Annotated in this window: 51 protein-coding genes, 3 tRNA genes and 1 pseudogene (2 of these 55 only partly in view); 17 read left to right on the top strand and 38 right to left on the bottom strand. The window is 62.6% G+C overall.

Translation table 11 applies throughout. The features are described from left to right. On the bottom strand, positions 1-555 hold the 5' portion of the coding sequence (locus ACTYOL_RS09495) for a hypothetical protein (protein WP_153772967.1). 198 nt of this gene lie to the left of the window's left edge; the window shows 555 of its 753 coding nt (coding positions 1-555); its start codon is at positions 553-555; its stop codon lies beyond the left edge, outside the window. Positions 556-623: 68 nt separating this feature from the next. Continuing rightward, on the bottom strand, positions 624-1091 hold the full coding sequence (locus ACTYOL_RS09490) for a DUF1289 domain-containing protein (protein WP_197890084.1): 468 nt from the start codon (positions 1089-1091) through the stop codon (positions 624-626). 407 nt (positions 1092-1498) lie between these two features. Between ACTYOL_RS09490 and acnB the strand changes: the two genes are divergently transcribed. Further along, positions 1499-4108 (top strand): bifunctional aconitate hydratase 2/2-methylisocitrate dehydratase, encoded by a 2610-nt coding sequence (gene acnB / locus ACTYOL_RS09485; protein ID WP_197890282.1) that lies wholly within the window; start codon positions 1499-1501, stop codon positions 4106-4108. Between the two features lie 262 nt (positions 4109-4370). Here the strand turns inward: acnB and prpF are convergent, their stop codons facing one another. The 5 genes from prpF to ACTYOL_RS09460 all read right to left on the bottom strand — a co-directional run bounded on the left by prpF (position 4371) and on the right by ACTYOL_RS09460 (position 11365). Beyond that, complete coding sequence (gene prpF, locus ACTYOL_RS09480) at positions 4371-5564, bottom strand: 2-methylaconitate cis-trans isomerase PrpF (RefSeq protein WP_444757818.1); 1194 nt, start codon at positions 5562-5564, stop codon at positions 4371-4373. Positions 5565-5708: 144 nt separating this feature from the next. Further along, positions 5709-8297 (bottom strand): Fe/S-dependent 2-methylisocitrate dehydratase AcnD, encoded by a 2589-nt coding sequence (acnD, locus tag ACTYOL_RS09475; RefSeq protein WP_063544147.1) that lies wholly within the window; start codon positions 8295-8297, stop codon positions 5709-5711. Between the two features lie 157 nt (positions 8298-8454). Next, entirely contained in the window at positions 8455-9582 is a 1128-nt protein-coding gene (gene prpC, locus ACTYOL_RS09470) for a bifunctional 2-methylcitrate synthase/citrate synthase (RefSeq protein WP_197890080.1), read from the bottom strand. A gap of 179 nt (positions 9583-9761) precedes the next feature. Next, positions 9762-10652: a methylisocitrate lyase gene (gene prpB / locus ACTYOL_RS09465; RefSeq protein WP_153772964.1), complete on the bottom strand. Its 891-nt coding sequence runs from the start codon at positions 10650-10652 to the stop codon at positions 9762-9764. Further along, on the bottom strand, positions 10649-11365 hold the full coding sequence (locus ACTYOL_RS09460; RefSeq protein WP_054895452.1) for a GntR family transcriptional regulator: 717 nt from the start codon (positions 11363-11365) through the stop codon (positions 10649-10651). The genes prpB and ACTYOL_RS09460 overlap by 4 nt, the downstream gene beginning before the upstream one ends. A 276-nt stretch (positions 11366-11641) precedes the next feature. On the opposite strand from ACTYOL_RS09460, the gene rloA reads away from it, so the two are divergent. The 5 genes from rloA (at position 11642) to ACTYOL_RS09435 (ending at position 17004) form a co-directional block, all read left to right on the top strand. Next, on the top strand, positions 11642-12178 hold the full coding sequence (rloA, locus tag ACTYOL_RS09455; RefSeq protein WP_054895451.1) for a retropepsin-like aspartic peptidase RloA: 537 nt from the start codon (positions 11642-11644) through the stop codon (positions 12176-12178). 5 nt (positions 12179-12183) lie between these two features. Beyond that, positions 12184-13719, top strand: coding sequence for an osmotic stress tolerance membrane protein RloB (rloB, locus tag ACTYOL_RS09450; protein ID WP_063544143.1), 1536 nt, complete (start codon positions 12184-12186; stop codon positions 13717-13719). Next, positions 13719-14699, top strand: a complete 981-nt coding sequence (locus ACTYOL_RS09445; protein WP_063544141.1) for an alpha-L-glutamate ligase-like protein — start codon at positions 13719-13721, stop codon at positions 14697-14699. The genes rloB and ACTYOL_RS09445 overlap by 1 nt, the downstream gene beginning before the upstream one ends. A 109-nt stretch (positions 14700-14808) precedes the next feature. Beyond that, positions 14809-16152, top strand: coding sequence for an aminodeoxychorismate synthase component I (pabB, locus tag ACTYOL_RS09440; RefSeq protein ID WP_444757817.1), 1344 nt, complete (start codon positions 14809-14811; stop codon positions 16150-16152). A gap of 117 nt (positions 16153-16269) precedes the next feature. Continuing rightward, on the top strand, positions 16270-17004 hold the full coding sequence (locus ACTYOL_RS09435) for a phosphoadenylyl-sulfate reductase (RefSeq protein ID WP_054895447.1): 735 nt from the start codon (positions 16270-16272) through the stop codon (positions 17002-17004). A 93-nt stretch (positions 17005-17097) separates the two neighbouring features. Here the strand turns inward: ACTYOL_RS09435 and cysB are convergent, their stop codons facing one another. The 3 genes from cysB to ACTYOL_RS09420 form a co-directional block, all read right to left on the bottom strand. Beyond that, on the bottom strand, positions 17098-18072 hold the full coding sequence (gene cysB, locus ACTYOL_RS09430; RefSeq protein WP_054895446.1) for an HTH-type transcriptional regulator CysB: 975 nt from the start codon (positions 18070-18072) through the stop codon (positions 17098-17100). 127 nt (positions 18073-18199) lie between these two features. Then, positions 18200-18697 carry a universal stress protein gene (locus ACTYOL_RS09425; protein ID WP_054895445.1) on the bottom strand — a complete coding sequence of 166 codons (498 nt, stop codon included), beginning with the start codon at positions 18695-18697 and terminating at the stop codon, positions 18200-18202. Positions 18698-18794: 97 nt separating this feature from the next. Then, positions 18795-19742: a putative 2-dehydropantoate 2-reductase gene (locus tag ACTYOL_RS09420; RefSeq protein ID WP_063544137.1), complete on the bottom strand. Its 948-nt coding sequence runs from the start codon at positions 19740-19742 to the stop codon at positions 18795-18797. A 117-nt stretch (positions 19743-19859) separates the two neighbouring features. On the opposite strand from ACTYOL_RS09420, the pseudogene ACTYOL_RS09415 reads away from it, so the two are divergent. Beyond that, positions 19860-20276, top strand: a pseudogene (locus ACTYOL_RS09415) (PilZ domain-containing protein); the annotation flags it as partial. A gap of 237 nt (positions 20277-20513) precedes the next feature. Continuing rightward, on the top strand, positions 20514-21590 hold the full coding sequence (locus ACTYOL_RS09410; RefSeq protein WP_054895443.1) for a 3-deoxy-7-phosphoheptulonate synthase: 1077 nt from the start codon (positions 20514-20516) through the stop codon (positions 21588-21590). 58 nt (positions 21591-21648) lie between these two features. On the opposite strand, the gene ACTYOL_RS09405 is transcribed toward ACTYOL_RS09410, so the two are convergent. Further along, positions 21649-21930: a GNAT family N-acetyltransferase gene (locus ACTYOL_RS09405; protein ID WP_054895442.1), complete on the bottom strand. Its 282-nt coding sequence runs from the start codon at positions 21928-21930 to the stop codon at positions 21649-21651. A 502-nt stretch (positions 21931-22432) separates the two neighbouring features. On the opposite strand from ACTYOL_RS09405, the gene oprI reads away from it, so the two are divergent. Beyond that, positions 22433-22684 carry an outer membrane lipoprotei OprI gene (gene oprI / locus ACTYOL_RS09400; RefSeq protein WP_003259780.1) on the top strand — a complete coding sequence of 84 codons (252 nt, stop codon included), beginning with the start codon at positions 22433-22435 and terminating at the stop codon, positions 22682-22684. Positions 22685-22832: 148 nt separating this feature from the next. Here the strand turns inward: oprI and ACTYOL_RS09395 are convergent, their stop codons facing one another. The 3 genes from ACTYOL_RS09395 to ACTYOL_RS09385 form a co-directional block, all read right to left on the bottom strand. After that, positions 22833-23810, bottom strand: a complete 978-nt coding sequence (locus ACTYOL_RS09395) for a L,D-transpeptidase family protein (RefSeq protein WP_054895441.1) — start codon at positions 23808-23810, stop codon at positions 22833-22835. A 110-nt stretch (positions 23811-23920) separates the two neighbouring features. Next, positions 23921-24202, bottom strand: coding sequence for a hypothetical protein (locus ACTYOL_RS09390; RefSeq protein ID WP_054895440.1), 282 nt, complete (start codon positions 24200-24202; stop codon positions 23921-23923). A gap of 58 nt (positions 24203-24260) precedes the next feature. Continuing rightward, the gene (locus ACTYOL_RS09385) at positions 24261-24866 is read right to left on the bottom strand and encodes an arylesterase (protein WP_197890056.1); all 606 of its coding nucleotides are present in this window, start codon (positions 24864-24866) and stop codon (positions 24261-24263) included. Between the two features lie 10 nt (positions 24867-24876). On the opposite strand from ACTYOL_RS09385, the gene ACTYOL_RS09380 reads away from it, so the two are divergent. Together ACTYOL_RS09380 and ACTYOL_RS09375 are read left to right on the top strand one after the other, a co-directional pair. Next, positions 24877-25560: an ABC transporter ATP-binding protein gene (locus ACTYOL_RS09380; RefSeq protein ID WP_063544135.1), complete on the top strand. Its 684-nt coding sequence runs from the start codon at positions 24877-24879 to the stop codon at positions 25558-25560. Further along, positions 25560-28067 carry an ABC transporter permease gene (locus tag ACTYOL_RS09375; RefSeq protein ID WP_444757816.1) on the top strand — a complete coding sequence of 836 codons (2508 nt, stop codon included), beginning with the start codon at positions 25560-25562 and terminating at the stop codon, positions 28065-28067. Before ACTYOL_RS09380 ends, ACTYOL_RS09375 begins: the two co-directional genes overlap by 1 nt. Here ACTYOL_RS09375 and ACTYOL_RS09370 read toward each other — a convergent pair. Next, positions 28030-29235 carry an MFS transporter gene (locus ACTYOL_RS09370; RefSeq protein ID WP_444757815.1) on the bottom strand — a complete coding sequence of 402 codons (1206 nt, stop codon included), beginning with the start codon at positions 29233-29235 and terminating at the stop codon, positions 28030-28032. The genes ACTYOL_RS09375 and ACTYOL_RS09370 overlap by 38 nt on opposite strands. Positions 29236-29430: 195 nt before the next feature. On the opposite strand from ACTYOL_RS09370, the gene pdxR reads away from it, so the two are divergent. Next, positions 29431-30891, top strand: coding sequence for a MocR-like pyridoxine biosynthesis transcription factor PdxR (gene pdxR, locus ACTYOL_RS09365; RefSeq protein ID WP_444757814.1), 1461 nt, complete (start codon positions 29431-29433; stop codon positions 30889-30891). On the opposite strand, the gene greB is transcribed toward pdxR, so the two are convergent. The 4 genes from greB to ACTYOL_RS09345 form a co-directional block, all read right to left on the bottom strand. Then, positions 30863-31339, bottom strand: a complete 477-nt coding sequence (greB, locus tag ACTYOL_RS09360; protein WP_063544128.1) for a transcription elongation factor GreB — start codon at positions 31337-31339, stop codon at positions 30863-30865. The two genes, pdxR and greB, sit on opposite strands and share 29 nt — an antisense overlap. Before the next feature lie 91 nt (positions 31340-31430). After that, entirely contained in the window at positions 31431-31739 is a 309-nt protein-coding gene (locus ACTYOL_RS09355; protein WP_054892376.1) for a hypothetical protein, read from the bottom strand. Between the two features lie 213 nt (positions 31740-31952). Continuing rightward, the gene (locus tag ACTYOL_RS09350; RefSeq protein WP_054892377.1) at positions 31953-32387 is read right to left on the bottom strand and encodes a DoxX family protein; all 435 of its coding nucleotides are present in this window, start codon (positions 32385-32387) and stop codon (positions 31953-31955) included. A gap of 108 nt (positions 32388-32495) precedes the next feature. After that, positions 32496-33902 (bottom strand): transglycosylase SLT domain-containing protein, encoded by a 1407-nt coding sequence (locus ACTYOL_RS09345; protein ID WP_197890044.1) that lies wholly within the window; start codon positions 33900-33902, stop codon positions 32496-32498. Between the two features lie 155 nt (positions 33903-34057). Here ACTYOL_RS09345 and ACTYOL_RS09340 point away from each other — a divergent pair, with 155 nt between their 5' ends. The 3 genes from ACTYOL_RS09340 to ACTYOL_RS09330 all read left to right on the top strand — a co-directional run bounded on the left by ACTYOL_RS09340 (position 34058) and on the right by ACTYOL_RS09330 (position 36865). Then, the gene (locus tag ACTYOL_RS09340) at positions 34058-34855 is read left to right on the top strand and encodes a TatD family hydrolase (protein WP_197890041.1); all 798 of its coding nucleotides are present in this window, start codon (positions 34058-34060) and stop codon (positions 34853-34855) included. Between the two features lie 87 nt (positions 34856-34942). Then, on the top strand, positions 34943-36421 hold the full coding sequence (locus ACTYOL_RS09335; RefSeq protein ID WP_197890040.1) for a methyl-accepting chemotaxis protein: 1479 nt from the start codon (positions 34943-34945) through the stop codon (positions 36419-36421). Positions 36422-36496: 75 nt separating this feature from the next. After that, positions 36497-36865, top strand: coding sequence for an Mpo1-like protein (locus ACTYOL_RS09330; protein WP_125930339.1), 369 nt, complete (start codon positions 36497-36499; stop codon positions 36863-36865). 14 nt (positions 36866-36879) lie between these two features. Here the strand turns inward: ACTYOL_RS09330 and ACTYOL_RS09325 are convergent, their stop codons facing one another. The 3 genes from ACTYOL_RS09325 to ACTYOL_RS09315 all read right to left on the bottom strand — a co-directional run bounded on the left by ACTYOL_RS09325 (position 36880) and on the right by ACTYOL_RS09315 (position 38831). After that, positions 36880-37677, bottom strand: coding sequence for an acyl-CoA thioesterase (locus ACTYOL_RS09325; RefSeq protein WP_444757813.1), 798 nt, complete (start codon positions 37675-37677; stop codon positions 36880-36882). 93 nt (positions 37678-37770) lie between these two features. Then, positions 37771-38538, bottom strand: a complete 768-nt coding sequence (locus ACTYOL_RS09320) for a CHAD domain-containing protein (protein ID WP_444757812.1) — start codon at positions 38536-38538, stop codon at positions 37771-37773. Between the two features lie 14 nt (positions 38539-38552). Further along, positions 38553-38831 (bottom strand): hypothetical protein, encoded by a 279-nt coding sequence (locus tag ACTYOL_RS09315; RefSeq protein ID WP_054892384.1) that lies wholly within the window; start codon positions 38829-38831, stop codon positions 38553-38555. Positions 38832-38988: 157 nt separating this feature from the next. Here ACTYOL_RS09315 and ACTYOL_RS09310 point away from each other — a divergent pair, with 157 nt between their 5' ends. Then, complete coding sequence (locus tag ACTYOL_RS09310; RefSeq protein ID WP_112897885.1) at positions 38989-40029, top strand: patatin-like phospholipase family protein; 1041 nt, start codon at positions 38989-38991, stop codon at positions 40027-40029. Positions 40030-40138: 109 nt separating this feature from the next. Here ACTYOL_RS09310 and ACTYOL_RS09305 read toward each other — a convergent pair whose 3' ends face one another. From ACTYOL_RS09305 to ACTYOL_RS09250, 12 genes are all read right to left on the bottom strand, one after another. Further along, a complete protein-coding gene (locus ACTYOL_RS09305; RefSeq protein WP_197890034.1) occupies positions 40139-42010 on the bottom strand; it encodes a SurA N-terminal domain-containing protein in 1872 nt (623 codons plus the stop codon). A 184-nt stretch (positions 42011-42194) separates the two neighbouring features. Continuing rightward, positions 42195-42467 carry a nucleoid-associated protein HU-beta gene (hupB, locus tag ACTYOL_RS09300; protein WP_054892387.1) on the bottom strand — a complete coding sequence of 91 codons (273 nt, stop codon included), beginning with the start codon at positions 42465-42467 and terminating at the stop codon, positions 42195-42197. 153 nt (positions 42468-42620) lie between these two features. Beyond that, positions 42621-45017 carry an endopeptidase La gene (gene lon / locus ACTYOL_RS09295; protein WP_054892388.1) on the bottom strand — a complete coding sequence of 799 codons (2397 nt, stop codon included), beginning with the start codon at positions 45015-45017 and terminating at the stop codon, positions 42621-42623. Between the two features lie 156 nt (positions 45018-45173). Further along, on the bottom strand, positions 45174-46457 hold the full coding sequence (clpX, locus tag ACTYOL_RS09290; protein WP_065861265.1) for an ATP-dependent Clp protease ATP-binding subunit ClpX: 1284 nt from the start codon (positions 46455-46457) through the stop codon (positions 45174-45176). Positions 46458-46565: 108 nt separating this feature from the next. Beyond that, positions 46566-47207, bottom strand: coding sequence for an ATP-dependent Clp endopeptidase proteolytic subunit ClpP (gene clpP, locus ACTYOL_RS09285; RefSeq protein ID WP_029613529.1), 642 nt, complete (start codon positions 47205-47207; stop codon positions 46566-46568). A 91-nt stretch (positions 47208-47298) separates the two neighbouring features. After that, positions 47299-48612, bottom strand: coding sequence for a trigger factor (gene tig, locus ACTYOL_RS09280; protein ID WP_054892390.1), 1314 nt, complete (start codon positions 48610-48612; stop codon positions 47299-47301). 243 nt (positions 48613-48855) lie between these two features. Next, positions 48856-49155 carry a DUF6388 family protein gene (locus ACTYOL_RS09275; protein ID WP_112897882.1) on the bottom strand — a complete coding sequence of 100 codons (300 nt, stop codon included), beginning with the start codon at positions 49153-49155 and terminating at the stop codon, positions 48856-48858. 88 nt (positions 49156-49243) lie between these two features. After that, positions 49244-50074: an alpha/beta hydrolase gene (locus ACTYOL_RS09270; RefSeq protein ID WP_200603236.1), complete on the bottom strand. Its 831-nt coding sequence runs from the start codon at positions 50072-50074 to the stop codon at positions 49244-49246. Between the two features lie 5 nt (positions 50075-50079). Continuing rightward, on the bottom strand, positions 50080-50859 hold the full coding sequence (locus tag ACTYOL_RS09265) for a class I SAM-dependent methyltransferase (protein ID WP_153772947.1): 780 nt from the start codon (positions 50857-50859) through the stop codon (positions 50080-50082). A 266-nt stretch (positions 50860-51125) separates the two neighbouring features. Beyond that, positions 51126-51210 (bottom strand) — tRNA-Leu (locus ACTYOL_RS09260). A 57-nt stretch (positions 51211-51267) separates the two neighbouring features. After that, a tRNA-His gene (locus ACTYOL_RS09255) sits at positions 51268-51343 on the bottom strand. A gap of 46 nt (positions 51344-51389) precedes the next feature. After that, positions 51390-51466, bottom strand: a tRNA-Arg gene (locus ACTYOL_RS09250). Between the two features lie 288 nt (positions 51467-51754). Between ACTYOL_RS09250 and folD the strand changes: the two genes are divergently transcribed. Then, positions 51755-52609 carry a bifunctional methylenetetrahydrofolate dehydrogenase/methenyltetrahydrofolate cyclohydrolase FolD gene (gene folD, locus ACTYOL_RS09245; RefSeq protein ID WP_054892394.1) on the top strand — a complete coding sequence of 285 codons (855 nt, stop codon included), beginning with the start codon at positions 51755-51757 and terminating at the stop codon, positions 52607-52609. Between the two features lie 129 nt (positions 52610-52738). On the opposite strand, the gene ACTYOL_RS09240 is transcribed toward folD, so the two are convergent. The 4 genes in view from ACTYOL_RS09240 to ACTYOL_RS09225 are tightly spaced (at most 36 nt apart) and all read right to left on the bottom strand, a layout consistent with a single transcriptional unit that may run on beyond the window. Then, a complete protein-coding gene (locus ACTYOL_RS09240) occupies positions 52739-54478 on the bottom strand; it encodes an ABC transporter substrate-binding protein (protein ID WP_054892395.1) in 1740 nt (579 codons plus the stop codon). Positions 54479-54514: 36 nt separating this feature from the next. Beyond that, a complete protein-coding gene (locus ACTYOL_RS09235) occupies positions 54515-54787 on the bottom strand; it encodes a DUF2160 domain-containing protein (RefSeq protein WP_054892396.1) in 273 nt (90 codons plus the stop codon). 12 nt (positions 54788-54799) lie between these two features. Beyond that, entirely contained in the window at positions 54800-55600 is an 801-nt protein-coding gene (locus tag ACTYOL_RS09230; protein ID WP_054892397.1) for a carbohydrate ABC transporter permease, read from the bottom strand. A 3-nt stretch (positions 55601-55603) separates the two neighbouring features. Then, on the bottom strand, positions 55604-55765 hold the end of the coding sequence (locus ACTYOL_RS09225) for a carbohydrate ABC transporter permease (protein ID WP_054892398.1). The gene runs 702 nt beyond the window's last position; 162 of the gene's 864 nt are visible here — the last part of the coding sequence; its start codon lies off the right edge, out of view; its stop codon occupies positions 55604-55606.

Here is a 55765-nt window from a genome sequence, read left to right as displayed (position 1 = left end):
ATGCCACAGGGGCGTTCGCTGTGCAGATGTAAGGGTGTATAGCGGAGTGGTCAACTGAATGGGTGGGTCAATAGGCAGCTCGAACGAAGTCCCGATAGGGTCGTTGATCTCGACCCTGGCCGGCTCGTCCACGTTCACGCCCGCCGGCGATCCGGCGCTGTAGAACCCCAGGTAGCCATTGCGACTGGTGTCGAGCCAGTAGTCGAGTTCGGGCCAGGCATGCTCGTTGCGCCCTTCGTAGGCGGGACGGATCTCGTACACATAGCCGTCGGCATGGCGGTAGACACCGAACCAGAAGCAGTCACTCACATAGCGTTTGTGCGCGTCCTTGCCGAACAAGCCTTCGAGCAGAAACGACTGGATCATCTCCTCGCCGTAGTCCCAACTGGTGATCAGCCAGCCATCGTCTCCATTCCAGTCATCGAACTCGACCCAGAACGGCCGGAACATGTCACTGTTCTCTTTCCATTGGCCGACGGTAATAGGGCGATCATGAAGCTGCCATTGGCAACGCGCGTTGAAACTCAGCAGGGGTTGAAACTCGAAACTAGACATACGGCGCTCCTGGAAGTGAGGGAGCGTCAACGCTAAAAAGTACGAGCGCGGCGCAGCAGCCTGAAGTCTTACCCCAGCGACTGCTGCAGGAAAGCAGGCGCGATGTAGCGCTGGTAATGGGCCTCGGAAAGCAGGAAGAACTCGCGGTCGATGGCGTCGCGCAACTGCGGCAGCTCCCAATCGCGGAACTCCGGCAGCAGGGCCATGCCGTAGGCTTCCAGGTCACGGATCATGCGGGCGCCACGCGCGATCAACTGGTAGGCCCAGCAATATTCGGACTGGTGCGGCACGAAACGGATTGAGCGCTGCTCCAATTGCTGGCGCAGCAGGTTTTGGTCGAACACTTCAAGCTTGGCCATCATCACCTGCACCAGCAACTGCTCCAGGCGCAGCCAGACTGCACGCTTCTGCTCCTCGTCATAACCGTTCCAATTGATCACTTCATGGTGAAAGCGCTTGCAGCCACGGCAGACGGTGTCTCCGTAGACAGTTGAGCAAAGACCGACGCAAGGGGTCTTGATGGACTGGTTGGACATGGAAAAACAACGGCTTGGCGGTGGAACACGGCGTCATGTTAGCCCTTTGTCTAACCGGGGTCACTCGTTAAAGTCATCGTCGGCAACTTACCTTCCGTGTTTTTTTGCCGTAGAATCACCCCGCCTTTTCAAGGCAACAATGTCCGTTGGAAGCTGTTTTCAAAGCGTCACGAGCACAGTTCATCCGGTAGAACGGTGTTGGCCCAGGCCATGCTCCCCGCATGGCCCGCGCCAACCCCTCATCAACGCTCCGTTCTACAGGCGTAAAACTTTGAAAGCAGCTTCTGTAAGGATTCTCTGCGACCCTGGCTGGACGGCTCAAAAAGCCGTGATCCGCGCATGGGTGCAGGGAATGCTGGATGAGCGTCCCGGACTCCCTTTAGGGACCACTGATGAGGGTAATAACTGTGCTTGAAGCCTACCGCAAACACATCGAAGAGCGTGCCGCCCTGGGTATCGTGCCCCAGCCGCTGAACGCCGAACAAACTGCAGGCCTGGTCGAGCTGCTGAAAAACCCGCCGGCCGGCGAAGAAGCCTTCCTCGTAGACCTGATCACCAATCGCGTTCCGCCAGGAGTCGACGAAGCTGCCTACGTCAAGGCCGCGTTCCTCTCCGCTGTCGCCAAGGGCGAAGCCAAGTCGCCACTGATCGACCGCAAGCACGCCACCGAGCTGCTGGGCACCATGCAGGGTGGCTACAACATCGAGACGCTGGTTGCGCTGCTGGACGACGCCGAACTGGGCGCCGTCGCGGGCGAACAGCTCAAGCACACCCTGCTGATGTTCGACGCCTTCCACGACGTGGCCGAAAAAGCCAAGGCCGGCAACGTGCACGCCAAGGCCGTCCTGGAGTCCTGGGCTGCCGGCGAGTGGTTCACCTCGCGCCCAGCCATCGCCGACAAGTACACCCTGACCGTATTCAAGGTGCCAGGCGAAACCAACACCGATGACCTGTCCCCTGCCCCGGACGCCTGGTCGCGCCCTGACATCCCACTGCACGCCCTGGCCATGCTGAAGATGGCCCGTGATGGCATCGAACCGCAGCAGCCTGGTTCGGTCGGCCCACTGGCCCAGATCGAAGCGGTCAAGGCCAAGGGCTTCCCGGTTGCCTACGTCGGCGACGTGGTCGGTACCGGCTCCTCGCGTAAATCCGCCACCAACTCGGTGCTGTGGTTCTTCGGCGACGACATCCCGTACGTGCCGAACAAGCGCGCCGGTGGTTTCTGCTTCGGCACCAAGATCGCCCCGATCTTCTACAACACCATGGAAGACGCCGGCGCCCTGCCGATCGAATTCGACTGCACCAACCTGGCCATGGGCGATGTCATCGACGTCTACCCGTTCAAAGGTGAAGTCAAGCGTCACGACAGCGGCGAGCTGGTCACCACCTTCGAACTGAAAACCGAAGTGCTGCTGGACGAAGTCCGCGCTGGCGGCCGTATCCCGCTGATCGTCGGCCGTGGCCTGACCGAAAAAGCCCGTGCCGAACTGGGCCTGGGTGCTTCGGACCTGTTCAAGAAGCCAGAACAGCCTGCCGACACCGGCAAGGGCTTCACCCTGGCACAGAAGATGGTCGGTCGCGCCTGCGGCCTGCCGGAAGGCCAAGGTGTACGCCCGGGTGCCTACTGCGAACCGAAGATGACCACCGTCGGTTCCCAGGACACCACCGGCCCGATGACCCGTGACGAGCTGAAAGACCTGGCATGCCTGGGCTTCTCCGCCGACCTGGTCATGCAGTCGTTCTGCCACACCGCGGCCTACCCGAAACCGATCGACGTCACCACCCACCACACCCTGCCGGATTTCATCCGCACCCGTGGCGGCGTGTCCCTGCGTCCAGGCGACGGCATCATCCACAGCTGGCTGAACCGCATGCTGCTGCCTGACACCGTCGGCACCGGTGGCGACTCGCACACCCGCTTCCCGATCGGCATCTCGTTCCCGGCCGGTTCCGGCCTGGTCGCCTTCGCCGCTGCCACCGGCGTCATGCCGCTGGACATGCCGGAGTCGGTACTGGTGCGCTTCAAGGGCAAGCTGCAACCTGGCATCACCCTGCGTGACCTGGTCCACGCCATCCCTTACTACGCCATCCAGAAGGGCCTGCTGACCGTCGAGAAGAAAGGCAAGAAGAACGCCTTCTCCGGCCGCATCCTGGAAATCGAAGGCCTGGACGAGCTGACCGTCGAGCAGGCGTTCGAGCTGTCCGACGCTTCGGCCGAGCGTTCGGCTGCCGGTTGCACCATCAAGCTGCCGGAAAAGGCCATCGCCGAGTACCTGCAGTCGAACATCACCCTGCTGCGCTGGATGATCAGCGAAGGCTACGGCGACGCTCGCACCATGGAGCGCCGTGCCCAAGCGATGGAAGCCTGGCTGGCCAACCCTGAGCTGCTGTCGGCCGACGCCGATGCCGAATACGCCGAGATCATCGAAATCGACCTGGCCGACGTCAAGGAGCCTGTGCTCTGCGCGCCGAACGACCCGGACGACGCCCGCCTGCTATCGCAGGTACAAGGCGAGAAGATCGACGAAGTGTTCATCGGTTCGTGCATGACCAACATCGGTCACTTCCGCGCTGCCGGCAAGCTGCTGGACAAGGTCAAGGGCGGTATCCCGACCCGTCTGTGGCTGGCGCCGCCCACCAAGATGGACGCCCACCAGCTGACCGAGGAAGGCTACTACGGCATCTACGGCAAGGCTGGCGCGCGCATGGAAATGCCAGGCTGCTCGCTGTGCATGGGTAACCAGGCACGTGTTCAGACCGGTTCGACCGTGGTCTCCACCTCGACCCGTAACTTCCCGAACCGTCTGGGCGATGCCACCAACGTCTACCTGGCGTCGGCGGAGCTGGCTGCAGTCGCGTCGATCCTCGGCAAGCTGCCGACCGTCGAAGAGTACCTGCAGTACGCCAAGGATATCGACAGCATGGCTGCCGACGTCTACCGCTACCTGAGCTTCGATCAGATCGCCGAGTTCCGTGAAGCGGCGGCCAACGCCAAGATCCCGGTGGTTCAGGCGTAAGCTGAGCAGTCGGTTGTAAATGAAAAGCCCCGGTAGAAATACCGGGGCTTTTTCAATTCCGGAAGGATCCCAGTAGGAGCGCAGGTCCCTGTGGGAGCGGGCTTGCCCGCGAAAGAAACACCGCGATGCATGGCACCGGCTACGCCGGTGATCGCGGGACAAGTCGCAGCGGCGAACCGCCGCTCCCACCGGAATTGGGCAGGCCTCAGATTTTTGAGCAAGACAGCTGCTCCTACACACAGGTGAGGCGCAGGCTGGAGGCCTAGAAGGCGTCGCCAGGCACCCTCACCCACCCTTCCATCAACACCCGCGCACTGCGGCTCATGATGGCCTTGGTCACCGTCCACTCACCCTCCGCCTTCCGCGCCTCGGCGCCCACCCGCAACGTCCCGGACGGGTGACCGAAACGCACCGCGCTACGCTCTCCTCCACCGGCCGCCAGGTTCACCAGAGTGCCGGGAATCGCCGCCGCCGTGCCAATGGCCACCGCCGCCGTCCCCATCATCGCGTGATGCAACTTGCCCATGGATAGCGCCCGCACCACCAGATCGATATCGCTCGCCGCCACAGCCTTGCCGCTGGAAGCGGTATACGACGTAGCAGGCGCGACGAAAGCGACCTTCGGCGTGTGCTGGCGGCCGGCGGCCTGGTCGATGTGCTCGATCAGGCCCATACGTACCGCGCCATGGGCACGGATGGTCTCGAAACGCGCCAGCGCGGCGGCATCGCCATTGATCGCATCCTGAAGCTCGGTTCCGGTGTAACCGATGTCGGCGGCATTGACGAAGATGGTCGGGATGCCGGCATTGATCAGGGTCGCCTTGAACGTGCCGACACCTGGCACCTCGAGATCGTCAACCAGGTTGCCGGTTGGGAACATCGCCCCGCCGCCCTCGCCGTCTTCATCGGCTGCAGGGTCGAGGAACTCCAGTTGCACTTCGGCCGCCGGGAAGGTCACGCCATCGAGCTCGAAGTCGCCGGTTTCCTGCACCTCACCCTCGGTGATCGGTACATGAGCAATGATGGTCTTGCCGATATTGGCCTGCCAGATGCGCACTGTCGCCCTGCCGTTGCGCGGGATGCGTGCCGGGTCCACCATGCCACCGGCGATGGCGAACGAACCTACGGCCGCCGAGAGGTTGCCGCAGTTGCCACTCCAGTCGACGAAGGCCTTGTCGATGGCGACCTGGCCGAACAGGTAGTCGACATCGTGATCGGGCTTGCTGCTTGGCGAAAGAATCACGGTCTTGCTGGTGCTGGAGGTCGCACCACCCATGCCGTCGATCTGCTTGGCATAGGGGTCGGGACTGCCGATCACTCGCAACAGCAAGGCATCGCGCGCAGGGCCTGGCACCTGGGCGCGCTCGGGAAGGTCTTGCAGGCGGAAGAACACGCCCTTGCTGGTGCCACCACGGATGTAGGTGGCGGGGATTTTCACTTGCGCTATAGATGCCATGAGCACTCATCCATCAAGGCCCCACACGCCCCCGTGGGAGCGGGCTTGCCCCGCGATGGCGTCAGAACAGACAGCGTTATTGCTCCTGCTGACGCAATCGCGGGACTAGCCCGCTTCTACAGGGTAAAAGCGGGGTTCAGGTTATTAGGCCGTCGCTTCGAGGAAGTCCTGGGCAAAGCGCTGCAGCACCCCGCCCGCCTCGTAGATCGACACTTCTTCAGCGGTGTCCAGACGGCAGGTCACCGGCACTTCGACACGCTCGCCATCGCGGCGGGTCACCACCAGCGTCAGGGTTGCGCGCGGCGTGCGCGCACCGACCACATCGTAGGTCTCGCTGCCGTCCAGGCCCAGGGTCACGCGCGTTGTGCCCGGCTGGAACTCCAGCGGCAACACACCCATGCCGATCAGGTTGGTACGGTGGATGCGCTCGAAGCCTTCGGCGACGATCGCCTCGACGCCCGCCAGACGCACGCCCTTGGCCGCCCAGTCCCGCGACGAGCCCTGCCCGTAGTCGGCACCGGCGACAATGATCAGCGGCTGCTTGCGCGCCATGTAGGTCTCGATCGCCTCCCACATGCGCGTCACCTTGCCCTCCGGCTCGATACGCGCCAGCGAGCCCTGCTTCACGCTGCCGTCTTCCTTGCGCACCATCTCGTTGAACAGCTTGGGGTTGGCGAAGGTTGCGCGCTGCGCGGTGAGGTGGTCGCCGCGGTGGGTGGCGTAGGAGTTGAAGTCCTCCTCCGGCAGGCCCATCTTCGCCAGGTACTCGCCCGCCGCGCTGTCGAGCATGATGGCGTTCGACGGCGACAGGTGGTCGGTGGTGATGTTGTCGGGCAGCACCGCCAGCGGACGCATGCCGCGCAGGGTGCGCTCACCGGCCAGGGCGCCTTCCCAGTAAGGGGGACGCCGAATATAGGTGCTCATCGGGCGCCATTCGTACAACGGCGCAACCTTCGGCCCCTTGTCTTCCTCGATGGTGAACATCGGGATGTACACCTGGCGGAACTGCTCGGGCTTGACCGAAGCACGTACCACCGCGTCGATCTCTTCATCGCTTGGCCAGATATCCTTCAGGCGGATTTCCTTGCCGTCGACCACGCCTAGTACATCCTTCTCGATATCGAAGCGGATGGTGCCGGCGATGGCATAGGCCACCACCAGCGGCGGCGACGCCAGGAATGCCTGCTTGGCGTAGGGATGGATACGCCCGTCGAAGTTGCGGTTACCCGAGAGCACTGCCGTGGCATAGAGATCACGGTCAATGATCTCCTGCTGGATCACCGGATCCAGTGCGCCAGACATGCCATTGCAGGTGGTGCAGGCGAAGGCGACGATACCGAAGCCCAACTGCTCGAGTTCCTGTTCCAGGCCGGCCTCTTTCAGATACAGCTGTACCGCCTTGGAGCCCGGCGCCAGCGAGGATTTGACCCAGGGTTTGCGCACCAGGCCGAGCCGGTTGGCGTTACGCGCCAGCAGGCCGGCGGCGATGACGTTGCGCGGGTTGCTGGTGTTGGTGCAACTGGTGATGGCGGCGATGATCACTGCACCATCGGGCATCTGCCCCGGCACTTCTTCCCAAGCCCCGGCAATGCCCTTTGCCGCCAGATCGCTGGTAGCCACGCGGGCGTGCGGGTTGGACGGGCCGGCCATGTTGCGCACCACACTTGACAGGTCGAAGGTCAGCGTGCGCTCGTATTCGGCCTTGGCCAGGCTGTCGGCCCAAAGGCCGGCGACCTTGGCGTAGGTCTCGACCAGTTGCACCTGCTGGTCATCACGACCGGTCAGGCGCAGGTAGTCGATGGTCTGCTGGTCGATGGCGAACATCGCCGCAGTAGCGCCGTATTCAGGTGCCATGTTGGAAATGGTGGCACGGTCGCCCAGGGTCAGCGCCCGGGCACCCTCGCCATGGAATTCGAGGTAGGCGCCAACCACTTTCTGCTTGCGCAGGAACTCGGTCAGAGCCAGTACCAGGTCGGTAGCGGTGATGTTCGGTGCCAGTCGACCGGTCAGCTCGACGCCGACGATTTCCGGCAGGCGCATCCACGAGGCGCGACCGAGCATGACGTTCTCGGCCTCAAGGCCACCCACGCCGATGGCGATCACGCCCAGGGCGTCCACATGCGGCGTGTGACTGTCGGTGCCGACGCAAGTGTCCGGGTAGGCCACGCCGCGATCGCTGTGGATCACTGGCGACATCTTCTCCAGGTTGATCTGGTGCATGATGCCGTTGCCCGGCTGGATCACGTCGACGTTCTTGAACGCCTGCTTGGTCCAGTTGATGAAGTGGAAACGGTCTTCGTTGCGACGGTCTTCGATGGCGCGGTTCTTCTCGAATGCTTGCGGATCGAAACCGCCGCACTCCACGGCCAGCGAGTGGTCGACGATCAATTGCACCGGCACCACTGGATTGACCTGCGCTGGATCGCCACCCTTGTCGGCGATGGCATCGCGCAGGCCCGCCAGGTCGACCAGGGCGGTCTGGCCGAGAATGTCGTGGCACACCACGCGCGCCGGGAACCAGGGGAAGTCGAGGTCGCGCTTGCGCTCGATCAATTGTCCGAGCGAGGCGTCGAGGGTGGCCGGATCGCAGCGGCGTACCAGGTTTTCGGCGAGCACGCGGGAGGTATAGGGAAGGCCGTCGTAGGCGCCGGGCTTGATCGCCTCGACCGCCGCGCGGGTGTCGAAGTAGTCCAGGGCAGTACCTGGCAGGTTCTTGCGGTATGCGGTGTTCATATCGTTATCAGGCTCGGTCACGGTTATCCAAGGGCCGCGGTCGCTCTTGTAGGAGCGGGCTTGTCCCGCGATGGCGTCAGTCGTGCCAATGATGCTGTCTGGTCTGACACTATCGCGGGGCAAGCCCGCTCCTACAGGGCGCGCGGCGCGCCTTTTGTCAGCGCTTGTCGATCGGCACGAACTGGCGCTGCTCGACGCCGGTGTACTCGGCGCTCGGACGAATGATGCGGTTGTTGGCGCGCTGCTCGAACACGTGCGCCGCCCAGCCTGTCAGGCGCGAGCAGACGAAGATCGGGGTGAACAGCTTGGTCGGGATGCCCATGAAGTGGTACGCCGAGGCATGGTAGAAATCGGCGTTGGGGAACAAGCGCTTCTGCTCCCACATGGTCTTGTCGATGGCCTCGGATACCGGGTACAGCACCGTGTCGCCCACCTCGTCGGCCAACTGCTTCGACCAGCCCTTGATCACCTCGTTGCGCGGGTCGGACTCTTTGTAGATGGCGTGGCCGAAGCCCATGATCTTGTCCTTGCGCTCGAGCATGCGCAGCAGCTCGGCGGTCGCCTCCTGCGGACTCTGGAAGCGCTCGATCAGCTCCATCGCCGCCTCGTTGGCACCGCCGTGCAACGGGCCGCGCAGCGAGCCGATGGCGGCCGTGACGCAGGAGTACAGGTCTGACAGGGTCGAGGCACAGACCCGTGCAGTGAAGGTCGAGGCGTTGAATTCGTGCTCGGCGTAAAGGATCAGCGAGACGTTCATCACCTTCACGTGCAGCTCGCTCGGCTTCTTGCCGTGCAGCAGGTGCAGGAAGTGGCCACCGAGGGTGTCCTCGTCACTGCTGCAGTCGATGCGCACGCCGTGGTGGGTGAAGCGGTACCAGTAGCACATCACCGCGGGGAACAGTGCCAGCAGGCGATCGGTCTTGTCGCGCTGGGCCTCGAAGGTCAGCTCCGGCTCCAGGGTACCGAGCACCGAGCAGCCCGTGCGCATCACGTCCATTGGATGGGCGTCGCGCGGGATGCGTTCGAGCACTTCCTTGAGCGCTTGCGGCAGGTCGCGCAGTCCCTTGAGCTTGTGTTTGTAGTCATCCAGCTCGGCCTTGCTCGGCAGCTCACCATAGAGCAGCAGGTAGGCGACTTCCTCGAACTCGGCGCCAGCGGCCAGGTCGCGCACGTCGTAGCCACGATAGGTCAGGCCGGCACCGGCCTGGCCCACGGTCGACAGCGCGGTCTGCCCGGCCACCTGGCCACGCAGGCCGGCACCACTGAGTACTTTTGCTTCGGCCATGGTGTTTCTCCTTTCTTGAACTTGTTATGGAAATCTGGCTAATCGTTGAAACTTGGGCCGACCCCTTCGCGGGTAAACCCGCTCCCACAGGGTTCCCCAGGCATCGAGCATCACGCCGTACTTGTGGGAGCGGGTTCACCCGCGAAGAGGCCAGCCGCTCCAACGCGAATCTTTGACCTTCAGCCCTTCTTCTGCGCAAACAGCGCATCAAGGCTCTGCTCGAACGCGTGATAACCAATGGCATCGTAGAGCTCCATGCGGGTCTGCATGGTGTCGATCACATTCTTCTGCGTGCCGTCGCGGCGCAGGGCGGCGTAGACGTTCTCGGCAGCCTTGTTCATGGCGCGGAACGCCGACAGTGGGTACAGCACCAGCGATACATCGACCGACGCCAGCTCGTCGGTGGTGTACAGCGGCGTGGCACCGAACTCGGTGATATTGGCCAGGATCGGCGCCTTCACCCGGTCGGCGAAGGTCTTGTACATCTGCAGCTCGGTGATGGCTTCGGGGAAGACCATGTCGGCGCCGGCCTCGACGCACGCCTCGGCACGGTCCAATGCCGCATTCAAGCCTTCCACTGCCAGAGCGTCGGTACGTGCCATGATCACGAAGCTGTCGTCAGTGCGCGCATCCACCGCTGCCTTGATCCGGTCGACCATCTCCTGCTGCGAGACGATCTCCTTGTTCGGCCGATGACCACAGCGCTTGGCGCCGACCTGGTCCTCGATGTGAATGGCCGCGGCGCCGAACTTGCACATCGAGCGCACCGTGCGGGCGACGTTGAACGCCGAGGCACCAAAGCCGGTGTCGACATCCACCAGCAGCGGCAGGTCGCACACATCGGTGATCCGGCGAACATCGGTCAGCACGTCGTCCAGCCCGCTGATGCCCAGGTCCGGCAGCCCCAGGGAGCCGGCAGCGACCCCGCCACCGGACAGGTAGATGGCCTTGAACCCGGCGCGCTTGGCCAGCAGCGCATGGTTGGCGTTGATGGCTCCGACTACCTGCAGCGGATGCTCGGCGGCTACGGCGTCGCGAAAACGCTGACCGGGGGTGCTCTTCACAGTCATGACTCACCTCGTGGGCTGTTGTTGTGGGCGTCCTGGTAGTGACGCTCGATATTGCGCTTGGACGCACCGATATGGCGGCGCATCAGGAGTTCGGCCAGCTCGCCGTCACGGTCGGCGATGGCATCGAGTATGCGGTGGTGTTCGGCGAAAGCCTGGCGCGGACGGTTGGGGGTGGCCGAGAACTGGATGCGGTACATGCGCACCAGCTGGTACAGCTCGCCACACAGCATCTTGACCAGGGTCTGGTTGCCGCTGCCCTGGATGATCCGATAGTGAAAGTCGAAATCGCCTTCCTGTTGGTAGTAGCCAAGCCCGGCCTGGAATGCCGCATCGCGCTCGTGGGTATCGAGCACTTGGCGCAGTTCGTCGATCTGGGCCACGCTCATGCGTTCAGCGGCGAGCCTGCAGGCCATGCCTTCGAGCGATTCGCGGATTTCGTACAGCTCGATCAGCTCGGCGTGGTTGAGCGATACCACCCGTGCACCGACATGCGGCACACGCACCAGCAGGCGCTGGCCCTCCAGTCGATGAATGGCCTCGCGCAACGGACCGCGACTGATGCCGTAGGTGCGAGCCAGCTCCGGCTCGGAAATCTTGCTGCCCGGGGCGATATCCCCCTTCACGATGGCCGCCTGGATGCGCCGAAAGACATTCTCTGAAAGCGTTTCGGAATCATCTGCAACCGGTGCGAGGGCCTGGGGCGCTTCCAGCATGATTGTCGACACCTTGTAAGTTGATAGCGCCAAAACTAGCCAAATAAAGGCGCGCAGTCAAAGACAAAAACAACATTGTCGACAATTGTCTAATAACGAACTTACCCCACGCTGCCGCGGTCAGATCGCAGCGCGCTGGCGTCAAGACGTCGGCGTGATAGAATGCCGCGCTTCCCAAGGATTACGGATAGTGTGCCTGTCATCATTTCATGCTGTTGACAGATGAACGAGGCGCTTGCGCCCTGCCCCGAACACAGACAGCACCGCGCCAGGACTATGAGACCCACGTTTTATTCACTGTTGTTCAGCCTCGCCTTGCTGCCGGCGCTTGGCCATGCGGCCGAAAAGACCGTGTACGGCCTGAACGAGTACGCCCGCCTGGGCGATCTTGACCTTGAAGTGGCCGCCAAGCTCGATACCGGCGCCAAGACCGCCTCGCTCAGCGCGCGCGACATCAAGCGCTTCAAGCGCGACGGCGAAAGCTGGGTGCGTTTCTACCTGGCCATCGACGCCGCCCACAAGCACCCCATCGAACGCCCACTGGCCCGCGTGAGCAAGATCAAGCGGCGCGCCGGTGACTACAATCCGGACGAAGGCAAGGCCTACACCGCCCGCCCGGTGATCGAACTGAACATCTGCATGGGCCAGGCCCTGCGCACCATCGAAGTCAACCTCACCGACCGCAGCGCCTTCCAGTTCCCGCTGCTGATCGGCTCCGAGGCACTCAAGCACTTCGACGCGCTGGTCGACCCCAGCCTCAAATACGCGGCCGGCAAACCTGCCTGTGCCACCGAAGCTCCCAAAGTAGAGTAATTCCGATGCGCTCTCTTACCCTGCACCTGAAAGTCCTGATCACCGTCCTGGTGCTGCTGGGCGTGACGGTCACCTGCTACCAGATCTTCATCCTGGGCATCCCGGTAACCGAAGACGAGACCGACGACCTGTGGAACATCGACGCCAAGGTCGAGTTCGTTGCCAGTCCCAAGGACCCGGTAAAGATCCAGATGTTCGTGCCGCCGCTGAACCGCGACTACGTGAGCCTCAACGAGAGCTTCATCTCCAACAACTACGGGGTCAGCGTCAACCGCACCGATGGCAATCGCAAGGTCACCTGGTCGGCTCGCCGCGCCAGCGGCAATCAGACCCTCTACTACCGCCTGGTCCTGACCAAGCGCTACAGCACCGAAAAAGCCAAGATCAAGGGCCCGACCTTCCGTGACAGCCTGGCGGTCGAAGGCCCCGAGAAAATTGCCGCCGAAGCGCTGATGGCACCGATCCGCCAGCACTCTGCCGACGTCGAGACCTTCGTCAGCGAGACCATCAAGCGCGTCAACAACCCCAACGATGACAACGCCAAGCTGCTGCTGGCCGGCGACAACTCCCCCATGAAGAAAGCCCAGGTCATCGACCTGCTGCTGTCGATCGCCCACGTGCCGATGGAAAAGGTCCACACCATCCGCCTGGTTGCCGACACCCCGCAAAGCCCTGAACTATGGCTGCGCAGCTTCAACGGCAACGCCTGGCTGTACTTCAACCCGGAAACCGGCGAACAGGGCCTGCCCAATGACCGCCTGCTGTGGTGGACCGGCGATGAAAACCTGATCACCGTCGATGGCGGCAAGAAGGCCACCGTCACCTTCAGCATGAACAACAGCGAGATGAACGCCATCCGCCTGGCCAAGCTGACCGACGAGAACACCGACGCCGACTTCCTCGAGTACTCCCTGTACGGCCTGCCGCTGCAAACCCAGCAGACCTTCATGATCATGGTGATGATCCCGATCGGCGTGTTGGTCATCCTCGTACTGCGCAACCTGATCGGCATTCAGACCCTCGGCACCTTCACTCCGGTGCTGATTGCCCTGGCCTTCCGCGAAACGCAGTTGGGCTTCGGCATCGTGCTGTTCACGGTGATCACCGCCCTGGGCCTTTCGCTGCGCTCCTATCTTGAACACCTGAAGCTGCAGATGCTGCCGCGCCTGTCGGTGGTGCTGACCTTCGTCGTGGTGCTGATCGCCGCGATCAGCCTGTTCAGCCACAAGCTGGGCCTGGAACGCGGGCTGTCGGTGGCACTGTTCCCGATGGTGATCCTGACCATGACCATCGAGCGCCTGTCGATCACCTGGGAGGAACGTGGCGGCGGCCATGCAATGAAAGTCGCCGTCGGCACCCTGTTCGCAGCCTCCTTGGCGCACCTGCTGATGACCGTGCCGGAAGCCGTGTACTTCGTCTTCACCTTCCCGGCCGTGCTGCTGATCCTGGTGGGCTTCATGCTGGCGATGGGTCGCTACCGCGGCTACCGCCTGACCGAGCTCGTTCGCTTCAAGGCATTCCTGAAGAAGGCTGACGCCTGATGTTCGGACTGATCAAGACGTGGAAAGCCCTGGAGGCCCGGGGCATCATGGGTATCAACCGGCGCAACGCGGACTATGTCCTGAAGTACAACAAGCGCCACCTGTACCCGATCGTCGACGACAAGATCATCACCAAGGAGCGCGCACTGGCGGCCGGCATCCATGTGCCGGAGATGTACGGCATCATCGAAACCGAAAAAGAGATCGAGAAGCTCGACGAGATCATCGGCGGGCGCAGCGACTTCGTCATCAAGCCGGCGCAAGGCGCTGGCGGCGATGGCATCCTGGTGGTCGCCGACCGCTTCGAGGACCGTTACCGCACGGTCTCGGGCAAGATCATCAGCCATGAGGAAATCGAGCACCAGATCTCGAGCATCCTCACCGGGCTGTATTCGCTGGGTGGGCACCGCGACCGCGCCCTGATCGAGTACCGCGTCACCCCGGACCAGATCTTCAAGAGCATCAGCTACGAAGGTGTACCCGACATCCGCATCATCGTGCTGATGGGCTACCCGGTGATGGCCATGCTGCGCCTGCCGACCCGCCAGTCCGGCGGCAAGGCCAACCTGCACCAGGGCGCGATCGGGGTCGGCGTGGACCTCGCCACCGGCGTCACCCTGCGCGGCACCTGGCTGAACCGGATCATCAGCAAACACCCGGACACCACCAACGCGGTGGATGGCGTGCAGTTGCCGAACTGGGACGGTTTCATGAAGCTGGCTGCCAGCTGCTACGAGCTGTGCGGGCTGGGCTACATCGGCGTGGACATGGTGCTGGACCAGGACAAAGGCCCGCTGATCCTTGAGCTCAACGCCCGCCCCGGCCTTAACATCCAGATCGCCAATGACTGCGGCCTGACCCAGCGTACCCACGCCATCGAGGCGCATATCGAGGCGCTGGCCAAGGACGGCATCAGCGAAGATGCCGAGACCCGGGTGCGAGTGGCTCAGGGGCTGTTCGGGCACGTCGTCCAGCAGTGATGCCAGGACAGGCCGTCCCTGCAGGGGCGGCCTGCTCCAACTGGTGCTAGGCACTTTTCCTACAGCGGCCTACAATCCCCGTCCTTGATTTTCATCGCCGTCCATTCCGATGCCGACCTGTACGCTGCACCCCCTGCCCTACCAGCCCGACCCTGCGCACTACTTCAGCCGCTTGCGCCTGGCCCCCGGCGCCATTCTGCTCGACAGCGCCCGCCCGGTCGCCGAGCGCGGACGCTTCGACCTGTTCAGCGCCTGGCCACTGCAACAACTGCAAGCGCAGGACGGCGAAAGCGGTGAACACTATCTGCAGCGGCTGCGCCAGGCCCTGGCAGGACTCGGCGAGGCTACACTGCCCGACGATAGCGAACTGCCGTTCGCCGGCGGACTGATCGGCTACCTGAGCTATGACTTCGGCAGGCGCCTGGAGCATCTACCGCAGCAGGCGACAGACGACCTCGGCCTGCCCGATGCGCAACTGGGCCTGTACGCCTGGGCCGCCATCACCGACCACCAACTGCGCACCAGCCAATTGGTGTTCCATCCCGCCTTGGCCGACAGCGAACGCCAGCGCCTGATCCGCCTGTTCGAGGAGGATGACGCGCCACTCAGCGGAACCTTCAAGCTGCTGTCTCCAATGCAGGGCGATCTTCGTGCCGAGCAGTACCACGCAGCCTTCGATCAGGTACAACGCTATATCCACGCCGGCGACTGCTACCAGATCAACCTCACCCAGCGCTTTCGCGCCCCCTGCCAGGGCGATCCGTGGCACGCCTACCAGGCGCTGCGCAGCGCCTGCCCGACGCCCTTCTCGGGCTTCCAGCAACTGAGTCCCGACAGCGCACTGCTGAGCTTTTCGCCGGAGCGCTTCATCCGCGTCAGCCAGGGCGACGTCGAGACCCGCCCGATCAAGGGCACCCGACCACGCTCGACAGACCCGGAGCAAGACCTGCGCAACGCCCGCGAGCTGCAAGCCAGCACCAAGGACCGCTCGGAGAACCTGATGATCGTTGACCTGTTGCGCAACGACATCGGCCGTACCTGCGAGATCGGCTCGGTGAAGGTGCCGGAGCTGTTCAGCCTCGAGAGCTACCCCAACGTCCACCACCTGGTCAGCAGCGTCACCGGGCGCCTGGCCGCCGACAAGGATGCACTGGACCTGATCGCCGGCAGTTTTCCCGGCGGCTCGATCACCGGGGCTCCGAAGATCCGTGCCATGCAGATCATCGATGAACTGGAGCCGACACGCCGGGCCCTGTACTGCGGCTCGCTGCTATACATCGACGTGCGCGGCGAGATGGACAGCTCGATCGCCATCCGCAGCCTGCTGGTCAAGGAGGGTCAGGTCAGTTGCTGGGGCGGTGGCGCGGTGGTGGCTGATTCGGCGTGGGAGGCCGAGTACGAGGAGTCGATCGCCAAAGTGCGGGTGCTGATGGAGACCTTGCAGGGGCTATAGCCGAGGATCCGCCCGCAAAGCGGGCGTCACCTATTCGAGCCCGTCTACCCCGCCATTTTTTGTTACCATCGACCCATTACGAGCGCACAGCGCCATACACACGATGGAAACCGCCTGATGAGCCAACCCTTCGACGTCGCCGCCCTGGCCGCGACCTATGCCAGCAAGTCCCCGCAGGACATTCTCAAGCTCGCCTTCGAACACTTCGGCGACGACCTGTGGATCTCCTTCAGCGGTGCCGAGGACGTGGTGCTGGTCGACATGGCCTGGAAGCTGAACAAGCAAGTCAAGGTGTTCAGCCTCGACACCGGTCGCCTGCACCCGGAAACCTACCGCTTCATCGACCAGGTTCGCGAGCAGTACAACCTGCCGATCGAGATCCTCAGCCCGGACCGCGCCAAGCTCGACCCATTCGTCAAGGAAAAGGGCCTGTTCAGCTTCTACAAGGATGGCCATGGCGAATGCTGTGGCATCCGCAAGATCGAGCCGCTGCGTCGCAAGCTGGCCACCGTCAGCGCCTGGGCAACCGGCCAGCGCCGCGATCAGAGCCCTGGCACCCGCAGCCAGGTTGCAGCACTGGAGATCGATTCGGCATTCTCGACGCCCGAACGCACCCTGTACAAGTTCAACCCTCTGGCACAGATGAGCAGCGCGGAAGTCTGGGGTTATATCCGCATGCTCGAGCTGCCTTACAACAGCCTGCATGAGCGCGGCTTCATCAGCATCGGCTGCGAACCTTGCACGCGCCCGGTGCTGCCGAACCAGCACGAGCGCGAGGGGCGCTGGTGGTGGGAGGAGTCGACGCAGAAGGAATGCGGATTGCACGCGGGCAACCTGATCAGCAAGGCCTGAAAACAAACGGGGCAAGCCCGCACCTACACAAGACCTGTAGGCGCGGGCTCGCCCCGCGACGGGGCCGCAACGCGGCCCCTGCTTCATGCCAACTCAGTGCACGGGTAACTCAACCCCTTCAAACAGCTCTTCGAGCTCCTGCTTGTTGTGGCACTGGATGGCCTTGGCCATCACTTCGCGGGTCAGGTGCGGTGCGAACTTCTCGATGAAATCGCACATGAAGCCACGCAGGAAGGTGCCACGGCGGAAGCCGATCTTGGTGATGCTGGCTTCGAACAGCTCGCTCGCATCCAGGCACACCAGGTCGCTGTCGAGCTTCGGATCGACCGCCATCTTCGCGACGATACCCACGCCCAGACCGAGGCGCACGTACGTCTTGATCACGTCGGCGTCTGCGGCGGTGAACACCACCTTCGGCGTCAGGCCGCGATGGTTGAACGCCTCATCGAGCTTGGAGCGGCCCGTGAAACCGAACACATAGGTGACGATCGGGTACTCGGCCACCGCTTCGAGGGTCAGCTTCGGCAGCTTGGTCAGCGGATGCCCCTGGGGCACCACCACGCAACGATTCCATTTGTAGCACGGCATCATGATCAGATCGCCGAACAGCTCCAGCGCCTCGGTAGCGATGGCGAAATCGACAGTGCCGTCAGCGGCCATCTCGGCGATCTGCATCGGCGAGCCCTGGTGCATGTGCAGGGATACTTCGGGGTACTGCTTGATGAAGTTGCTGATCACCGGAGGCAGGGCATAGCGGGCCTGGGTGTGGGTGGTCGCGATGGACAGCGTGCCCTTCTTCTCGTTGGAGAACTCCTGGGCGATCTGCTTGATGCTTTCGACCTTGCGCAGGATCTCGCCAGCAGTGGTGATGATGCGCTCGCCCGCCGGGGTGACGCGGGTCAGGTGCTTGCCGCTGCGGGCGAAGACTTCTACGCCCAGTTCATCCTCGAGGAGACGGATCTGCTTGCTGATCCCGGGCTGAGACGTGTACAAGCTCTGCGCAGTCGCGGAGACGTTGAGGTCGTGGTGCGCTACTTCCCAGATATAGCGCAGTTGTTGAAGCTTCATAGATTCCCCTCGAATCAGCGGTAGGTCACCGGCTGCTGGCAGCAACGATTTATAACTATATTAGTGGTAAGAGAAATAAATCTAGAACTATTTTGTTACACCCCAAGGAAAAGACCTACCGCCAGCATCAGACTTTCCTACGCCCCAAATGCTGTGCCAACGGCACCATGTACACCGGCACCGGGGACAGCTGCAGCAGCCGCACCGCTGTGCGACCGATCGGTACATCGACACCCGCGCCCTCGGCGTGACTGCCGAAGATCAACAGGTCGACCGCCAGGCGCTGGGCCTGCTCCAGAATCACTTGCGCCGGATCGCCCTGGCGCACTCGCACGGCCTTGATCACCGCCAGATCGGCCGCCTCGCCCAATTCCTCACGAAAATTTTCCAGCACCTGCTGCTCGATGTTGGCCATCACCGTATTGACCCCTTGGGAGTGCAGGCGGTCGAGGGTCTGCTCATCGAGATAGCTTTGCAGCAACGACTCGGCGAACTGGCCCATGGGTTCGACGGCGTGGATCACGTACAACTCTGCGTTGAAGGTCCGCGCCAAGGCCAGGGCGTGTTGCATGACGAAGGGCGCATACACGCCGAGATCGGTGGCGTACAGCATGGAACGGATCATTCGGCCTCCTCCACTGCCGCGGGGGCAGAGCAAGCTACAGCTTAGCAGTGCCGTGGAGAGCCGCTTCGCCGTCCGGCGCAGCGGCCAGCCATAGGCTTCAGCCCGCGCAGTTGCGCCGATCGATGAACGCCAGCGCCTGGTACAGCGCCTCCATCTTCGGCAAGTGGCAACCGGCCTCGCGAGCACGGGCCAGGGGCTCGCCGTAGATCACCTGCAACTCCAGCGGCCGCTGCTGAGCGTGATCGTGGTACATGCTCGGCCAGTAGTCAGGCATCTGCTCGGTGACCCGGAACAGGTGCTCGGCATAGCCCTCCGGCAGGATATGCCCGCAGGCCCGTGCGCCCTCGACCACTTCGGCCATCAGCCCGCGAACCAGCGCGCGGCTGTCAGGGTCAGTCATCAGAGGCGTCGTGCTGGCCTGCAGCAACACTGACAGGCCGTTGTACGGCACATTCCACACCAGCTTCTGCCAGCGCGCTTGAGCGAGGTTGTCCATTGGCTGCGAGTCGACGCCCGCCGCGCGGAACAATTCGGCGCCCTCGGCGACGATGGCTGCGCCGCGGTCATCGCTGGGACCGCTGTGGTAACCCAGGTTGACCGCGCCAAGCGCCTGGTGGCGGATCACCCCGGGCGCTTCACGGTTCACACAGATAAAGCACAGCCCCCCGAGCAGGTGCATGTCGTCGCGCAACGCGCCACGCAACTGCTCCTCGACGCCCAGGCCATTCTGCAGCAACACCACCCTGGCACCGGGCGCAGCCGCCTGGACGATCAGCGGCGCCAATTCGGCGTTACTGGTGGCCTTGGTGCCGATCAGCAACCAGTCGCACGGCGGCATGTCGCTGGCCGAGGCATAAGCCTGGACGTCCATCTGCAACTCACCGTGCACAGCGCTGCGCAGCGTGAGCCCGTGCTCATGCACCACGCCATATTCGCTGCGCAGCAGAAAGTGCACGTCAAAACCGGCACGCGCCAGCATCAGCCCATAGAAGCCACCGATGGCACCGCTACCGATGATGCCGATGCGTTTGTTACGAGGATCCATACCGCTCTCCTGTCGAAGCGATGACTGTCTGTCCGTTTTTTTACAGCGAATCAGCCGGTTTGCGATCCTTCACTATACTCAAGCGATGAAGGTCAAATAATCGACACGGAGTCGACAATGTGTGGATTTCTGCCTCATCCTGACGGGATTCCGCTCGAACTGAATCTTCGCCCGTCTCCCAGCTTGTTCCGTCGGCACCTGCATACCCTGGGGCTTGGCGGCATCGCTTGCAACCACCCGCGTGCCTACCGTCGCGGCACTGCGGTGGAAGTGGTCATTCCGTCATTGGGCGCACAGGCGCGCTATCCCGGTTATGTTGCCTGGTGCCAGCAGCTGGATGCAGGCTACCGCGTGGGCATCGCCTTCACCGACGACCAGGCCCTGTTCGGCGCGCGCATGGGTGAGCAGGTTTGCCATATTCATCATTATTGCCAAGTGCACCAGCAACATGACCTGCACGGCGAACAGGCGCAGGTGCTGGCGCAGCAGTGGATCGCCCAGCATGGCGCCGAATTTTCCGAAGCAGCGCTGGTGGGCGAACACCCCCTGATGTCGACCCCCTCGGCGAGCCCCCTGCGCGATCCTTGTATCGCGATCGGCCTGCAAGGCAGGTCGCGCACGGCCAGGGCACCTTTTCAGCGCTGACGGCCCCATGCCCATTGTCGCGCCCGATGTAACGCGCTAAGGTTCGGCTCCCCGCTGCGAACAATCTGCTGCTGGGCCGCACGGGGTTTGCTGGCGGCCGGCACCCGTGACCTGACGAGTAACACGATGGCTGATTTACCGATCGACGACCTCAACGTTGCCTCCAACGAGACCCTGATCACCCCCGATCAGCTGAAGAAAGAGATTCCCCTCAGCGCCAAGGCCCTGCAGACCGTGACTGCCGGCCGTGAAGTGGTGCGCAACATCCTCGACGGCAAGGACCATCGCCTGTTCGTCGTGATCGGCCCCTGCTCGATCCACGACATCAAGGCCGCCCACGAGTACGCCGATCGCCTCAAGGTACTGGCCGAAGAAGTCTCCGACACCCTCTATCTGGTCATGCGGGTGTATTTCGAGAAGCCTCGTACCACCGTCGGCTGGAAAGGCTTGATCAACGATCCGTACCTGGATGACTCGTTCAAGATCCAGGACGGCCTGCACATTGGTCGCCAATTGCTGCTGGACCTGGCCGAGAAGGGTCTGCCGACCGCGACCGAAGCCCTCGACCCGATCTCCCCGCAATACCTGCAGGACCTGATCAGTTGGTCGGCCATCGGTGCCCGTACCACCGAATCGCAAACCCACCGTGAAATGGCCTCGGGCCTGTCTTCGGCGGTCGGCTTCAAGAACGGCACCGACGGCGGCCTGACCGTGGCGATCAATGCCCTGCAGTCGGTGTCCAAGCCCCACCGCTTCCTGGGCATCAACCAGGAAGGCGGCGTGTCGATCGTCACCACCAAAGGCAACGCCTACGGCCACGTGGTGCTGCGTGGCGGCAACGGCAAACCCAACTACGATTCGGTCAGCGTTGCCCTGTGCGAACAGGATCTGGCCAAGGCCAAGATCAAGGCCAACATCATGGTCGACTGCAGCCACGCCAACTCCAACAAGGATCCGGCCCTGCAACCGCTGGTGATGGAGAACGTCGCCAACCAGATTCTGGAAGGCAACCAGTCGATCATCGGCCTGATGGTCGAAAGCCACCTGAACTGGGGCTGCCAGGCCATCCCGAAAAACCTGGAAGACCTGCAATACGGTGTTTCGGTGACCGACGCCTGCATCGACTGGGCCGCCACCGAGAAGAGCCTGCGCAGCATGCACGCCAAGCTCAAGGACGTGCTGCCCAAGCGCCAGCGCGGCTGATACGCACCAACGAAAACGCCGGGCATCTGCCCGGCGTTTTCGTTGGTGCGGTGTCGATTCAGGCCTTGGTCGAATGGCGCTGCTGGCGTTCCATGTAACGCTCGACATAAGAGCATGATGGAATGACGGTGTAGCCCATCTGCTCTGCGTACTCCAGAGCCTTTTCGGTCAGGGCCGCGGCGATACCGCGACCGCGCAGGGCGTTGGGAACGAAGGTGCGATAGATATCCAGCGTCTGCTTGCCCAGGTCCATGTACGTCAGGTAGGCACGATGACCGTCCACATTGGTCTCGAACTGATGACCGGCCTGGTCATGGTGGATGGTCAGCGCTTCACTCATCACTACTCCTCGCAGGTCTTTTGGCAGACCTTTGCCTTGACCGATGGTTTATCCGGCGGAGGAACCTCAACGCCACTCATGCCCCTTGGACCCTGGTCCATCAGCAATCGTTCGACGCCCGGGACACCCAAATAGTAGGCGTGCAACGCGGGATTGCTCAAGGTGCACAGGGCTAAAAATTCCATGAAAGCGGGTTGGGCCGCCGGTGCCGGTCGACACCAAACAGCCTGCCGGATGTTCTACGGGTTAAGACGTTTGAGGACCGTGAAAGTCACCCTTAGTTCAACAAAAAGTTTCCTTGGTACAACCGCTTGCGTCCGATTTGCATGGCCTTCACACTTTCTTTACAAACCCCGTCACACGCGGCCCCTGGCAACATTTTTTTTGCAGTTCTTGCGCTCTGTCAGTTTACTTACTACAAGTAATGGGTACTATGTACGCCGGCCAGTTTCTCTTTTCCGAGAGATGGCTATTTAATAGAAAGTCCTTGAAGGGGAACACGATGAACAACGTTCTGAAATTCTCTGCTCTGGCTCTGGCCGCAGTTCTGGCTACCGGTTGCAGCAGCGTATCCAAAGAAACCGAAGCTCGTCTGACTGCGACTGAAGACGCAGCAGCTCGCGCTCAAGCCCGTGCTGACGAAGCCTACCGTAAGGCTGACGACGCTCTGGCAGCCGCTCAGAAGGCTCAGCAGACCGCTGACGAAGCCAACGAGCGCGCTCTGCGTATGCTGGACAAAGCCAGCCGCAAGTAATAATCCTCACGGATTGTTATGGAGCCGGCCCACTTGTGGGCCGGCTTTTTTATTGCCCGAAGAACGCCCCTTCTCCACGCCACTCCCGTCACCCGAAAACAAAAAGGCCCGCACGATGGCAGGCCTTTCGGTTCACGCAGGCAAGGGCTTACTGTAGCTCTGGCGGGATGCTCGACACCATCGGTGCGGCACCCTGGCCATTCACCGGGACGGCGATTTCGACCGGCATGCCATCCTCGGCGGCCACCACGTCACGAACCATGTCCCAGTTCATGCGCAGGTTGTTGGCCAGGTCTTCACGCTTGAGCAGCGCATTGATGACGGCCGTATGTTTGTCGACCACCGACGGATTGCCGTGGTCGTCCAACGGCGTGTGAGCTTCGAGATAGACTTTGCCACCACTCACACCGAACTTGTAAGGCTCGTTGATGATCCGCACCGGGGTGCCCACCGGCACCATCTTGGAGAGTGCCACAACATTGTTGTTGAGCATGCGGAAGCAGCCATGGCTGGTGCGCATGCCGATGCCGAACTTCTTGTTCGAGCCGTGGATCAGGTAGCCCGGCAGGCCCAGGGTGAACTTGAACGGACCCAGCGGGTTATCCGGGCCAGCCGGCACGACGGCAGGCAGGATATCGCCGTCAGCGGCGTGTTCGGCGCGAATCGAGGCCGGCGGCGTCCAGGTCGGGTTTGGTGTCTTGGCAGTGATCTTGGTGATCGCGATCGGCGAACCCCAGCCTTCACGACCGATCCCCAACGGGAAGGTGTGCACCACGTTCTCGCCTTTCGGATAGTAGTACAGGCGGTACTCGGCCAGGTTGATGACGATCCCCTCGCGTGGCCCGGGTGGCAGGACGTAACGGGTCGGCAGGATGATTTCGGTACCGGCGCCAGGCAACCAGGGATCGACGCCAGGGTTCGCGGCGATCATCTCCAGGTAACCCAGGTCGTTGGCGGTGCCGATGTCGGCGAAGGTGTCTTCGTACTTGGCCTTGATCGTCCGGACCTGGCCGACGACGTCTTCGCCGGGCGGTGGCAATGGCAGCTCCAGCGCGACGGCAGGGCCGGTCAGCAGCAAGGCGGCCAGGGACAGGCAACGGGTGACGGCGGGAAAGCGCGGCAACATCCGGTAAATCCTTCGAAAGAGGGTTCAAGACATTCGATTGTACACCCGCCCGGATTCAAGCGGGAGGCATCGGCAGGCGTTGCAAGGGTTACAAATGATGAAAGGTGAGCTCAGAGCTCCGGCCACACCGGACGCGTACCCCGCCGCTGGGCATCGAGAATGGCCCGGCATAGCGGGCACAGGCGTTCGTCGCGATAGACCGCGCGCTCGACCGACGACCAGCGCGGCTGCGCCGGCAGCAGGCCGCCACACAAAGTGCGGTCGACCGGAGCGCCCAGTTCGAGCTGGCGGGCGGCGAGATGGACACGGACTTCCTGGCAGGCGAACAGGTCGAGCTGCTCGTCGGGCTCGATCAATTGGTAGGCATACAGGGACCAGGCGGGGCGTGGCATCGGGGGCACTCGAAACGGGGGGCGCAACATTAGCCGAAAGCGGCCCCCGATAAAAGCGTCAGAGCAAGGGTTTTATCGTCGGCCAGGCATTATCGAGCAAGCGCTGCTGGGCGCCCTGGGCCGGATGGATGCCATCGGCCTGCATCATCTCCGCCACCCCACCTATGCCCTCCAGAAAGAACGGCACCAAGGCCACCTTCTTTTCCTTCGCCAACTGCTCATAGACCTGGGCGAACGCGGTGGTGTAGCGCACGCCATAATTCGGTGGCAAGCGCATGCCGAGCAACACCACTTTGGCGCCGGCCTCACGGGAGCGATCGATCATCGAGGCAAGATTTTGTTGCAATTGTTGTGGAGGTTGCCCACGCAGCCCGTCGTTCCCGCCCAACTCCAGCACCACCAGATCAGGCTTGTGCGCTGCAAGCAGCGCCGGCAGCCGCGCCTGGCCACCTGCACTGGTGTCGCCACTGATCGAGGCATTGACCACATGGTCGGTGAAACCCTCGTCCTTCAGGCGTTGCTCCAGGAGCGCGACCCATCCCTGGCGGGTATCCAGGCCAAAACCGGCACTGATACTATCGCCGACAACCAGCAACGTTCCCGCCGCCGCGCCCTGGGCCAGGCAACACAGGGCCAGACCGGCACTCAACCACCACATTCGCATCGGATTCTCCATGGGCCCCAGCATTCTCGTTGCGCAGAACCTTAGCAAAGTGGTCCCCAGCGCGGAAGGCGACCTCACCATCCTCCACCCGCTTTCTCTCGACCTCGACCAGGGCGACAGCCTGGCCATCGTCGGTGCATCCGGCTCGGGCAAGTCGACCCTGCTCGGCCTGCTCGCAGGCCTTGACCGCCCCAGTGATGGCAGTGTCGTGCTCGCCGGCCACGACCTTGGCCCCCTGGACGAAGACCAGCGCGCACGGGTGCGTGCCGAACACGTCGGTTTCGTGTTCCAGTCGTTCCAGTTGCTCGACAGCCTCAATGCCCTGGAAAACGTCATGCTGCCCCTGGAGCTGGACGGTCGCCGCGACGCCCGCGAGCAGGCCCGCACCCTGCTCGAACGGGTCGGCCTGGGCCAGCGCCTGAGCCACACCCCACGCCAGTTGTCCGGCGGCGAGCAGCAACGGGTGGCGATTGCCCGTGCGTTCGCGGCGCACCCGGCAGTACTGTTCGCCGACGAGCCCACCGGCAATCTCGACAGCCATACCGGCGAGCGCATCAGCGACCTGCTGTTCGAGCTCAACAAGGAACGCGGCACCACCTTGGTGCTGGTGACCCATGACGAGCGGCTGGCCAAGCGCTGCCGTCGCCTGATCCGCCTGGACGCCGGACGCCTGGTGGCGCCCCTGGAGCCATGATGACCCGCCTGCCGTTCATGCGCCTGTGCGCCTTGGCCCTGCGCCAACTGCTGCGTGACGCCCGCGCAAGTGAAGTGCGAGTACTGTTCTTCGCGCTCCTGGTGGCCGTCGCCGCCAGCACCGCCATTGGTTACTTCGGCGCCCGCCTCAACGGTGCCATGCAATTGCGGGCCAGCGAATTCCTCGCTGCTGACCTTGTGCTGCAAGGGTCGTCCGCCGCCCAGGCGGCGCAGATCGATGCCGGTACTTCGCGTGGCCTGACCCACGCCCGCGTGGTGGAGTTCACCAGCGTGGTGGCCGCCGATGCCGGTATCCAGTTGTCGAGCATCAAGGCCATCGACCCGGCCTATCCACTGCGTGGCCAACTGCGCAGCGCCGCCACGCCCTATGGCAGCGAGACGCCCGGCGGGGGGCCGGCGGCCGGCGAAGCCTGGGTCGAGGCGCGCCTGTTGGCGGCACTGGGGCTGACACTGGGCGACAGCATCGACGTCGGCATGAAGACCCTGCGCATGACCCGCGTGCTGACCTACGAACCGGATCGCGCCGGCAACTTCTACAGCCTCACCCCACGCGTGCTGATGAACATCGCAGACCTGGACGCCACCGGTGTGATCCAGCCAGGAAGCCGTGTCACCTATCGCGACCTGTGGCGCGGCGAGCCGGACACCCTGGTGCAATATCGCCAGGCGGTGGAGAAGGATCTTGCCGCCAACCAGCGGCTGCTCGACACCCGTGACGGCAACCGCCAGATCGGCGGCGCCCTGGGTCGCGCCGAACGCTACCTGAACATGGCCAGCCTGGTCGCGGTGCTGCTGGCCGGTGTGGCCGTGGCGCTGTCGGCCAGTCGCTATGCCGCCCGCCGCCTGGACGCCAGCGCCCTGCTGCGCTGCCTGGGGCTGTCACGACACCAGGCGCTGGGCCTGTACTCGCTGCAACTGGCGATGCTGGGGCTGGTGGCGGCGCTCGCCGGCGCCCTGCTTGGCTGGCTCGCGCAACTGGGTCTGTTCGCCCTCCTGCAGGGGCTGCTGCCCAGTACCGTTCCGCCGGGCGGCATCGCCCCGGCACTGGCTGGCATCGGCACCGGCCTGGTGGCGCTGGCCGGCTTCGCCCTGCCTCCGCTCGCCGCTCTGGGCCGGGTACCGCCCTTGCGCGTGCTGCGCCGTGACCTGCTGCCGGTACCGCCCAGCAGTTGGCTGGTCTATGGCGCCGCATTGTTCGCCCTTGGCCTGATCATGTGGCGCCTGAGCCTGGACCTGCTGCTGACCTTCGCCCTGCTCGGCGGCGGCCTGATCGCCGCGCTGCTGCTTGGTGGCCTGCTACTGCTGGGCCTGCGCAGCCTACGCCGGTTGCTGGTCGGCTCGCCGCTGCCCTGGCGCCTGGGGCTGGGTCAGTTGCTGCGCCATCCGCTGGCAGCCGCCGGCCAGGCGTTGGCCTTCGGCTTGATCCTGCTGGCCATGGCCCTGGTCGCGCTACTGCGCGCCGAGCTGCTGGATAACTGGCAGGCGCAACTACCCAAGGATGCCCCCAACCACTTCGCTCTGAACATCCTGCCAGACGAGCGCGAACCCTTTGCCCAGCGCCTGCGCGAGGTCAATGCCACCTCGGCGCCGCTGTACCCGGTGATCCCCGGGCGCCTCACCCACATCAACGATCAGCCGGTACAGCAACTGGTGAGCAAGGAATCTACGGGCGATCGTGCCGTACAGCGCGACCTGAGCCTGACCTGGGCCGCCGACCTGCCCCAGGGCAATGCCTTGAGCGAAGGCGATTGGTGGCAGACGCCACCGCCGACCGATGGACCACCCGCGGTATCGGTCGAAGCCGAGCTGGCCGCAAGCCTCAAGCTCAAGCTGGGTGACCTGCTGACCTTCGACATCGGCGGCGAGCACCGCCAGGCACGGGTCAGCAGTTTGCGTACGGTGCACTGGGACAGCTTCCAGCCGAACTTCTACATGATCTTCCAGCCCGGCACCTTGCAAGGTTTGCCCGCCACCTACCTGACCAGCTTCTACCTCGCGCCCGGGCACGATACCGACGTGGTCGCCCTGTCGCGGGCGTTTCCGGCGGTGACCATCCTCCAGGTCGATGCGCTGCTTGGGCAACTGCGCAGCATCCTCGCCCAGGTCACCTTGGCGGTGGAGTACGTACTGCTGTTCGTGCTCGCGGCGGGCCTTGCGGTGTTGTTCGCCGGCCTGCAGGCCACCCTGGACGAGCGTATCCGCCAAGGCGCGCTACTGCGCGCCCTGGGCGCCGGCCGTGCGCTACTGGTCAAGGCCCGGCGCATCGAGTTCGGCCTGCTTGGCGCCGCCAGCGGCCTGCTCGCTGCCCTGGGCTGCGAACTGATCACCTGGGCCCTGTACCGCTATGCCTTCGACCTGCACTGGGCGCCGCATCCGTGGCTGCTGGTACTGCCCGTGCTGGGCGCGGTCCTGGTCGGCGGGGCCGGTGTCTTCGGCACCCGGCGGGCACTCAATGCAACGCCACTGAGCGTTCTGCGCGAGACCTGAGCCGACGGCGCATGCTCGCCGTGCCTGTGAGCGCGGTGAGCAGCACCATCGGCGCGCCCACCAGCCATGCCAACTGGCTCACATCCAAATGCGGCCAGTGGCTGGCAAGAAAGCCATACGCCGCACCGCTGACCATCTGCAGGAAGAAGAACTGACCGGTGGACAGCCCGATATCCCGCTGCACACAACGCAGCAGCCCTGCCTGGGTCGCCGGAATCACCATGCCAGTGCTCAACAGGATTGCCATCATCGGAGCCACGAACGCTCCCGCCACCGGCCCTGCCAGGTGAACGGCCAACCACAGGCCAACCCAGCCGACAGTACCGACAGCGGCCCCGACCGCCAGGATCAGCGCCAGGTCATGCTGGCGACTCAGGCGCCGGGCCAGAAAGCTGCCGGTGACATAACCCAGTGCACAGATGGCGATCAGCGCGCCGTACTCGAATGCGCTGAACCCCAGGACAACCTGGAAGGCGTAAGACGATGAAGACAGGAAGCCGAAGTAGCTCATCCAAACCAGGCTAATGCAGGCTGCATGAAAAACGAACGCAGCGTTGCCCAGGTTGCGTCCGTACACCCGCAGCACCAGGCCCGGAGTAACGCCCTGGCCTGCCCCCGGCAGGCTCGGCACCAGACGCCAGAACACCAGCAGTACCAGCAGGTTGAATACCCCCACCAGCCCCAGAATCCCGCGCCAGCCAAACGGCGGCAGCAACGCGCCACCCAGCAACGGCGCCAGGCACGGGGTGATGGCGATGGCCGAAGCCCGCGTGGTGAGAATGCCCATGCGCTCGCGCTCGGTGAACACCTCGCGCACCACCATACGGGTGGTCACCGTGCCGACGCAGCCGCCCAATGCTTGCAGCAGGCGGCCGATCATGAAGGGCAGGAAGGACGTGGCGCTGGCCGCAAGCCCGGTACCGCACGCTGCCAGCAGCAGCCCGCCCAGTTGTACTGCCCGCGGGCCGTAGCGATCACACAGCAGCCCGGCCAGCACCATCGACAGCGCATAGCCGACCATGTACATCACCAGTGTGCTCTGCACCTGGCCAAGGCCAACCTGCAACTGCTCGGCCAGTTGCGCCGAGGCCGGCACCATGATGCCCAGCCCGACCTGCGGCACTACCACTGCGGCCAGCAAGGCCACTGACAATCCGGGCCGGTTCATGGCTGCACCCGCAAGGCAAAAGACAATCGGACGGGCGAACGCAGCCCCACCGCTATACACATGATTCGATGTTCCTTGAATGAAGGTCAGGAGGTCCTGCAGGTACGACGCAAAGGCTCTGCGTCACGCGATTGAGGTTAGGGGCGGCGCTGCATAAGATGAAGGCCCATTAGGCCTTCCCGAATATGGACCACTATGGCCAGAGGCAAACAAGCCATTGCCCTCGATCTCGCCCTGCCGTTCGAGCTGTCTGCCGGTAGCGCTACCGGCAAGCACCGGCTGCTGCATGGATTTCTCCAGGAGCTGGTGGTCAGCGGCCATCTGCCACCCGGCACCCTGCTGCCCTCCACACGCACGTTGGCACAGCGCTGGGGCGTGGCGCGTGGCACGCTGGAGGCGGTGTTCGAGCAGCTCAAGCTGGAAGGCTTCATCGAGCGGCGCCAGGGCGCAGGGTCGCAGGTCACCTTGCAACTGCCCGATACCCTGATCGCATCCGGCAACCCGGCCGGCCAGGCGTCGCTACCTCGGCCGATGCCCGACCCGCAGTCGGTGCAGGCGCAGGTGCAAGCGCGGGTCCCCTTCGTCGCCCGCCTGCCCGACCCGAACTTGCTGGAGCAGCCTCTTTTTCCGGCACGCCTGGACGGCGCCGGCCTGCTTGAAAGCCTCCCTGCGCAGGGTGACCCAAGCCTGCGCCAGGCCATCGCAGCGCACTTGAAGCTCTATCGGGGTATCGACTGCGAGGCGGATGACATCCTGGTCACCCACGGCATTCGTCACACCCTCGACCTGTTCAGCCGCGTGCTGCCCAAGCACCGAGCGCTCGCCGTTGAGGACCCAGGCTATGCCTGGGCCAGGCGGATTTTCGAGCGTTCGGGGCACAGGCTGTTCAGCACGCCGCTCGACGAACAGGGCCTGCGCGTCGATGCCCTTGCCGACCATGAAACACTCGGGGCGGTACAGGTTACACCCGCCCATCAAGCGCCACTGGGCATCTGCATGAGCGTCGAACGCCGCCAGGCCCTGCTCGACTGGGCGCAGGCACGGGACGCGATAATCATCGAGGACGATTACGACAGCGAGTACAACTATGCGAGTGCACCGCTGCCGGCGATCAAGGCGATCGACCACCACGACCAAGTGCTGTTCTGCGGCAGTTTCAACAAGACCTTGGTCAGTAACCTGCGCCTGGGCTTTGCCGTGGTTCCCCGGCGCCTGCACGCCGAAATGCTGGACACGCTGACGATCTCCGGGCAGGCGCCTGGCGCCCTCGGCCAGCGGGCGCTGGAGCAGATGCTCGGCAACGGCCAGTATGCACGCCACCTGCGCATTGCCCGGCAGACCTACCAGCAGCGCCGCGACCTGCTCATCGACAGGCTGCGCCGGCACACTGAGGTGCGGATTGCCGGCGAGCAGTCAGGGCTGCATTTCATCCTCTGGTTGCCTGAAGGCTGCAACGAACAGCAATTTTGCCAACAGGCCCACGAGCAGGGCCTGATGCTTCAGCCGCTCGGACTGTTCACCCGTGAACATGCCTGGCCGGCGGGCGTACTGGTGGGTTACGCCTCGTTGAGCGAGGCGCAGATTGCGGTGGCGGGGGACACATTGGGGCGGCTGTACCTGAATGCGCTCACTGGGCGCCGTAGTGGATGCGATTGATGTACCAGGTCGCTTCACCCGTGGGCGTTTGCACCAGCACCTCATCGCCCTCTTCTTTTTTCAGCAGCGCACGGGCCATGGGCGAGTCGATGGAAATGTAGTCGTTACGGCCATAGATCTCGTCGTAACCGACGATGCGAAACGTCAGGGTTTCGCCGTCGTCGTTCTCGATCTCGACCCAGGCACCGAAGAACACCTTGCCTTCCTGCTCCGGGGAATAGGCGACGACTTTCACATCCTCGAGGCGCTTGCGCAGGTAGCGGACCCGCCGATCGATCTCGCGCAGCAATTTCTTGTTGTACTGGTAATCGGCGTTTTCGCTGCGATCCCCCAGCGACGCAGCCCAGGTCACCTTCTGGGTGATCTCGGGGCGGTAGACGCGCCACAGGTGATCCAGCTCCTTCTTGAGGGCTTCATGACCTTCGGTGGTGATGATGTTGGTACTCAAACCGCTTGCTCTCCTCGGCACAGCCACAGCAGGCGCCTTGGGCCTGCTGGGTTACCGAGCTTAACCAAAAACAGGCGCCGCCACACCTTGCTCAGCGGCGGGTGATCAGGCCCTGGCGCGCGATGCGGGTCAACTGGCCGATGATCTCGCCAGCATCCTCGCCGATCGGAGCTTGGATCACAGCCAGGTCAAAGCGGTCATTGGCGTAATGGGCAAGGTTGCAAGCCGCTTCGGCGAACTGGATGAGGAAGGCACGGGCCTGGCCCTTGCGGCGCGAAAAGCCGTCGAGGTTACGCAGAAGTGTAGGTTGATGCTGGCCACCGAGCAGGATGCGCGGTGTGCGGGATGCCTGGTCAGCAGGCAGTGGGGTCAGGCAAACACTGGTACGTGGGCAACTCATGGTGGTATCTCTGCGCCTCGCGAATCCCGCTGGGCAGCGGTGGGAGGCGTCACCGAACCAGCGCTTTAGCGGTATTTCGGATTGCCCTGGGGCCTCTCCTGCGCCCCGCAAGTAGCTGTTTAAATCGGCGCAAGCGGTATCGTAGAGCGTCGAACGGCAAGCTGCAAGTGGGCGTTCACTTGCAGCTTGCCGCAGGCGGGTTGCAGCGAGATGTCAGCGGGCGATCAGGCGATCCAGCGACAGGCGCCCTGCCCCTTCGACCAGTACCGCCAGCGTGCCGCCCAACAGCGCCAGGGCGAACTCGTAGCCGTTGTTGGACATGAACAGGCCATTGCCGATGTGCACCGAGAAGATCGCGACCACCAGTGTCACGCTCAGCGCCAGCGCAGCCGGGCGGGCCAGCAGGCCGAGCAGCAGTGCCAGGCCGCCAAAGAATTCCGCGCTGCCCGAGAGCAGGGCCATCAGATAGCCAGGGGCCAGGCCAATGCTCTCCATCCATTGACCGGTGCCTTCCAGGCCATAGCCACCGAACAGGCCGAACAGCTTCTGTGAGCCATGCGCCATGAAGATGATGCCGACCAGGATGCGGATGATGCTGAGGCCGAAACCGGCACGGGTGACGAACAGGGCGTTGAGGGAGGGATTCATCGGGTGAGCTTCCTTGAAATGTCAGGTTGGAATGGCCGCCATCTTAATCAAACCAACGAATAAGAAAACCGCAAAAAACCTAACAAACAAATCGAAAAAGTCGATTTATCAGCGTTTCGCGACCCGCTCCAAGGCGCTGCGCTCCCGGTTGAATGCCAGGAAGTACTTGTTGACGCTGTTGACGAAGTTCACCGGCCCCATACCCACCTGCTCCATGGCGATGCGCTCGGTCTGGAAAAACCACTGGTTACCGTTGAGGCCACGGCGACGGGCCTCGGCGCGCATTGCCTGGACGCGTTCCGGGCCGAGGTTGTAGGCGGCAAGAATGAAGGCCATGCGCTCACGCTCATTGAGCTGCGGGCTGGAAAAGAACTTGCGTCGGATCAGCGCGAGGTAGCGCGCGCTGGCCTGAACATTGCCATCGACCGTGGCGGTATTGCTCACGCCCACCCGTTGCGCGGCGGCCGGGGTGATCTGCATCAGCCCATGGGCGCCCCCTGTACCACGGGCCTTGGGATCGAATGTCGACTCCTTGAACGCCAGGGCCGCCAGGTTGAGCCAGTCGATCTGCTGCTCGGCGCCGTGCTTCTGCAACACCGCGCGCAGCGACTCCAGGCGCTGGCGGTCCTGGCGGGCCAACGGATTGTGCACGCGGTACTGGCGTCGATAGATGCGCTCGAAGGCTGCATCCTGGTTGTCCGGCGCGCGGTAAACGGCAAGGAAGCGGTCCACGCTGGCCAGCAACTGCTCGGCATCCTTGCGCACATACCAGCGCATGGCCTGAGGTTGGCTCAGACGCAACTGGGTGTCCAGGCGCAGCTTGGGCATCACCCGCGCCCAGCGCTGGGCGATGGGGCGCTCCACTACGGTCAGGTGATAGATGCCGGCCTGGACCATCTCCAGTACATCTTCGACTGCCAGGGTCGGATCGACCCACTCGATCTTCACCAGCGGGCGCTTGCGCAGGGCCAACTGCTGGTTGATCTGCTCGATCACCGCACCGGCAGCGCTGGCGGTGGTCAGGGCAATGGTGCGCCCGGACAGCTGCTCGACCCGGCTGAAGGCTCGCTCACCCTTGCGTCCGACCAGCATCAGCGGCACCTGGTCAAGCACCGGCGCACTGACTCCGACGCCCTGCACCAGCCCCGCATCAAGCAATTCGCCAGGCGCGGCAAGGTCGCCTTCACCGCGCTGCAGGGCGCCTATCAGTTGTTCCTTGGCGCGCGGGACGATCTGCAGCGTGATTTCCTGACCGTCCGCGACCCGCGCATTGAGAAAATGCTCCAGCGCGCGCAGGCGATAGTACTCGATACCCACCGGTTCGCCCTTGACCTCGCCTGAGCTGTTGCGGCTCTGGTTGACCAGCACCCGCAACACCTTGCTCGCTCGAATCTGCGCAAGGTCGCGACTCTGGCTCGCCGGCACATGCTGCAACGGGCCGGTTTCGCGGGCGATGGCAGGCGCTGCGGCGATCAGCCCGAGCAACAGCAAGGTCGTCAGCAGGGTTCGCAGCATGAAGAAGGGTCCAGAAGCGGTTGGCGAAACCATGCGCCGAGCGGTGCGCATGACAAATGACGGCAAGAGACCATGGCAAACGTTTGAAGTTCTTGGTTTTTCTGCGAACTTGCAGATTTTGCTATGCTGGCCGCCCCGCGGCACGAGGTAGCACCATGCAACTGATCGATATCGGCGTCAACCTGACCAACAGCAGCTTTCACGACCAGCAAGCGGCGATCGTCGAACGCGCCCTGGCCGCCGGCGTGGCGCAGATGGTTTTGACCGGCACAAGCCTGGCTGTCAGCGAAGAGGCCGTGGCCCTGTGCCAGCGCCTGGATGAGGCTGGCCAACACCTGTTCAGCACGGCCGGCGTCCACCCTCACGATGCCAGCCATTGGGAAGGCGCCAGCGAACGCACCCTGCGCGATCTGCTGGCTCAGCCGCGGGTGCTTGCCGTGGGTGAATGCGGGTTGGACTTCAACCGTGACTTCTCCCCCCGTCCACAGCAGGAAAAAGCCCTGGAAGCTCAACTGGCCTTGGCCGCCGAACTGCAGTTGCCGGTCTTCCTGCATGAACGCGATGCCAGCGAGCGGCTATTGGCAATCCTCAGGCACTACCGCGACCAGTTGCCAGCCGCCGTGGTGCATTGCTTCACTGGCGAGCGCCAGGCGCTGTTCGCCTACCTCGACCTGGACCTGCACATCGGCATCACCGGGTGGATCTGTGACGAGCGACGCGGGACGCACCTGCATCCACTGGTAGGCAATATTCCCGAAGGCCGACTGATGCTCGAAAGCGATGCGCCCTACCTGCTGCCGCGCACCCTGCGGCCGAAACCGAAGAGCGGACGCAACGAACCGGCGTTCCTGCCTGAAGTACTGCGTGAAGTCGCCTTGCACCGGGGTGAAAGCCTTGAGCACTGCGCCCAGCACACCACGGCCACGGCCAAGGATTTCTTCAAGCTCCCTTGACGCATGTCATGAAGGCTTCGCGCGCGAGCGGACACAATGATGGCACCTTGCCAATAATGTTTCCGCTCAACTCAGAGAAGACCTACCATGGGTGCCTGGCTTAGCAATATTTCCCTGAAGTACAAATTCTGGGCAGTCAATGCGGTGGCCTTCGTCACCACCTTGCTGCTGGTGCTCTACGCGGTCTACCTGGAGCAGCAGGCCCGCGCCGAATCGGCTCAGGCGCATGCCGTCGCCCAGGCCGAACTGCTGGCCACCTGGCCCGCTGCACAACCCCTCCCCCATCTGCCACAGATGATCACTTGGCAGGAAGGCCAGACCCCGAGCTTCAAAGGCGAGCCCGTCGAGGCACTGCGTGACGGCCAAGGCTGGGTCGCGTTGCCCGCGGCCTGGCTGTTTGGCGACGATCCGCTGCGCGGCGCCCAGGTGCTGCGCCAGGGCAACCAGCACATTGCCGTGCTGGCGCAATCGCCAAGCCTGCGCCAGGTATTCATCGACCGGTTCAGCAACTACGCGGTGTGCGTGCTGATTCTCATGCTGGCGATGCTCTGCGCTTCGCAACTGCTGATCCGCTTCCTGCTCAGCCAGCTCAACACCCTCAAGGATGTGATGCTGCACGTGGAAAAAACCGGCGACCTGTCGGCGCGCGTGCCGCTGGCCTGTGGCGACGAAGTGGGCCAGATGGCCGGGGCCTTCAATGCCATGCAGACGACCTACCACCGCGTGGTCAGCACCGTGGCCCACACTGCCGCGCAACTGGACTCAGGCGCCGCACGTCTGGCCACGAGCATGGACGAAGTACGCCACGGCATGATCGGCCAGCAGAGCGAGACCGACCAGGCCGCGACAGCGATCAACGAGATGTCCGCCACCGTGCATCACATCGCCCAGCACGCCGGCGCCACCCGCGACCTGTCGCAAAGCGCCGACAGCCTCGCCGGCAGCGGCCAGGAAGTGGTCAGCCGGGTACAGGATTCCATTGCAGGGCTGTCCAGTGGCGTGCAGCAGACTGCCGAGATGATTCGCCAACTGGCCGACGACAGCCAGAAGATCAACGGCGTGGTCAGCGTGATCCACAGCATCGCCGAGCAGACCAACCTGCTGGCCCTCAACGCCGCCATCGAAGCCGCACGCGCCGGCGACCTGGGCCGGGGCTTCGCGGTGGTGGCCGACGAAGTACGCAACCTGGCCAAGCGCGTGCAGAACTCCACCAACGAGATCACCACCATGGTGTCCGCGCTTCAGGACGGCACCCGTGATGCCGTGGAGTACATGCAAGAGAGCTCCTACAAGGCCGACGACTGCGTCAAGCAGGCCCGCGAAGCCGGCGATGCACTGGCCGAAATCACCCGCGCGGTAGCGCAGATGCGCGAGAGCAACACACAGATCGCCGTGGCCGCCGAGCAGCAGAGCCAGGTCGCCGAGGAGATGAACCGGGCAGTGGTGAGCATCCGCGACGTTACCGAAGAAACCGTACAGCAGACCATTGGATCGGCCACCACCAGCAATGCGTTGGCGACCCTCGCCGGCGAACTGAACAAAGCCATCGGCCAGCTCAAGCTATAGTCCCGATAAACAGCCTCGATTGGCTCCCTGCGGGGGGCCGCACTAAGCTTCGGACATGACCAAGGGGAATTGTCCATGAGCAAACGTCTGCCGAATCTGCCCGCCTGGCAATGGCGCGGCTACCACCATAATCACCGCCACCCGACCAACCTGGTGCTGCACTTGATTGCCGTACCGCTGTTCATCCTTGGTGCCCTGCTGGTGCTTTCAGGCCTGTTCTCGCTCGACATCACCCAGCTTGCCGTAGGCGTGATTGCGCTGATCGCAGGGCTTGCCATGCAGCGCCAGGGCCATCGCCTGGAGGCCGAGCAACCCGAGCCGTTCAGCGATCGGCAGGACGCCCTTAAACGTCTGTTGACCGAACAGTTCATCACCTTCCCTCGTTTCGTCCTGAGCGGCGGCTGGTGGCGTGCCTGGCGCGAAAGACACAAGCATCGGCCCTGAACACGCGGCAAGGCTCAGGCAAACACCGTCACCGTCTGCCGGCTCAAGGCCAACAGGCGGCCATCCGCCGACCACAAGCGGGCTGCGGCATGCCCATACCCATCACGGGCGTGCTCGGTCTCTACACGGTACTGGTACCAGTCGTGCGTGCTGAGCTCCGGCAATGGCTGGACGAACTCAATGGTCCAGGTCAGGGTGCTGCCTGCGGCAGGTTGTTTGAGATAAGGCATCAGGCTCGGCGGCCAGGCATCGACCAGCGCCAGCAGGTGCGACACTTCGAGCGGCGCCTCCGGCAGGTCGCGCAAACGCACCCAGCCGCCCATCTGGCGCGATGCATTGCCGCTGAAGGGTAGCCCCCCGATCGCCCAGCGCAGCGCCACCTTGCGCATGAATTCAGGCATGACGCCCTTGATGTAGGGCAACTCCGGCGCCGAATCCTCCAGAGCCTTGAACGATGGCGCTGGCTCGGCCTTCACCTCCACCACCGACGGGCGTCCAGCACCGAAGTTGCCCTGCACCAGCGTCACCACCTGCCCATCCTGGATGGCGCGCCCCAGCAGCGTGCTCACGGCCTTGCCCTCACGCAGCACCTCGGCCTCGAAGCGTATCGGAATATCCGGTGCCGCCGGGCCGACGAAACTGATGGCCAACGAGCGCACTGGCCGCCCATCGCTGATCTTCTGACACATCGCCTCATAGACCAACGCCGCCATCAACCCGCCAAACGAAGCGCGGCCCTGGGCCCAGTCTGGTGGGATACTGACCGACGCCGGGTGACGGCGCACGGCCTCTAGCAGTTCATCGAAATTCATGGAAGTCCTTGGCCTCTATCGACAACGGGGTCAAGGCGCATGGTAACCAGCAGGCTGGCACAGGGCAGCCCGCATATCGGTCATTTACTGGGGTTATCGACGCGACAGGGCTTTGCGCAACGACGCCAAGGTGGCATCGCTGGCACGCTCGGTCTCATGCAACTCGGTTTCCCAAGCCGCCTCGCACGGCGCCAGGTCGGGATGCTCGCGCAACTGCAGCAGCCATTGAACACGATCATGCCAATCGCCCAGGTCGCCTTGCGCCTGCTTGAGCAGCCTCTGAAGCTTCTTCCCTGCATGGCGCAACTGCGGGTAGGCCTCATCGCCGTAGCGCACCCGTTTGATCAACAGACGCAAGCGATGCCGGTCGTGGGCCGGATCGTCGATGGCCGCTTCCAGCTTGCGCCATTGCTTGCGCAGGCGTTTGTCGATGCGCGTGCCCAAGTCATTCGCCAGGCCTTCGCGTTGCGAAGCACGCAGGAACAGGGGGAATGAATCCAGTATCGCCAGCAGCCGGGTCAACTGCGGGCTGGCAGCGACGCTGGCGAAAGCTGCCGCCCTGCCCTGCAGGCGCCGCTGCCCGGCCTGCACGTACCCAGCAGAGATCAACTGATCGGCCAGCACCTCACGGTCGCGCAGAGGCGTGGTGAGCGTGCCCAGCGATTTCGCTGCATCCTCCAACTGTTCGACACCCGGCAGCGCGCGCAAGGGTCGCAGCAGACTGCGCAGGCGCCTGACACTGGTGCGCAGGTCGTGCAGGGCTTCGCTGTCGGTATCGGCGGCCAGGCGTTCCCGGCAGGTCAGTAGACGCACCTGCAGGGCCAGGACCTGAGCGACTACATGATCGAGCATCGCGGGCATATCAGCCTCCTCGGTCAACGGCCTGCACGGGACTCACGGATATAGAAACGTGCTCGCTCGGCTTTGCTGCTGCACCCCTCGAACGCCTCGAACTGCTGCTGGGTCTTGGCTCCAGTCAGCAATGACAGCGCCTTGGAGTAGCTCACGGTACCGGCAAACCCTTCGGCCTTGGCGAGGTCGAGCTCCTTCCAGGCCGCATCCAACTGAGTCGCGCAACTGTCGCGATAGGCCGTCTTGCCCGCACAGCCAGCAAGGGCCAGGGCAATCAGGGGAAGGCAGATCCAGGCTTTCATCGGGCATTACCTCAAGAAGGACAAAACAGTCGCTGTTCGACGGCCGGCAACGTGAAAAGTGCCATGCTCAGCGTAGCCCAGCGCGCAACGACATTGAAGCACCGGCACCAATGGGTGCATTGTTGGAATACGCGCGAAATGCCTTGGGGGGAAAAGTATGAGCAAGCGTGTCGCACTGGTGCTCGGTTCGGGCGGTGCCCGGGGATATGCGCACATCGGCGTGATCGAGGAGATCGAGCGTCGCGGCTACGAAATCGCCTGCATCGCCGGTTGCTCGATGGGCGCGGTGATTGGTGGCATCTATGCCGCCGGCAAGCTCGACGAATACCGTCGCTGGATAGAAAGCCTGGACTACCTCGACGTGCTGCGCCTGGTGGATGTGAGCTTTCGCCTGGGCGCCATTCGTGGTGACAAGGTATTTGGACAAATCCGCAAGATCGTCGGCGAGATCAATATCGAACAACTGCGAATCCCCTATACCGCCGTTGCCACCGACCTGACCAACCAGCAGGAAATCTGGTTCCAGGAAGGCTGCCTGCACCAGGCCATGCGCGCCTCGGCGGCGATTCCCAGCCTGTTCACGCCCGTCATGCAGGGCAACCGCATGCTGGTCGATGGCGGTATTCTCAATCCATTGCCGATCGTGCCGGTGGTGTCCAGTCACTGCGACCTGATCATCGCGGTCAACCTCAACGCCACCAATCAGAAACAGTACCAGTTGCCGGTGATCGAACGCCCGGCGGCGTTCAGGATGCGTTTCGAATCGGTGATCAGTTCGCTGGGGTCGCGCATGCCGTTTCGCCGCAAGCCGGCCGAGCAGCTGATGCGCATCGAGCAGGAAATCGTCGCCGAACGCATGAGCCAGACAAACCCGTGGCTGAGCGACCCCGCCGACCCGGAAAGCCAGCAACCGGCAGCGGCCCCGGAACGCGAAGGCGCCCCCAAGTCGGCGACCGGTTCGTTCATCATCGATAACGTCGGACCTGCATCGCTACTCGACCTGATCAACCAGAGCTTCGAGGTGATGCAGACCTCGCTGGCACAGTACAAGATCGCCGGGTATCCGCCGGATGTACTGATCAACGTGCCGAAGCGGGTATGCCGGTTCTTCGAGTTCTACAAGGCGCCGGAGCTGATCGCACTGGGGCGTGAGATTGCGCGGGATACCCTGGACAGTCATGAGGGGGAGCAGCGCTAGGCAGGAGTATCGGCGCTGACTTTTTCGCGGGCCTGTCCGCGAAAATACCTGGAGATGCCGAAAACGAAACAGGCCGCTTAAGCGGCCTGTTTCTTCACGACGACAGCACTCAGTAACGGGTGATGTCGGCGCTGGCTTCCAGTTGCTTGCGGAAGGCAGCGAAGTCCTGCTGGCCTGCGCGCGAAGCGAGGTAGCGACGAATCTGCACCTTCTCCTCGTCGGAGGCGGCAGAACCTTCGTTGACACCCTTGAGCTGCAGCACTACCAGGCTGCCGTCACCCAGGACGACACTGCCGTAGACCGGCTTGTCCTTGGACTCAGGCTTGGCCATGCGGAACGCGGCCTGCAGTTCGGCTGGGTCGATGCCGTCCTGGTTGCGGGTCACCGCCTCCTGCACCTTCCACTTCTGCCCTTCCTGGTCGGCGCCCTTGGCGATCGAACCATCACGCAGGCCGGCAATCAGCTTGTCCGCCTTGGCCTTGAGCTCGGCGGTCGCCTTCTCCTTGGCCAGGTGTTCTCTGATGTTCTTCGACACGACTTCCAGCGCCAGTTGCTCCGGCTTGCGGTGCTCCTTCACACGCAGTACCACCACGGTCTCAGGGTCCAGCTCCAGGGCACTGCTGTTGGCGCCTTCGTCCATCACCTCTTCACTGAACGCAGCCTGGATCACCGAACGGTTGGCAGTGATGCCCTCGCCGCCCTCACGGCCGAACGGTGCCGAGGTCTGTACCTTCAAGCCCAGTTCCTGCGCAGGCTGCGCCAGGTCGGAGGCTTCGAAGGCCGAGTCTTCCAGTTGCTTGGTGACTTCGACGAACTTCTGCTCGACCTGCTGGGTTTTCAGCTCGTGGGTCAGCTTGTCCTTCAGGCTGGCGAAGGTAGGCACTTCAGGCGCCTCGACGCCCAGCAGCTTGATCAGGTGGTAGCCGTACTCGGTGCGAACCGGTGCCGACACCTGGTCCTTGTTCAACTTGTACAGGGCATCCTCGAAGGCCGGGTCATAGACACCCGGACCTGCGAAGCCGAGGTCACCGCCATTGGCCGCCGAGCCCGGATCCTGGGAGAACTCCTTGGCCAACTTGGCGAAGTCTTCACCCTTGGACAGGCGCTGCTGGATCTCTTCGATGCGGGCCTTGGCCTGGGCATCATCGGTCTTGTCGTTGACTTCGACCAGGATGTGCGCAGCGCGGCGCTGTTCCGCGAGGTTGGCGATTTCCTTTTCGTACAGCGCCTTGAGCTCGTCTTCGTTGACCGAAACCTGGTCGAAGAACGCAGCTTTCTTGAGCTCGATGTAATCGATGACCACCTGATCAGGGGTCATGAATTCCTTGGCGTGCTGATCGTAATGAGCCTTGATCTCTTCATCGCTCACCTTGACTGCGGCCGGGTTGGCCTTGAAGGTCAGCGAAGCGAAATCGCGGGTCTGGTTTTCCAGACGGGCGAAGGCGTCGACTTGTTTGTCGGTAACGAAGCTGCTGCCTGCCAGGCCGGTACGCAGCTGGCCGATGAGCATTTCCTGGGCGAGCATTTCGCGGAACTGCATGCGGCCGTAGCCCATCTGGCGGATGACGGCGTCAAAGCGCTCGGCGCTGAACTTGCCATCGACCTGGAACTCAGGCGTCTGCAGGATCAACTGATCCAGTGCCGCCTCGGAGAAAGAGAACTTGGCGTCTTCGGCACCCTGCAACAGCAGCTTGCGGTCGATCAGCCCCTTGAGTGCCGCCTCACGCAGCATCTTCTCGTCCAGCATCGCCGGATCGAAATCCTTGCCCAGCTGTTGCATCAGCTGGCGGCGCTGCATGTCGACGGCCTGGCTCAGCTCGTTCTGGCTGATGGTCTGGCCATTCACCTTGGCGGCATCCTGGCTGTGGCTGGCGGCCTGGAAGATGGCCTCGAAACCGGTCAGTGCCATCAGCACGACGATGAGGCCAATGATGGTCTTGGCAATCCAACCCTGTGAATTGTCCCTGATATTCTGCAGCATGCGTCCCCCAGAAACGGTCGTACCACTGCATCGACAACCGCGGAGAGTGGGTAGAATCCTGATAAAAGAAAGGCGCATCCGAGGATGCGCCTTTTCTTAGCAAACGTGGCAGGCGGGAACGTTTGCGGCCCCCGCCGCTACGTGCTCGGACCTGGCCAGGCCGGGTCCGGCTGAAAGAGACGACTTAGTTGACGGCGTCTTTCAGGCCTTTGCCAGCTTTGAAGCCTGGAACCTTGGCAGCAGCGATCTTGATCGCCTTGCCGGTTTGTGGGTTACGGCCGGTGCGCTCAGCGCGCTCCTTGACGGAGAAGGTACCAAAGCCAACCAGAACGACGTCGTCGCCTGCTTTCAGGGCACCGGTTACGGAGTCAATTACTGCGTCCAGCGCGCGGCCGGCTACAGCTTTCGGGATGTCAGCAGAAGCGGCGATAGCGTCAATCAGTTCCGACTTGTTCACTCTAAGTCCCCTTATATCTCTATTGAGTTTGTTTCTAAGTATGTAATGAAAAGCTTATGAAACGATCATTGGGTGGCCTGTTGACACTGGCGTGCCGCTTTATAGCAAGGGCCCGAAAAAGCTGTCAACCGAAGGCCCCCAATGAGATACGAACTAGTGCGTGCTAATTCTTTCCTTAGCATCGCTGTCGCGCTTCTCTTCTTTCGCGACAATCTCCGGAGCCACATCTGGCAAGGGCTCCGGGGCGTATTGCAGCGCAATTTGCAGGACCTCGTCAATCCATTTAACCGGTTTGATTTGCAGATCCTGTTTTATATTTTCAGGAATCTCCTTCAGGTCACGCACATTTTCCTCGGGAATGATGACTGTCTTGATCCCGCCGCGGTGCGCCGCAAGCAGTTTTTCCTTCAGCCCGCCGATGGCAAGCACCTGACCGCGCAGGGTGATTTCACCGGTCATCGCCACGTCGGCACGCACCGGAATCTGGGTCAGCGCCGAGACCAGTGCAGTGCACATGCCGATACCGGCACTCGGGCCATCCTTCGGCGTGGCGCCCTCAGGCATGTGGATGTGCACGTCGTGCTTCTCGTGGAAATCGGCAGCGATACCCAGGCTGCGGGCGCGGCTGCGTACCACGGTCTGTGCGGCAGTGATCGATTCGACCATGACATCGCCGAGCGAGCCGGTCTTGATCAACTGCCCCTTGCCAGGAATCACGACCGCCTCGATGGTCAGCAGCTCACCGCCGACCTGGGTCCAGGCAAGGCCTGTGACCTGGCCGATCTGGTCCTGGGTTTCGGCCAGACCATAACGGAACTTGCGCACACCCAGCAGGTGTTCGAGCTGGTCGCCGGTGACCTTGACCTTCACCTGCTTGTTGCCGGCATGCTCCTTGACCACCTTGCGGCAGACCTTGGCAATCTGGCGCTCCAGACCACGCACACCGGCTTCTCGAGTGTAGTAGCGGATGATGTCGCGGATCGCGGCGACGTCGACCTCCAGCTCTTCCTTCTTGAGGCCGTTGGCCTTGACCTGCTTGGGCACCAGGTACTTGACCGCAATGTTGACCTTCTCGTCCTCGGTGTAGCCCGGCAGACGAATGATCTCCATCCGGTCCAGCAACGCTGGCGGAATGTTCATCGAGTTGGAGGTGCACAGGAACATCACGTCCGAGAGGTCGTAGTCGACTTCCAGGTAGTGATCGTTGAAGTTGTGATTCTGCTCCGGGTCGAGCACCTCGAGCAGTGCCGAGGCCGGATCGCCGCGCATGTCGCTGCCCATCTTGTCGATCTCGTCGAGCAGGAACAGCGGGTTGCGCACCCCGACCTTGGTCATCTTCTGAATCAGGCGACCCGGCATAGAGCCGATGTAGGTACGGCGGTGACCACGGATCTCGGCCTCGTCACGCACACCACCCAAGGCCATGCGCACGAACTTGCGATTGGTGGCAGCGGCGATCGACTCGGCCAGCGATGTCTTGCCCACGCCGGGCGGCCCGACGAGGCACAGGACGGGGCCACGGATCTTTTTCACGCGCTTCTGGACCGCGAGGTACTCGAGAATACGCTCCTTCACCTCTTCCAGGCCGTAGTGGTCCGAATCGAGGATCTCTTCGGCCTTGGCCAGATCCAGACGCACCTTGCTCTGGGCTTTCCAGGGCACCTGCACCAGCCAGTCGAGGTAAGAGCGCACCACCGTGGCCTCGGCGGACATCGGCGACATCTGCTTGAGCTTGTTCAGCTCGGCCTGGGCCTTGGTGAGGGCATCCTTGGGCAGGCCAGCAGCATCGATACGCTTTTTCAGCTCCTCGACTTCGTTGTGGCCTTCGTCGCCGTCGCCGAGCTCCTTCTGAATGGCCTTCATCTGCTCATTCAGGTAGTACTCGCGCTGGCTGCGCTCCATCTGCTTCTTGACCCGGCCACGGATGCGCTTCTCGACCTGCAGCAAGTCGATTTCCGCGTCCAGCAGCGCCAGTACGTGCTCGACACGGGCAGACAGGTCGATGATCTCGAGGATTTCCTGCTTCTGCTCGATCTTCAGCGCCATGTGTGCGGCCATGGTATCGACCAGGCGCCCCGGCTCTTCGATGCTGTTGAGCGAGGACAGCACTTCGGCAGGCACTTTCTTGCCCAGCTGAACGTACTGCTCGAACTGCGACAGCAGGCTGCGCACGAACACTTCGGACTCGCGCTCGGCCGCCTCGACCTCGTCGATCAGGCTGACTTCGGCGCGAACGTGGCCTTCGACCTCGGTGAAGCGCTCGACCGCACCGCGCTGCTCGCCTTCGACCAGCACCTTGACGGTGCCATCAGGCAGCTTGAGCAGTTGCAGGACGGTAGCGATGGTGCCGACGCGATACAGGGCATCTTCGCCCGGATCATCGTCGGCTGGATTCTTCTGGGCCAGCAGGAGGATCTGCTTTTCGCCCGTCATTGCGGCCTCTAGGGCTTCGATGGACTTCTCGCGTCCCACGAACAGCGGGATAACCATGTGCGGATAGACGACGACATCGCGCAATGGCAAAAGAGGCAAGTCGAGGGTGGTCTTCATGATTTCGCCTCTACAGCGGCCTTGTGGCCGGAAACCGGTGGAAATAGTGCTTGGAGCTAATGTGGGGGCAGGTCCGCAAAAATACAAGCGCTGGCGCCAGAAAAGCAGAAAGGGGCCCGCGGGCCCCTTTCTGCTTCAACGTATCAGGCGTGCGACTCAGGCGTCAGGCACGGCCTTGGCTTGCGGCTCGTTGTTCTCGTAGATCAGCAGCGGCTGCGAAGTACCGTCGATGACGCTCTCGTCGATCACCACCTTGCTGACATCCTTCTGCGAAGGAATCTCGTACATGGTGTCGAGCAGCACGCCTTCGAGGATCGAACGCAGGCCACGGGCGCCGGTCTTGCGCTCCAGGGCCTTGCGAGCAACGGCCTTGAGCGCGTCGCTGCGGAACTCGAGGTCCACGCTTTCCATCTCGAACAGCCTGGCGTATTGCTTGGTCAGGGCGTTCTTCGGCTCGGTGAGAATCTGCATCAACGCCGCTTCGTCCAGCTCGTCGAGCGTGGCCAGAACCGGCAAGCGACCGACGAATTCCGGAATCAGGCCAAACTTGACCAGATCGTCCGGCTCGACTTCGCGCAGCGACTCACCCACCTTCTTGCCTTCCTGCTTGCTGCGCACTTCCGCGCCGAAACCGATACCACCTTTGGTGGAGCGGTTCTGGATGACCTTCTCGAGACCCGAGAATGCGCCACCGCAGATGAACAGGATGTTACGCGTGTCGACCTGCAGGAACTCCTGCTGCGGGTGCTTGCGGCCACCCTGGGGCGGCACGGAAGCCACGGTGCCCTCGATCAGCTTCAGCAATGCCTGCTGCACGCCCTCGCCCGAGACGTCACGGGTGATGGACGGGTTGTCCGACTTGCGCGAGATCTTGTCGATCTCGTCGATGTAGACAATGCCCATCTGGGCCTTTTCCACATCGTAGTCGCACTTCTGCAACAGCTTCTGAATGATGTTCTCGACGTCTTCACCCACATAACCGGCTTCGGTCAGGGTGGTGGCGTCGGCAATGGTGAACGGCACGTTCAACAGGCGCGCGAGGGTTTCGGCGAGCAGGGTCTTGCCCGAGCCGGTAGGCCCGATCAGGAGGATGTTGCTCTTGCCGAGTTCGACCTCGTCGCCCTTCTTGTCACGCTGGTTCAGGCGCTTGTAGTGGTTGTACACCGCTACGGCAAGCACCTTCTTGGCGCGCTCCTGACCAATGACGTACTGGTCCAGGATACCGCTGATTTCTTTCGGCGAAGGTAATTTGTGCGCGTTGCTCTCGGCCTGGGCTTCCTGCACCTCCTCTCGGATGATGTCGTTGCACAGGTCGACGCACTCGTCGCAGATAAATACCGAGGGCCCGGCAATCAATTTGCGCACTTCGTGCTGGCTTTTGCCGCAGAAGGAGCAATAGAGCAATTTGCCGTTGTCCTCGCCGTTACGGGTGTCAGTCATTCGATCGATCCAATCCGGTAGGCTTGCAACACAAGATGAAGGCAATTGCGGGCTTTTTCAAGTCCGCAGGCGGGCCCTTTCGGCGCCCGCCCGCTCTGGCGCCTGGGCTCAGGATACCAGTTGCCGCTTGTCGTAGACCGAGTCGACCAGGCCGTACTCGGCCGCGCGCGAGGCGCTCATGAAGTTGTCACGCTCGGTGTCGCGCTTGATGGTCTCGAGGTCCTGGCCGGTGTGGAAGGCCAGCAGCTCGTTCAGGCGCGCCTTGATGCTGAGGATTTCCTGGGCATGGATCTCGATGTCGGTCGCCTGGCCCTGGAAGCCGCCCAGCGGCTGGTGAATCATCACGCGCGAGTTCGGCAGGCAGTGACGCTTGCCTGCCGCACCGGCTGCCAGCAGGAAGGCGCCCATGCTGCAGGCCTGGCCGATGCAGATGGTGGAGACGTCCGGCTTGATGAATTGCATGGTGTCGTAGATCGACATGCCTGCGGTGACCGAGCCACCCGGCGAGTTGATGTACAGATGGATATCCTTGTCCGGGTTTTCCGCTTCAAGGAACAGCAGCTGCGCCACAACCAGGTTGGCCATGTAGTCCTCTACAGGACCCACCAGGAAGATCACACGCTCCTTCAACAGGCGCGAGTAGATGTCGTAGGCACGTTCGCCACGGGCGGACTGCTCGATAACCATCGGGACCAGACCGCCTGCGGCCTGGATGTCAGAGCTCTGCTGAATATAAGAATTGCGGGACATGTCCTGCACTCACTCCCAAATAGTCATGGCTTTAATAACGCACAAGCCAGCCCGAAGGCTGGCTTGTGGGGTTTCCTACGAGAGTAGCAAATCACTCAGCTTCGGCAGGAGCCTGTGCTGGCTTGACAGCCTCTTCGTACGAGACCGACTTGTCGGTCACAGTCGCTTTCTGCAGGACAGTATCTACAACTTGCTCTTCCAGCACAACCGAACGGACTTCGTTCAGTTGCTGGTCGTTCTTGTAGTACCAGTTGATGACCTGCTCAGGCTCCTGGTAAGCGGAAGCCATTTCCTCGATCATCTCGCGAACCTTGGCATCGTCCGGCTTCAGCTCGAACTGCTTGACCACCTCGGCGACGATCAGGCCCAGGACCACACGGCGCTTGGCTTGCTCTTCGAACAGCTCGGCCGGCAGTTGCTCAGGCTTGATGTTGCCACCGAACTGCTGGACAGCCTGCACGCGCAGACGGTTGACTTCGTTTTCCAGCAGGGCTTTCGGCACGTCTACCGGGTTGGCGGCCAGCAGACCGTCCATGACCTGGTTCTTGACCTTGGCCTTGATGGCCTGGCGCAGTTCGCGCTCCATGTTCTTGCGAACCTCGGTGCGGAAGCCTTCCAGGGTGGATTCCTTGATGCCGAACTGGGCGAAGAAGGCTTCGTTCAGCTCTGGCAGCACAGGTGCGGAAACGCTGTTGACAGTGATGGTGAACTCGGCGGCCTTGTTGGCCAGATCCAGGTTCTGGTAGTCCTCGGGGAAGGTCACGTTGACGACGCGCTCTTCACCGGCCTTGGCGCCAACCAGGCCATCTTCGAAGCCCGGGATCATGCGGCCGGAACCCAGTACCAGCTGGGTGCCCTTGGCCGAACCACCGGCGAAGGCCTCACCGTCGATCTTGCCGACGAAGTCGATGTTGACCTGGTCGTCTTTCTCGGCAGCGCGCTCGACGGCTTCGAAACGGACGTTCTGCTTGCGCAGCACTTCCAGCATGTTGTCCAGGTCGGCGTCAGCGACGTCGGCGCTCAGGCGCTCGACGTTGATCGACTCGAAGCCGGCAACGGTGAATTCAGGGAAGACTTCGAAGACGGCGACGAACTCGAGGTCCTTGCCTTTCTCGAACGACTTAGGCTCGACAGCCGGGGCGCCAGCCGGGTTCAGCTTCTGCTCGACCACGGCTTCATAGAAGGAGGCCTGGACCAGGTCACCGAAGGCTTCCTGGCGGGCAGCGTCTTCGTAACGCTGACGGATAACGCTCATTGGCACCTTGCCTGGACGGAAGCCCGGGACCTTGGCGCGACGGGCAGTCTGTTGCAGACGCTTGTTGACTTCGTTCTCGACGCGCTCGGCCGGAACGGCGATGGTCATGCGGCGCTCGAGAGCGGAAGTGTTTTCAACAGAAACTTGCATGGATATTCCTCGTTGCACAGACGTTAGCCGGCGATAGCCCGACTCCAGAATCAAGGGCGAATATTCTAGTGACTCACGCACCAGAAGTCACCCCACTCGGGACGACGGACAACCACGCCGGTCGATTTCGTTTACAGGCCGGCGCAAAAACGCGCCAGGCCTCGTTACTCAAGGGCTGCGCGCCATCTTTGAGGCGCATGCCGAAAAAACCTGTCAAACAGTTACAACTGCAGAATCGGCCCGTTACTGCGGGTCGATTTCATTGAACTGACAATATTCTTCCCAAGACATGCCCAGCGCCTCGGCCACCTCGCGGTGAGTCTCCAGGCGCATGGCCTGCAATTGCTCCGGGTTTTCGGCAATCAACTGCAAGGCCAGCTCCCAGGGCTCGATACCCTGCTCCTGAGCCGCATCCTCGAACGCCCACTCGACCTGCTGGGCCTGCTCGCGCGCGTCAAGCTCGCGGATCTCCTCGAGCAATTGCGGGTTGGCTTCGCGAAAGCGCTGCAGCGCCAACGCCTGGCGCGCTTCTTTGGCAATCATCGATATTTCCCCTGCCGGTCACCGACCGGTGTTTCAACCGGCTGAAATCTATCAGCTTTTATAGCGTTGCCACCAGAGGGCAAGCCCCTCAATCCTTCCGCTCGACAGGTGCACACGCCAGCGACCGCTGCCGCCAGCTCGGCCAGGCCTGTTGCCAACCCCGCTCATGCGTCACACCCGACAGGGAAACCAGTTCGAGGCAAGGCGCCTCTCCCAACTGCCGAGCATAAAACGCCGCAACGCCAGCAGGCATCTGGCGATCCTCGGCACCCAGCAAATGGCGCTGGGGAATACGCGCCAGGCGTTCCCGATACTGTAAAGGCTCGAGCGAACCTTCCAGCGGCGTCAGCTCAAGCATTCGCGCCCATTCGGCCGGACTCAGATTGCCGGCAAGGGTCTGGACCTGCCACACATCCTCACGCCGACCCGCCAGCAACAAGGCAAGCGCTCCGCCGCCGGAGTAGCCCACCAGCTCGAAGCCCTGATTGCCATAACGCGACTTCACGTCATCGAGCGCCCGACCAAGAGCGCCCAGCACCTCAGGGGAGAAGCGCCGACTGGTCCACAGCGCCGGCGTGCATCCAGGGACGCTGACGAACTGACAGGGCCTGGCCATATATAAGGAAGGTGTCGGATCCTGCATCGCCAGGTCGACCACCAGAGTCTGCCGCGGCGTAGGATCCAGACTCGGCTGCGAGGGCGTGACCCAGGCATGGCCATCACCCTCCAGATAAACCCGCAGCACGTTGGCTGCGGGCATCCGCGCGGGCGCCACGATCAGCAGTGGAAAGCTTCCCAGCGCCAGCACCTGTACCTCACGACCGTACTCGGCAGCCCTGTGCTCCAGCGCTTCGCGCGGCGACTGGCACGCAGCGAGCACAAGAGCACCCACAACAGCCAGTACACCCCTGCCCCACATCGAAATCAGACGAAGCTGAGGTTGTGACGCTGCGCGCCATAGACCACGCGTGCAGCGGTGATCAGTTGGTGAGGGATCTCGACGTAAGGAACGTCGGAGTTGCTCAGCGCCATGTCGAACAGCTGCACCAGCACGGAATTGCGGCGCACCAGGATCACATCAGACCAATCGGTATTGGTCATCGCCACCGGAATGAAGTCCGAACGCTTCATGAAGCTGCCGAGCGCTTCGAGCACGCCCAGGTTCTGCTTGGTGCCATTGGCACTGAAGCAGCAGTCGTTGAGCATCATGATGCCGTCCGGACCAAGCATTTCCTGGTAATACATCATGTCGCGCAGGACGTACTCGTACTGGTGGTTGGCATCCACGTAGACGAAATCGAACTGCTCGATGCCGGTCCGCTCGCGGATCCTGTCGATCGCACCGATGGTGTCGGAGCGAATCACCGTGACCTCGGGCATATCGAGGAACTTGGACACGCACTCTTCGTACAAGCGGTCCCAGGTCGCGTCATCGTGCAGCGAGCCACCATAGTAGTACTCGTAGTCCTCCACCGGAGAGACCCAGGGCGGCAACTGATCGAATGGACTGTAAGCCTTGTTCGACTCCTTGCTCCAGCTGTCGGCCAGCACCATGCGTTCTGGCGTCAGGGCTGCGCGCAGCTTGAGGGCGTTCTCGCCGCGCAGCACGCCAAGCTCGGCAACCACCGGGCGTTTTTCCAGCGCATTGAAGACCGCGCCAACCACGTAATACAGACTATCCCTATGCGTGCTGCAGACTTTCATGTTCGTTCCTTTTATTCGCGGAATCGCATCAACGCCAAACGCCAAGCAAGAATCCGACCAGCCGCCAACACCGAGGCACAACCCGCATGAACACTGGACTGGGAGGTGATGCCGAATGATGAACAGAAAAAATCCCGCCAGCGAACTGACACGAATGCGCCAGAATTCCGCTGCCCTGGGAATTTGCTGCAGAAATGAAAAATGCCGCACAAGGCGGCATTTTCAGGAGGTTTTCATGCGTTTGAGCGCGCATTGAAAACAGAAGATGGTGCGGACGAAGAGACTCGAACTCTTACAGCTTGCGCCGCTGGAACCTAAATCCAGTGTGTCTACCAATTTCACCACGTCCGCGTGATGCGCTTAAAACAAAGGCGCCTGATTATACAATCAAGGCGCCTTCGAAGAATATGGGGTGGACGATGGGAATCGAACCCACGACAACTGGAATCACAATCCAGCGCTCTACCAACTGAGCTACGCCCACCATATTGCGGTGTTACGTTACCTACTTGCTTGCCTAAGCTGCCTTATGGCGCACCCGGCAGGACTCGAACCTGCGACCATCCGCTTAGAAGGCGGATGCTCTATCCAGCTGAGCTACGGGCGCATATTCAATCTGCTTTCCATTACGATTGCAAATCAATTTTCAGCCTTACCGAACGAGCTAGCAAATCCGCTCATTCTGCCTGACTTTGCTAACCAGTGCTAGGTTGTGCCCGACAAGTGCGACGAATGTTATAGACGAGCCGAAAGGTCGTCAACACTTTTTTCAAAAAAATTTAAATTATTTAAGGGGTTAGGGGATTTGCCCGACCACGCGCCTTTGCCCTCGGCCCGGCTCGTGCGAGAATGCGCCCTCTTTATTGTTCCCTTCTCGATGGTTAATCACGCGTCTATGACTGCACACCTTATAGATGGCAAGGCGATCGCCGCCAACCTGCGCAAGCAGATCGCCCAACGTGTCGCCGAGCGCCGCCAGCAAGGCCTGCGCACGCCAGGCCTGGCGGTGATCCTGGTCGGCACCGACCCGGCCTCCCAAGTCTACGTTTCGCACAAGCGCAAGGACTGTGAGGAAGTCGGCTTCATCTCCCAGGCGTTCGACCTGCCCAGCGACACCACGCAGCAAGCCCTGACCGAGCTGATCGACCGTCTCAACGACGACCCGGCCGTCGATGGCATCCTGCTGCAACTGCCGCTGCCAGCGCATCTGGACGCTTCGCTGCTGCTCGAGCGCATTCGTCCGGACAAGGACGTCGATGGTTTCCACCCCTACAACATCGGTCGCCTGGCCCAGCGCATCCCGCTGCTGCGCCCATGCACCCCGAAGGGCATCATCACCCTGCTGGAGAGCACCGGGCAAGACCTGTACGGCATGAACGCGGTGATCGTCGGCGCCTCCAACATCGTCGGTCGCCCGATGGCCATGGAACTGCTGCTGGCCGGTTGCACCGTCACCGTCTGCCACCGCTTCACCAAGGACCTGGCCGGCCACGTCGGCCGCGCCGATCTGCTGGTGGTAGCGGCCGGCAAACCGGGCCTGGTCAAGGGTGAGTGGGTCAAGGAAGGCGCCATCGTCATCGACGTGGGCATCAACCGCCAGGAAGACGGCAAGCTGGTGGGCGATGTGGTCTACGAGACCGCCCTGCCCCGCGCCGGCTGGATCACGCCGGTTCCCGGTGGCGTCGGGCCCATGACCCGTGCGTGCCTGCTGGAGAACACCCTGTATGCGGCTGAAGAACTGCACAAGTAATCGTTCTCGGCACACAGCAATGAAAAACGGCACCCCAAGGGTGCCGTTTTTCATCAAGCGGTGAATCTACCGACGCTATTGCGGGAGCGCAGGGCTGCCTGCGTAGAGGTCAGTACGCTCGGCAACTGATCACTTGCGCGCCTCCTCCCACGACTTGAGCAGCTCGTTGTAGCTGACCGTCTCGCCCTTGGGCTTTTCGTTGGCCAGCTTCGGTTTCGGCGCACCTGGCTGGTCGAACCAGTACTGCGCATCACGCTCTGGGTTGAGCTTGGGCGCACAGGTGGCCTGGGCATTGGAACGCTGCAGCCGCTCCATCATGCGGTCCTGGTCACGGGCCAGGCCGTCGAGGGCCTCCTGCGGGGTCTTCTCGCCACTGGCCACCTCGGCGATATGACTCCACCACAGCTGCGCCAGGCGCGGATAGTCAGGCACGTTGGTGCCGGTCGGGGTCCACTGCACCCGTGCCGGGCTGCGATAGAACTCCACCAGCCCACCCAGCTTGGGCGCCATCTCGGTCATGGCCTGGGAGTTGATGTCCGATTCGCGGATCGGCGTCAGACCGACGATGGTCTTCTTCAGCGACACGGTTTTCGAGGTCACGAACTGCGCGTACAGCCATGCCGCGAGACGCTGCTTTTCCGGGGTGGACTTGAAGAAGGTCCAGGAACCGGTGTCCTGGTAACCCAATTTCATACCCTCCTCCCAATACGGCCCCTTCGGCGACGGCGCCATGCGCCACTTCGGCGTGCCATCGGCGTTGACCACCGGCAACCCGGGCTTGACCATATCGGCGGTGAAGGCGGTGTACCAGAAGATCTGCTGGGCGATATTGCCCTGGGCCGGCACCGGGCCTGACTCGGAGAAGGTCATGCCCTGCGCTTCCTTCGGCGCATAGGCGCGCATCCAGTCCACGTACTTCTGCGTCGCGAACACCGCTGCCGGGCCGTTGGTATCGCCACCACGGGTGACGCTGGAGCCAACGGGGTGGCAGTCCTCGACGCGAATGCCCCACTCGTCCACCGGCAAGCCATTGGGCAGGCCCTTGTCGCCGCCGCCGGCCATGGAGAACCAGGCATCAGTGAAACGCCAGCCGAGCGAGGGATCTTTCTTGCCGTAGTCCATATGGCCGTAGACACGCTTGCCATCGATCTCCTTGACGTCCTCGGTGAAGAACTTGGCAATGTCTTCATAGGCCGACCAGTTCACTGGCACGCCCAGCTCGTAGCCGTACTTTTCCTTGAACTTGGCCTTCAGGTCAGGGCGTTCGAACCAGTCGGCGCGGAACCAGTAAAGGTTGGCGAACTGCTGGTCAGGCAACTGGTAGACCTTGCCGTCTGGCGCGGTGGTGAAGGAAATGCCGATAAAGTCTTTCAGGTCGAGCGTAGGCGAGGTGTAGTCCTTGCCTTCGTTGGCCATCAGGTCAGTGATCGACTGCACCTTGCCATAGCGAAAGTGCGTGCCGATCAGGTCGGAATCGTTGACCCAGCCGTCGTAGATGTTCTTGTCCGACTGCATCTGCGTCTGCAGCTTCTCCACCACATCGCCTTCCTGCAACAGGTCGTGGGTGAGCTGGATGCCGGTGATCTCGCTGAATGCCTTGGCCAGGACCTTGGATTCATACTCATGGGTGGTGAGGGTTTCCGACACCACGTTGATCTTCATCCCACGAAACGGTTCGGCGGCCTTGATGAACCACTTGAGCTCCGCCATCTGCTGCTCGGCACTCAAGGTGGAGGGCTTGAACTCGCTGCCGATCCATTTTTTCGCCGCGTCCTCGTACTGATCGGCCCACGCCGTGCCCTGCAGGCCGCCGAGCAGCAGCGCCGCGGCCAGAGTCAAATGTCGCCGCTTGTTGTCGTTATCGAACATTGTGATCTCCCGATTGAAATGATCCGCCGCCCCGGGCTAACCCCAGCGCAGCACCACCACGAGCCAGGCCAGCGACAGCAGCGAGGCCACCCACAGCGGCCAGTCGCTGGCGCCGATCACCGCAAGGTGCAGGTAGGCACTGGCCAGCAGGCCGATGAACAACCGATCGCCACGGCTGGTGACGAGCGGCAGGAAACCGCGCCGCTCCACGCAGGGGCGACGCAGCTCGAACACTGTCATGCACGACAGCAGCACACCGACGGCGACAAAGAACAGCGCCGTGGGCAAGGTCCAGGCCATCCACTCCATCGTTGCGCCCTCCTATACCCGACCCAGGGCAAAGCCCTTGGCCACATGGTTGCGGACAAACCAGATCACCAGCATGCCAGGCAGGATGGTCAGCACCCCGGCCGCAGCCAACACCCCCCAGTCGATACCCGAGGCCGACACGGTACGGGTCATCACCGCCGCGATCGGCTTGGCGCTCACCGATGTCAGGGTGCGCGCCAGCAGCAGCTCGACCCACGAGAACATGAAGCAGAAGAAGGCCGTCACGCCGATCCCGGAGCCAATCAGCGGTATGAAGATCTTCACGAAGAAGCGCGGGAAGCTGTAACCATCGATGTAGGCGGTTTCATCGATCTCTTTCGGCACCCCCGACATGAAACCCTCCAGGATCCATACCGCCAGTGGCACGTTGAACAAGCAGTGGGCCAGGGCCACGGCAATGTGGGTATCGAACAGGCCGATGGACGAATACAGCTGGAAGAACGGCAGCAGGAACACCGCCGGTGGCGCCATGCGGTTGGTCAGCAGCCAGAAGAACAAATGGCGATCACCGAGAAAGCGATAGCGCGAGAAGGCATACGCGGCCGGCAAGGCCACCGCCAGTGAGATCACCGTATTCAGGCACACGTAGTACAGCGAGTTGAGGTAGCCGCTGTACCAGCTCGGGTCGGTGAAAATGACGCGATAGTTGTCAAAGGTGAACGCCTGCGGCCACAGGGTCAGCCCGCCCAGGATCTCGGTGTTGCTCTTGAACGACATGTTCAACAGCCAGTAGATCGGCACCAGCAGGAAGAAGAAGTACAGCAGCAGCGGCACCGCTTTGCGCAAGGTCATGGCCTAATCCTTGTCGGCGTGGGTCATGGCGGTATAGAACAGCCACGACACCAGCAGGATGATCAGGAAGTACACCAGCGAGAACGCCGCCGCCGGCCCCAGGTCGAACTGCCCTACCGCCATGCGCGTGAGGGTCTGGCTGAGGAACGTGGTGGCATTGCCCGG

This window comes from Pseudomonas sp. A014 (genome assembly GCF_052378495.1).
Classification (GTDB): domain Bacteria; phylum Pseudomonadota; class Gammaproteobacteria; order Pseudomonadales; family Pseudomonadaceae; genus Aquipseudomonas; species Aquipseudomonas machongensis.
Note: the sequence above shows the minus strand (reverse complement) of the source record. Positions and strands in the feature narration are given on the sequence as shown.

What these genes read in the sequence shown, in the direction of transcription:
- ACTYOL_RS09380 (WP_063544135.1), top strand. Translation starts at nt 24,877, where the DNA reads ATGGGCCCCAGCATTCTCGTTGCGCAGAACCTTAGCAAAGTGGTCCCC.
- ACTYOL_RS09320 (WP_444757812.1), bottom strand. Translation starts at nt 38,538, where the DNA reads ATGCCCGCGATGCTCGATCATGTAGTCGCTCAGGTCCTGGCCCTGCAG.
- ACTYOL_RS09275 (WP_112897882.1), bottom strand. Translation starts at nt 49,155, where the DNA reads ATGATTGCCAAAGAAGCGCGCCAGGCGTTGGCGCTGCAGCGCTTTCGC.
- ACTYOL_RS09325 (WP_444757813.1), bottom strand. Translation starts at nt 37,677, where the DNA reads ATGAATTTCGATGAACTGCTAGAGGCCGTGCGCCGTCACCCGGCGTCG.
- ACTYOL_RS09355 (WP_054892376.1), bottom strand. Translation starts at nt 31,739, where the DNA reads ATGAGTTGCCCACGTACCAGTGTTTGCCTGACCCCACTGCCTGCTGAC.
- prpB (WP_153772964.1), bottom strand. Translation starts at nt 10,652, where the DNA reads ATGACTGTGAAGAGCACCCCCGGTCAGCGTTTTCGCGACGCCGTAGCC.
- rloB (WP_063544143.1), top strand. Translation starts at nt 12,184, where the DNA reads ATGCGCTCTCTTACCCTGCACCTGAAAGTCCTGATCACCGTCCTGGTG.
- ACTYOL_RS09445 (WP_063544141.1), top strand. Translation starts at nt 13,719, where the DNA reads ATGTTCGGACTGATCAAGACGTGGAAAGCCCTGGAGGCCCGGGGCATC.
- ACTYOL_RS09390 (WP_054895440.1), bottom strand. Translation starts at nt 24,202, where the DNA reads ATGCCACGCCCCGCCTGGTCCCTGTATGCCTACCAATTGATCGAGCCC.
- ACTYOL_RS09240 (WP_054892395.1), bottom strand. Translation starts at nt 54,478, where the DNA reads ATGTTCGATAACGACAACAAGCGGCGACATTTGACTCTGGCCGCGGCG.
- ACTYOL_RS09405 (WP_054895442.1), bottom strand. Translation starts at nt 21,930, where the DNA reads ATGAGTGAAGCGCTGACCATCCACCATGACCAGGCCGGTCATCAGTTC.
- ACTYOL_RS09395 (WP_054895441.1), bottom strand. Translation starts at nt 23,810, where the DNA reads ATGTTGCCGCGCTTTCCCGCCGTCACCCGTTGCCTGTCCCTGGCCGCC.
- ACTYOL_RS09350 (WP_054892377.1), bottom strand. Translation starts at nt 32,387, where the DNA reads ATGAATCCCTCCCTCAACGCCCTGTTCGTCACCCGTGCCGGTTTCGGC.
- ACTYOL_RS09340 (WP_197890041.1), top strand. Translation starts at nt 34,058, where the DNA reads ATGCAACTGATCGATATCGGCGTCAACCTGACCAACAGCAGCTTTCAC.
- tig (WP_054892390.1), bottom strand. Translation starts at nt 48,612, where the DNA reads ATGCAAGTTTCTGTTGAAAACACTTCCGCTCTCGAGCGCCGCATGACC.
- pabB (WP_444757817.1), top strand. Translation starts at nt 14,809, where the DNA reads ATGCCGACCTGTACGCTGCACCCCCTGCCCTACCAGCCCGACCCTGCG.
- clpX (WP_065861265.1), bottom strand. Translation starts at nt 46,457, where the DNA reads ATGACTGACACCCGTAACGGCGAGGACAACGGCAAATTGCTCTATTGC.
- ACTYOL_RS09265 (WP_153772947.1), bottom strand. Translation starts at nt 50,859, where the DNA reads ATGAAAGTCTGCAGCACGCATAGGGATAGTCTGTATTACGTGGTTGGC.
- ACTYOL_RS09270 (WP_200603236.1), bottom strand. Translation starts at nt 50,074, where the DNA reads ATGTGGGGCAGGGGTGTACTGGCTGTTGTGGGTGCTCTTGTGCTCGCT.
- ACTYOL_RS09460 (WP_054895452.1), bottom strand. Translation starts at nt 11,365, where the DNA reads ATGCTGGAAGCGCCCCAGGCCCTCGCACCGGTTGCAGATGATTCCGAA.
- pdxR (WP_444757814.1), top strand. Translation starts at nt 29,431, where the DNA reads ATGGCCAGAGGCAAACAAGCCATTGCCCTCGATCTCGCCCTGCCGTTC.
- ACTYOL_RS09305 (WP_197890034.1), bottom strand. Translation starts at nt 42,010, where the DNA reads ATGCTGCAGAATATCAGGGACAATTCACAGGGTTGGATTGCCAAGACC.
- oprI (WP_003259780.1), top strand. Translation starts at nt 22,433, where the DNA reads ATGAACAACGTTCTGAAATTCTCTGCTCTGGCTCTGGCCGCAGTTCTG.
- ACTYOL_RS09230 (WP_054892397.1), bottom strand. Translation starts at nt 55,600, where the DNA reads ATGACCTTGCGCAAAGCGGTGCCGCTGCTGCTGTACTTCTTCTTCCTG.
- acnD (WP_063544147.1), bottom strand. Translation starts at nt 8,297, where the DNA reads ATGAACACCGCATACCGCAAGAACCTGCCAGGTACTGCCCTGGACTAC.
- cysB (WP_054895446.1), bottom strand. Translation starts at nt 18,072, where the DNA reads ATGAAGCTTCAACAACTGCGCTATATCTGGGAAGTAGCGCACCACGAC.
- ACTYOL_RS09490 (WP_197890084.1), bottom strand. Translation starts at nt 1,091, where the DNA reads ATGTCCAACCAGTCCATCAAGACCCCTTGCGTCGGTCTTTGCTCAACT.
- ACTYOL_RS09335 (WP_197890040.1), top strand. Translation starts at nt 34,943, where the DNA reads ATGGGTGCCTGGCTTAGCAATATTTCCCTGAAGTACAAATTCTGGGCA.
- lon (WP_054892388.1), bottom strand. Translation starts at nt 45,017, where the DNA reads ATGAAGACCACCCTCGACTTGCCTCTTTTGCCATTGCGCGATGTCGTC.
- rloA (WP_054895451.1), top strand. Translation starts at nt 11,642, where the DNA reads ATGAGACCCACGTTTTATTCACTGTTGTTCAGCCTCGCCTTGCTGCCG.
- ACTYOL_RS09420 (WP_063544137.1), bottom strand. Translation starts at nt 19,742, where the DNA reads ATGGATCCTCGTAACAAACGCATCGGCATCATCGGTAGCGGTGCCATC.
- prpC (WP_197890080.1), bottom strand. Translation starts at nt 9,582, where the DNA reads ATGGCCGAAGCAAAAGTACTCAGTGGTGCCGGCCTGCGTGGCCAGGTG.
- ACTYOL_RS09375 (WP_444757816.1), top strand. Translation starts at nt 25,560, where the DNA reads ATGACCCGCCTGCCGTTCATGCGCCTGTGCGCCTTGGCCCTGCGCCAA.
- ACTYOL_RS09235 (WP_054892396.1), bottom strand. Translation starts at nt 54,787, where the DNA reads ATGGAGTGGATGGCCTGGACCTTGCCCACGGCGCTGTTCTTTGTCGCC.
- ACTYOL_RS09425 (WP_054895445.1), bottom strand. Translation starts at nt 18,697, where the DNA reads ATGATCCGTTCCATGCTGTACGCCACCGATCTCGGCGTGTATGCGCCC.
- ACTYOL_RS09330 (WP_125930339.1), top strand. Translation starts at nt 36,497, where the DNA reads ATGAGCAAACGTCTGCCGAATCTGCCCGCCTGGCAATGGCGCGGCTAC.
- ACTYOL_RS09310 (WP_112897885.1), top strand. Translation starts at nt 38,989, where the DNA reads ATGAGCAAGCGTGTCGCACTGGTGCTCGGTTCGGGCGGTGCCCGGGGA.
- folD (WP_054892394.1), top strand. Translation starts at nt 51,755, where the DNA reads ATGACTGCACACCTTATAGATGGCAAGGCGATCGCCGCCAACCTGCGC.
- ACTYOL_RS09410 (WP_054895443.1), top strand. Translation starts at nt 20,514, where the DNA reads ATGGCTGATTTACCGATCGACGACCTCAACGTTGCCTCCAACGAGACC.
- ACTYOL_RS09370 (WP_444757815.1), bottom strand. Translation starts at nt 29,235, where the DNA reads ATGAACCGGCCCGGATTGTCAGTGGCCTTGCTGGCCGCAGTGGTAGTG.
- ACTYOL_RS09385 (WP_197890056.1), bottom strand. Translation starts at nt 24,866, where the DNA reads ATGCGAATGTGGTGGTTGAGTGCCGGTCTGGCCCTGTGTTGCCTGGCC.
- ACTYOL_RS09435 (WP_054895447.1), top strand. Translation starts at nt 16,270, where the DNA reads ATGAGCCAACCCTTCGACGTCGCCGCCCTGGCCGCGACCTATGCCAGC.
- clpP (WP_029613529.1), bottom strand. Translation starts at nt 47,207, where the DNA reads ATGTCCCGCAATTCTTATATTCAGCAGAGCTCTGACATCCAGGCCGCA.
- prpF (WP_444757818.1), bottom strand. Translation starts at nt 5,564, where the DNA reads ATGGCATCTATAGCGCAAGTGAAAATCCCCGCCACCTACATCCGTGGT.
- ACTYOL_RS09315 (WP_054892384.1), bottom strand. Translation starts at nt 38,831, where the DNA reads ATGAAAGCCTGGATCTGCCTTCCCCTGATTGCCCTGGCCCTTGCTGGC.
- ACTYOL_RS09345 (WP_197890044.1), bottom strand. Translation starts at nt 33,902, where the DNA reads ATGCTGCGAACCCTGCTGACGACCTTGCTGTTGCTCGGGCTGATCGCC.